We start from the raw sequence: 56,527 nt of genomic DNA on the forward strand, positions 1-56,527 counted from the left end.
AGCGGGTGGCAATTGCCCGGGCGCTGGTCAATCAACCCCGGGTGCTGCTGCTGGATGAGCCCCTTGGCGCGCTGGATCTGAAACTGCGGGAGCAAATGCAGTTTGAACTGAAAAAACTGCAGCAGGAGCTGGGGATCACCTTTATCTTCGTCACCCACGATCAGGGGGAAGCACTGTCGATGTCGGATCGTGTGGCGGTATTCAATAACGGCCGGATCGAGCAGGTGGATACCCCGCGGGAGCTCTATCTGCGTCCGCGCACCCCGTTCGTCGCCAGCTTCGTTGGCACCTCGAACGTCTTTACCGATGCCACCGCCCGGCGCGTCTGCGGCATGACCGGTAGCTACTCCCTGCGCCCGGAGCATATTCGGCTGGACGGGCAGGGTGAAATCCAGGTACAGGGCCAGGTGCAGGCGGTGCAGTTTCAGGGGGCGGCGACCCGTTACGAGCTGCGACTTGCCGAGGGGGAGAAACTGCTGGTGAGCCAGGCCAACCTGAGCGGCTCTGCGCTTGCCCCGGGGGTTGAGGCCGGACAGCAGGTGACCGCGTCGTGGGCGCGCGATGCTATGGTGCCGCTGCATGAGGAGAGGTGAAATGGATATGAGCGTTTCGCCGCCACCGGCTTCGCACGGCCTGCCGGGACGTCTGTCGGCGATGTTCTGGCGCAGGCCGTCGCTGGGGCTGTTTTTACTCCTGCTCGGGCCGCTGATGTGGTTTGGCATTGTCTATCTCGGGTCGCTGTTCACCCTGCTGTGGCAGGGGTTCTACACCTTCGATGACTTCACCATGGCGGTCACGCCGGATCTGACCTTCGCCAACATCCGCGCGCTGTTTAATCCCGCCAACTACGACATTATCCTGCGTACCCTGACGATGGCGATTGCTGTCACCATCGGCAGTGCGATTCTGGCCTTCCCGATGGCCTGGTATATGGCGCGCTACACCCACGGAAAGTGGAAAGCCTTCTTCTATATCGCGGTGATGCTGCCGATGTGGGCCAGCTATATCGTCAAGGCCTATGCCTGGACGCTGCTGCTGGCAAAAGATGGCGTGGCGCAGTGGTTTCTCAGCCATATGGGGCTGGAGCCGCTGCTCACCTCGCTGTTGACGGTGCCGGGCGTGGGGGGCAGCACGCTCTCCACCTCCGGGTTGGGGCGCTTCCTGGTATTCGTCTATATCTGGCTGCCGTTTATGATCCTGCCGGTGCAGGCGGCGCTGGAGCGGCTGCCGCCGTCGTTGCTGCAGGCCTCTGCCGATCTCGGCGCCCGGCCGCGGCAGACCTTCCGTTATGTCGTGCTGCCCCTGGCAATACCGGGCATCGCCGCCGGGTCGATCTTCACCTTCTCCCTGACGCTGGGCGACTTCATCGTGCCGCAGCTGGTGGGGCCGCCGGGCTACTTTATCGGACAAATGGTTTACTCCCAGCAGGGGGCGATTGGCAATATGCCTATGGCGGCGGCCTTTACGCTGGTGCCGATTGTTCTCATTACTCTCTATCTGGCGTTCGTGAAGCGCCTGGGAGCGTTTGATGCACTCTGAACGCGCACCGCTGTTTCTGAAAATCGCCACCTGGGGCGGGGTGATCTTCCTGCACTTTCCGCTGCTGATTATTGCCATCTATGCTTTTAATACCGAGGACGCGGCCTTCAGTTTTCCGCCACAGGGGCTGACGCTGAAGTGGTTCAGTGCCGCGGCGACGCGCAGCGACATTATTGAAGCTGTGACGTTGTCACTTAAAATCGCGGCTTTGTCGACGGCCATAGCGCTGGTGCTGGGCACTCTGGCGGCCGCGGCGTTATGGCGGCGGGAGTTCTTTGGCAAGAACGCGGTATCGCTGATGCTTATCCTGCCCATCGCCCTGCCGGGGATCATCACCGGTCTGGCGCTGCTGACGGCGTTCAAGACCATCAATCTGGAGCCCGGTTTCTTTACCATCATTCTCGGTCACGCCACATTCTGCGTGGTGGTGGTGTTCAATAATGTGATTGCCCGTTTCCGGCGCACCTCCTGGAGCCTGGTTGAAGCCTCGATGGATTTAGGTGCCAACGGCTGGCAAACCTTCCGCTACGTGGTGCTACCCAATCTGGGGTCGGCGCTGCTGGCGGGGGGCATGCTGGCGTTCGCCCTGTCGTTCGATGAGATTATCGTGACGACCTTTACCGCCGGACATGAGCGCACGTTACCGCTGTGGCTGTTAAACCAGCTTGGGCGTCCGCGCGATGTACCGGTAACAAACGTGGTGGCACTGCTGGTTATGCTGGTGACCGCCATTCCCATTCTGGGGGCCTGGTGGCTGACCCGCGACGGCGAAAACGTAGCCGGAAGCGGGAAATAACCTCGACTGAAACAGGACAAAGCTATGCAAACTCAACTGCTGATTAATGGTGAACTGGTCAACGGCGAAGGGGAAAAGCAGCCGGTCTATAACCCTGCCACCGGCGAGGTGCTGCTGGAGATCGCCGAGGCCTCTCCCGCCCAGGTGGACGCAGCCGTGCAGGCCGCGGACCGCGCGTTTGCCAGCTGGGGGCGGACCACGCCGAAAAGCCGCGCCGAATGCCTGCTGAAACTGGCGGACACCATCGAAGCGCAGGCCGACACCTTAGCCCGGCTGGAGTCGCAAAACTGCGGCAAACCGCTGCACTGCGTGATGGGGGATGAGATTCCGGCGATTGCCGACGTGTTCCGCTTCTTTGCCGGGGCGGCGCGTACTCTGCACGGTTCGGCGGCAGGAGAATATCTGGAAGGGCACACCTCCATGATCCGCCGCGACCCGGTTGGCGTTGTCGCGTCGATTGCGCCGTGGAACTATCCCCTAATGATGGCGGCGTGGAAGCTGGCGCCCGCGCTGGCGGCCGGTAACTGCGTGGTGCTCAAACCGTCTGAAATCACGCCGCTCACCGCCCTCAAGCTGGCGGAGCTGGCAAAAGATATCTTCCCTGCCGGGGTCATTAACGTGCTGTTTGGCCGGGGTAAAACCGTGGGCGACCCGCTGACCGGGCACGAAAAGGTGCGCATGGTGTCGCTCACCGGCTCTATCGCCACCGGCGAACATATCATCGGCCATACCGCCTCGACGATTAAGCGCACCCATATGGAGCTGGGCGGTAAAGCGCCGGTGATTGTCTTTGACGATGCCGATCTCGACGCGGTGGTGGAAGGGGTACGCACCTTTGGCTTCTACAACGCCGGGCAGGACTGTACCGCTGCCTGTCGTATCTACGCCCAAAAAGGGATATACGCCGCGCTGGTGGAAAAACTGGGGGCCGCGGTCGCCAGCCTGAAGATCGGCGATCCGAATGACGAGAGCACCGAACTGGGTCCGTTAAGCTCCCAGGCGCATCTCGACCGGGTGTGCAAAGCGGTGGATGAGGCGAAAGCCCTGGGACATGTACAGGTAATCACCGGCGGCAGCAAGCACGACGGTAAAGGTTACTGGTTCCAGCCCACCGTGCTGGCAGGGGCGAAGCAGGAAGATGCCATCGTCCAGCGGGAGGTGTTTGGTCCGGTGGTGAGCGTAACTCCATTCGACGACGAAGTAGAGGTACTGAACTGGGCCAACGATTCGCAGTACGGGCTGGCCTCTTCCGTGTGGACCCAGGATGTGGGCCGTGCGCACCGCGTCAGCGCCCACCTCCAGTACGGCTGCACCTGGGTGAATACCCACTTTATGCTGGTGAGCGAAATGCCCCACGGCGGGATGAAAATGTCGGGTTACGGCAAGGATATGTCGGTGTATGGTCTGGAAGATTACACCGTGGTTCGTCATATCATGTTTAAGCACTGATCTGTGCCCAGCGCCGGCTGCGGCACGGCAACCGGCGCGCAATAATATCTTTTATTGAATACATTAACTTAGAAATATATTTTGCCGACCCCGACGGATTTAAAGACGCTACAGCTGGAAAATAGCGATATGGCATCCGAGGCGGGCGCCAGAAAATGTATGGGATTACTGGATGCCGCGCTGGAGAAAGTGAGCAGCTATCGGGGGCAGTATGGCGCGATGATGAACCGGTTTGAATCCAGCAAAGCGGTGCTCTCACAGCAGAGCGTAGCGATGCAGGCCGCCCGCAGCCGTATCCAGGACGCCGACTATGCCGCCGAGGCCAGCCAGCTTGCCCGGGCGCAGATCCTGGAGCAGAGCCAGAATGCGGCCCTGAAAATGGCGAATCAGGTGCCGCAAACGGTGCTTGAACTGCTCAAAATGTAAGAAGGGAGCGGCGCGGTAATCTACCAGCCGCACACCTCGTGCTCGTTTTCCGTGTCGTAGGCGCGCACGGTGTTCACCAGCTCTTTCACCACGTCGGCAGCGACATCCGGGACGAGCAGCTCCATGGGGGCATCCGTCTCGTAATCCACCGACACCCCGTTGCTGTTATTGGTGACGGTAACGGTATACGTTGCTTTGCTCATGATGCTACTCCTTGTGGGTATTAACGACTTTACCCAGACCTGCGCCATTCAGCGTTACCTCGGGATCGGCAAAAAAGTCGATATTGAACACGGTGTCCTCGGTCATGAGTTCGATGCGATGCCATTTTTGCGGCGGAGAAATACCGAAACTTCCGGCTTCAATCAACAGCTCCATATCAGGTTCGGTGGCGTCGCCGTCCGGAAATCCAAAATATTTTACGGCGCCCTGCATCACGGACAGACGGCCATAGACCCCTGCTTTGGTGTTGTGATGGGTGAAAAGCGCGGCAGGTGCAGTCTCTTTAGTCCAGAAGGGAGTGGCACGGGTATGCACAAAATTGGCAGGAATACGTAACATCGTTAGCTCCTCAGGCGTGAGAACGCCCGGCGAATTTTAGAACCTCGGGTTCAACAAAAAAATCAATATTAAAGAGGGTATCGTCACTCATCAGCTCGATGTGATGCCAGCGTTCAGGCGGGAAAACAGCAAAATGGCCGCTTTCAATAATCAACGTGGTGTCCGGGTCGGGTGACGTCTCATCGGCATAACCCAGATAACGCACGGCACCCTGCATCACGCTAAGACGCGGATAGACGCCGGGACGGGTGCCGGTATCCAGATGGCGCCTGAAAAGGGCCGGCGGGGCAGTCTCTTTGTTCCAGAACGGTGTGGAACGGGTGTGAATAGAGTGTTGCGGAATACGCAGCATAACGTCCTCCCTGTGGATGAGGTCATTACAGCTCGGGTGATGGCTATTTTGTATCATAAATTGCATTTTAAATGCAACTTTAAAGGCGGTCCTTTTTCCAGGCTATAATTATCTACGCCGAAGGCCACAAAGGAGAGTCTGATGCTACAAGTCGATAAAGACAAATCCCGCAAAGTACCCGATTCGGGTAACAAAAAGCCTCAACCGGTTAAGAAGTAGAACCGGACTTCCAGGGCCGCAAAATGCGGTCCTGGTCAGCATTTGCCTCGCCAGCTCCCGCCAAAAAGTGTAGTAAGATATACCTAACTGTTATTACCACGCAAAAAATGTGGATAATGTGTAACAAAAATACTTGATCCATATCAACATATGTCGCATATTGCGCGCGGTTATTGAACAGCACATTGGGTATTTGAAATGACGTTGTATCAAAAGATGTTAATGTTTTACGCCGTCATGGCGGTCATCAGCGCGCTTATCACATGGTTTCTCTCTAAAGATCGCAAACGTATCCGCTTCCTGAGCGCCTTTCTGGTGGGCTCCACCTGGCCGATGAGTTTTCCGGTTGCGCTGCTGATTTCGCTTTTCTGACAACGGCCCCCGTTTTACGTTACAGCGATAGCATTCCTCTTTGATGAACTGTATAAATAAACAGTCATCTGAAAAGGAGTGCTTATGAAAAGCTTCTATTCGCAACAGGCCGGTTGCCTGGTGCGTTGGCAGGAACTGCCCGGCAAGGGGGAACCGCTGGTCTTCATCCACGGTCTCGGCTGCGCCTCTTCCTACGAATATCCCCGGATAGTTTGCGACCCTCAGTTCGGCTCCCGCCGGGCTATTCTTATCGATCTCCCCGGTAGTGGTTACAGTGATAAACCAGAAGCTTATACTTATCAGACCTCAGCGCAGGCGCTGGTGGTCATCGAACTGCTCAACCATTTAGCCCTATCCTCATTCTGGTTGTATGGCCACAGCATGGGCGGCAGCATAGCAATAGAAACGGCTGAACTGGCCGGGGATCGGCTGTCAGGATTGATTGTGTCTGAACCCAATTTTCATGCTGGCGGGGGCATGTTCAGCCGGGGTATCGCCGCTCAAACGGAGGAGGAGTTTGTCAGTGCCGGTTATCAGGCCATGCTGTCGGCGGAAACCTCACCCTGGAAGGGTTGCCTCCAAAGCACTGCCCCTTGGGCAGTGTGGCGCGGAGCAACGAGCCTGGTTAACGGGGTACAGCCCAGCTGGAGCGTGCGCTATTTACAGCTGACTTGCCCGATATGGCTGATTTTTGGCGAGCTTTCGCTGCCGGATACCGATCTGGATGAGATGCGCCAGCAGGGTGTCGCAGTCAAAATGATCCCTGATGCTGGACATTCGATGTCGTGGGAGAACCCGTCGGCGCTGGCTAAGGCGTTGTTCGACTGTATGCATCAGGAATAGCGGTCCGTCTATGACGAGCCGCAGGGTTGCAGGGCAGTGCCATCAAACGTCTATTTCAGACTAACAAGATCTGCAACGCTCTGCGATCGTCATGGGTAATATCATGCGGATGCTCTCCCAGACGGGTTAAGCGTGGCGCAGTGCTGTTAACCACTGTTTGTAGGCCGGGCAAACGCAGTGCCGCCCGGCGCAACAATGCCGGGTGGCGGCTTCGCCTTACCCGGCCTACAGAACTACTTAGCCAGCGATGAAAAAATTCAAGGAGAATAAAAAGCTTACAGCGGCTCCCTGGTCCGGCTGAAAATCGCCGAAGCGTTTCCGGAAGGCCGGGGCGAGGCGCAGGGACGCGCCGAGAGGGCATAGCCTGCAGGGATGCAGGCTGGTGCCCGACCCGAAAGCCTGGAGGAATAAGCTGAGGGCACCGCGAAGCGGCGATTTTCTTGCCGGGAGCGGGGATTGTTAAGGGGGCGGCGATAGCCCCCTTAACACGTTCACGGGTGACGCGGTTTACAGAGCAGCAAGGAAAGTATGGTGAACGGAACCACCTCTACTGCCGCATGCTCCCCTCAGCCCACCGAGAGAAAGATGGATTAGAGGGGTACAGACCGCTCCTGTCCCCTGTGTTACCGGATAAAAGGCTTGCACCGTATCAGGCGAGCAAGGCCTGCAACGCTCTGCGATCGTCATGGGTAATATCATGTGGATGCTGATACCCGATGTTATCAATCGCCTGGGTATAAAGCGCTACCAGCCAGTCATAAACATAGGCCGTGGCTGCATGCACCGGCTGCTCTCCCAGACGGGTCAAGCGTGGCGCAGTGCTGTTAACCACAGGCGTGACAAACACCGGCTGCCCTTTGCGGATGCGGCTGGCCGGGCGGGCGGAAGCTGGCGTCTGAGCGTAGCCGACCCATCCCACAAAATTGCCGAGTGCAGCATGCAGCTGTGCAGCGCTGCTTTTATCGGTATCAACAATCTTTTTCAGCTGCGCCAGCAGGTTCAGACGATAGCTGGCAATCACCAGCACATCGCCAATCTGCTGCAGGATCGCGGTATCCAGCCCCAGACGGCTGGCGACAGCTTCATCCCGGCTCCACTGGCGCAGATGGTTGATCCACACCTGATGGGCCAGACGGGCTTTGTCCGTCGGCTGCAACATCTCATCGCTATCCTGGGTGCTGTCGGCAAACAGGTCAATGGCATCGGTAAACAGGCCGTTAACCTGCTCTTCGCGCGGCTGCTGCACGGCGAGCAGCGTCTCAAAGGCGCGCAGCGGCGGGAGTAACCCCTCCAGCAGCTCGCCGTGACGGGCGGCGCTCCCCTGCAGGGTACGCACCATCGCTTCGGCGGTGCCGCGCTGGGCGTCAGGATCCTGAGTCAGCGGGGCCAGATACCCCCGCATCAGCTGATGCAGTTCCCGCTGGTGCTGCTGGCGTAACCCCTGCAAACGCGTCTCGCGCTGGGCAGGCAGCGTCGCCTGGGATAACCACTCAATCACCCGCTGCATACTGCTGCTGTCCAGCGCCTGCAACGTTCCCCAGTGCTGGCCGGGTTTGCCGAGTAGCTGCTGCACCGCTTCGTCGAGATTGGAACGGCGGGTAAAGCGCGCATCCTGGGGCGTAATCGCCCATACCAGCCCTGGCAGGGCGGCATCGTCGCCCGGCTGGGTCGCTTTCACCCAGTTAAGTAACATTTTCGCGGTGCGGGCGGTCTGGCCGTGATGGGCAGTGGCATTGCAGATCACCAGGACATCCGGCTGCAGCTGCTGGCGATAGTGCTCCAGCAGCCACTGCAGTTTCGCCTGGGCCAGCGGTGAATCGGGCTGCGCTGACGGGGCCGGAATATCAATAATATCCACTCCGGCCAGCGCGCTGTTTTCTACCGGCAGGATCAGCTCCCGGGTGAGCAGGGCCAGCACATCCAGCGGGATGCTGATGGCGTTAAGCAGCTCGCCGTTGTGTAGCGGGTGCAGTACCGCCTGCTGGACCTCCGGCAGGGCGATATCACCCCGGGTGAGGAACCCTTCGGTCGGCAGGCCAAAATTATCCACCAGCAGGCTCAGCGGTGCCGCCAGCGCCTGGGCGTGGCTGGTCTGGTGCAGAATTTGCGCCAGCTTGAGCCACTGCTGGGTCAGCTCCTGCTGTTCGCCCCACAGTAAGGACCAGACGCTTGCGCGGGTACTCAGATCCAGCGACGGCAGCAGCAGGGCAAACTGATGCCACAGGGCATCGTCCATTTGCTGGGCTGCGGCGGGCACCGTGTCGCGCCAGTAGCGGGCGATGGTGCCGACGTCGGCGGAGGTGATACCCGGTACGCTCTGAGGCTGGCGCAGGGCACGCCATTTCTCCAGACGCACCTCGATAACGGATTTATCCACCGCCGGGAGCGTGGCGCGGGCCAGAAACACCTGCACCAGTTCAGCTTCGGTGAGCAGGCTCAGGCGCAGCGGAAACGCGTCATCGGCCACCTCCGTTGCGGTGGGGGTAAAGCGCAACGCCATGTTGGTCAGGGCGTGGCCGGGATTGATGTGCGAAAAGTAGTCAAAGGTTCGCTGGCCGACAATCACGTTCATTCGCTGATTGTCGCTGCCGCACAGGGTGGCGAGCATATGGGCTTTCGCCGCCTGGGAGTGACCATATAACCCGATGGTGCTCCCGGCGCTCAGCGCCCGTTGAATGGCCTTTTCCCGCGCGTCGGCCACCGCCAGTCTCGCCAGCAGGGCATCGGCGTCATTGTCGAGGAGCGGGGCGTGCTGACGCGTTGCGTTGATCCACCCGATTAATGCCTGAGTCGTGGTCGTCGTGGCTCTCATTTCAGGTATACGCTCCCGCTGTCGATCCAGTAATGGCTGCCGCTGTGTCGGCGATCGGCCAGAGTATTCAGTTTAAAGGTCAGGGCATCGGCCGGGACAGGCGTACCGTCCTGCAGCCAGGCATCGCTCAGCTCAAAGGCTTCCGGACCATCCTGTTTATTGCCGCCGCAGAGCTTCAGGCGCACGTTAAGTACCCCGTCTCCGGCAATGGATTTCGCCAGTTCCGCCGAGTTAATGCTCAGGGTATAGAGCGGGGTGGCAGGCCAACGGGCGTTCGCCAGCTGACGGAAGCCCAGCGTCACGTTGCCGCGCAGCGGGAAGTGCAGGCGGGTATCCAGCTTCGCCCCCGGCTTGTCGAGGTCGATATCCTGATACCAGACGTTCTCCTCGCGCAGGGTATTTACCGTGTTATCCAGCACCCCGAGGTAGCGCACCGTGGAGTAAGCGCCGATATCCGCCGCCTTAAAGTTAAAGCGCGGCAGGCGCAGATCCAGCGCCAGACTACAGAGCATCGCCCCGACCGCCGCGGTGGATTTCGGATTGCCAATGCGCCCCTGCTGGCTGAACGGATACCACTCATGCACCCGGTATTTGTCGAGCCACACCATCCGGCTGACCGGCACCGGCTGCAGATGGCGGATCAGCGCCTGAACGCCAGGCAGACAGCCCGGACGCCCGGTGATCAGCAGAATATCGCAGGCGTAGTGGGAGATCGCCTCGGCCACCGCATGCAGCGGTGCCGCCAGAGTGAAGTGTCCGGCCAGCATCGCGTCCTGCATTTCGCGGAAATTAACGTGCAGCGGGACGGCAAACAGGTCGAACGGTGCAGACCCGGCTGGCAGGGCGTGCTCGATGGCCTGTTGCAGGTAGTTCATCACGTTGCGCGTCGGCTTGCGAGTCAGCAGATCGCCAAAGGTGGCGTGCAGTCCGTCGAGGGGATCGTCAACGTCGCTGGCTTCCCAGGCGGCGAGGATCGCATGACCAATCGGCATAAACAGCTGTAAAGCCGTCTGCTGGCGCAGCACCGCCTGGGTGTCGATGCGTCCGGAGTCGCCAAACAACGAGGCCATCAGCAGAGAGGCGTCGGCAATGCCCGATTTCTGCAGCTGGGTTTGCAGGGCGGGCAGCACGTAGCGCTGGATCACATCCAGCAGGGTGTCATCGCCCGCCACCTTAAAGCCTTCGCGGAACAGCAGCTGCGGGGTGATCTTGACGTTACTGCCTGAGCCATCGTCGAGCTGGTAATGGGTGATGGCCATATCGGTGGTGCCGCCGCCGATATCAATCGAGGCCACGCGCAAGGCCCGGCCCGGCTGACAGCCCGGCTCCGGCTCGCGATCCGGGCGGGCAAGGGCGGCGAAAAAGGCTTCGGTCTGACCGTTGTAATGGGAGATGGCCTCGTTATAGAGCCACACTAACTGGCCGCAGCTGGCCTCATCCCACTCCATCTGGATCTCCGGCACCGGCACCACGCTCTTCTCCTGCTGTTTACGGCTGGAGAAGTCCTCATCCTGCGGGTGCCAGCCCATCGCTTTCCAGACGATGGCGATGGCTTCAAACATACGGCGGCGGAAGATCTCGCGCTCCTGCTTCGGCATTGCCGACGGCAGGGTGAGGATCAGGGTGCGCAGCTGGCGCGGTGACGCCGGGAAGCCCAGACGCAGACGGGTGGCGACGCTGTTGATCTGCCCCAGCGCCTGCGCCAGCAGCTCGCAGAGCATGTGGGTCATCAGGGTGCTGCGGCTGTACTGCGGGGAGAAGACCGGCAGACGTTCATCCTGCGGCAGGGTGAACAGCGGCTGGCCGTCATCGTTCATCAGGTTCATCAGCGGGAAGGCGGTCGCCAGCGGTTCGCGCTGGGTTTTGCTGTTCATCTGGCTAAAACGCCAGTCCTGTACCACCGGGGTTTCATCCCACAGATAGCGGCGCGGGCTGGAGATACCGCTGTTGCCTTCGGTGCCCAGTCGCTGGGTCGCGAGCTTGCGCGCTTCGTCGCCCACGCGCACGATAGAGGGCCAGACGAAGGCGTCTTCGCGGCCGCTCTCCACCGAGAAGTGCTGCTTGCCGAAGCGGGCTTCGGAAAACTCCAGACGGCTGGTAAACAGCGGCTCGTTCAGGAACTGCGGTTCGCTCAGGGAGCGTACCTGTAGCTCGGCGGTCTGGCGCAGGCCGTCGTTGGCATCGCCGTGGTCTTCAATGATCACCCCGCAGGTGTGGGTGTTACCCACATCCAGAATCAGGTCCACCGGGATCGCCGGAGTGCTGAGGGTGTGGGTGACAAATTTGACTTCCGGCACCGTGAGCTGTTCTCCCAGCATCGCCAGAACGTTCAGCCAGTGCGCCTGGTACTCAAAGTTACGCATCGCCAGCTGGAGCTCGCGCTCGGCGCGGTTCTCCACGCCGGTGGCGTACTGGGTGAAGGCCTCTCGCAGCCAGCCGTCAATCCAGGTCTGGTCGAGGAAGTTCGCCACCTCGTCGTCGCGCCAGGCCAGCGCGAAACGGGTGCCGTTGAGAATGTCGTTCTCCACCGGCGACAGGGCGCTGGTGGCGTGGGCGGCGATCTGGCTGTCCAGCGCCAGGGTCACGCGGTGGCTGTTCCCGGCGTTATCCGGGGTCTCCAGCTTACGCACCTGCACGCGGGCCCAGTTGTCCGGGCCCTCAACGAAGGTGCGCGGCGGGTTAAAGCGCAGGAACGGCACCGGCAGCCAGACGCCGTCGAGCACTGCCAGCGACTGCTGAAGCGGAATGGTGCTTTCGGGTTTCACCACTTCCGGCTGTCCGCCGTTGGTGGCGGGCAGGGTATAGCGGCCATTTACCAGATCGAAATCGAGGCGCAGCAGGGGGCCGTTGGCGGTTTTACGCACAAACCGTCCGCTCTGGGCGGAGTCCTGCGGCGTCAGGCCAAAATCAAGAAACTGTACGCCGCTGTTCGCAATCAGCGTGACGCTCTGTTTGTAGTCGCAAAGGTTTACCAGCATAGGATCACGCACCTGCCTTCCTGAATGTCAATGGAACCACGGTCTTCGCGTCGTAGCGCGCGCTGCATTCTGCCACATCACTGGTGCCGGCCTTACAGGTAATTTCCGGCATCGGGTAGCGCGAGCCGTCAGCGCAGCGGGCGTGGCCCCGGGATTTGATCAGCAGCTCACCGTTGCTGTGCAGCCCGGAGAAGACCGCCACGCGGCAGACTACGTTGTCACCGTGCACCACGCGGGCAGAGCCTTTATTGTTCTGGATTTGATAGCGCAGTGAAGGCGGCTTGCCGGTGATCGGATCGGTGACATCCAGCATGACCCGCCAGCTACCGTTGAGGAAACGGGTTGAACCGGCTTTCACCTGGCCCGCGTCCATGACCAGCGCGTCTTTCGGGATGGCGGCAATCACCACCGGTTCCGCAGGGGCTGGCTCTTCGGCTTTAACGGCCACCACTTCAGCCTGATGCAGCGGCAGATTCAGTGGCAGAGGCTCAACTGCGGCAACGGGTTTGGGCTCAATCGCCACCGGGGCAGCAACAGCGGTTTTGACCGGCTCGGCGACAGGTGCCTGTTTTGGCCACAGCAGCGGGGCGGCAACGGCGGCCACCACCACGGCGGCAACCGGCAGCGGCCACAGCGGAACGCGACGTTTTTTCGCCTGCACCACCGGCGCGGCAGGCTCCGGTTTTGGCTCTGGCTCGCTGGCGCTTATCACCGGCGCGGGCTGCGCTTCGTAGAGGTCATTGGCGGTGATCTTCACCGTCGCCGGGGCAGCAACCAGCGGTTCATCGGCTTTTTCGAAGACGATGGCCGGGGCCGTTTCAGGCTCGGGTTCGGGCTCAGCCACTGGCGCGGGCATCGGGTCCGGCAGCAGGGAGGCGCGCAGGCAGTCGAGAATGTCATCCCGCGCGTTTTCATTGAGGTTCACAAAACCCCAGAAGGTGATCACCGGCTTGCCATCAACCAGGAAGAGGAAGTTTTCGCCGGGGAACTGAAACGCTTTGGAAAGCAGGGAACCAAACAGCTGCTGAGCGGTTTTTGGCGACTGAAGCGATTTTTTGCTCAGGGATTCGACACTCGACAGGGTGCCTTCCAGCAGGCGCAGCGCCCGAAAACGCGCATCTTCATCGGCGGCTTTCCAGCTTTTAACGGCGCCCTCAACCGGTGAGTACCAGTCCACCCGGTCGCCCTCATCATTGACCTGCGGAATGGCAAGGCAATCGACAATGGCTTGCTGTTTGCGCAGACGCAGCGCCTCACGGATTTGCAATGCTGATTCAAAAACGGCCTGTCCGCCGCCGCCAACGGCCTGAAAATCATCCAGATTGCCGCTGCGTAAAAGGGTTTTTGCCACGATTTGGTCCCATAGACTTTTTCACGCGTCTACTTTACGAAATCTGCCGGCAAACAAACGGCAGAAGAGACGGCAAAAGGGGCGATTTCTTGCAGCATTGCGGCGGTCGAAAGTGCTTGACGTTGAATGTACCTTAAGGCAAATCACCGTCTGGCGATTGGCGGGAAAATCAGCGGAAATAACTGCTTTAGAATAACCTGATAGTGTTTCGTTATTTGCCTGCGGGCAGGTGCTGTGCTGTTATTACCATTCTCTATAATAAAACCAAACAGGTAATAACCATGTCTACAGGGAAAACTCTCCTTGCGCTGGCGTTAAGCGCATTACTGCCAGCGGGTGCCGCTTGGGCGGCCAATAACGACACCATTATCTACTGCTCTGAAGCGTCACCGGAGTCCTTTAACCCGCAGATCGCCAGCTCCGGCCCGAGCTTTGTTGCCAGCTCACAGGTGCTCTATAACCGCCTGATTAACTTCGATCCGGTCAAAAATACCCCGGTGCCGTCGCTGGCAGAATCCTGGACCATCTCGCCGGATGGCAAAACCTATACTTTTACCCTGCGCAAAGGGGTGAAGTTCAACAGCAACAAATTCTTTAAACCGACCCGCGATTTTAACGCCGATGACGTTATTTTCTCGGTGATGCGTCAGAAAGACCCTAACCATCCATATCACAACGTCTCTCAGGGCAACTACGAGTACTTTAACGACGTCGGCCTGGATAAGCTGATCCAGGAGGTGAAGAAGATCGACGATAACCACGTGCAGTTTGTGCTGAGCGAACCGAACGCTGCCTTCCTCGCCGACTGGGGGATGGACTTCGCCTCGATCCTGTCGGCGGAATATGCCGACGCGATGCTGAAAAAAGGCACCCCGGAAAATGTCGATACCTGGCCGATCGGCACCGGACCGTACGTGCTCCAGCAGTATAAGGTTGACTCCCTTATCCGCTATATCGCCAACCCGAACTACTGGGATGGCGCGGTGCCGACTAAACATCTGATCTTCTCCATCACCCCGAACGTCGAAACCCGTCTGGCGAAGCTGCAAACCAACGAGTGCCAGATCATTCCTGCGCCATCGCCGGTGCAGTTTGATGTGATCAAGAAAAACAAGGATTTGACCCTGCACTCGGTGGATGCGCTGAACGTCGGTTATCTGGCGTTTAATACCGAGAAAAAACCGTTTGATAACGTGCTGGTGCGCCAGGCCCTGAACTACGCCACCGATAAAGAGGCCATTATCAACGCGGTGTTTATGGGCTCCGGCACGGTGGCAAAATCGCCGATCCCGCCGAATATGATGGGCTTTAATAAAGATGTGCAGGACTACAGCTACGATCCGGAAAAAGCGAAAGCGCTGCTGAAACAGGCGGGGCTGGAGCAGGGCGCGGAAGTGACCCTCTGGTCGATGCCGGTACAACGCCCTTACAACCCAAACTCGCGCCGCATCGCGGAGATGATCCAGAGCGACTGGGCGAAGGTGGGGGTTAAAGCGAAAATTGTCTCCTATGAGTGGGGCGAATACCTCTCCGGCATGCGTAAAGGCGAGCACGACAGCGCCCTGTTTGGCTGGATGTCGGATAACGGCGACCCGGATAACTTTGCCGACGTGCTGCTGGGCTGCGACAGCATCAAAACCGGCTCCAATGCTGCACGCTGGTGCGACAAGGGCTATGATGACCTGGTGCAGAAGGCGAAGCTCACCAGCGATCCCGCGGCGCGTGCGAAGCTCTACAGCCAGGCGCAGGAGATCTTCTATAAGCAGGCACCGTGGATTGCGCTGGCGAACGGCAAAACCTTCTTTGCTACCCGCAGCAACATTAGCGGATACAGCGTGAGCCTGATGGGAAGTGATTTCTCGAAGGCGAAAGTAAACTGACAGAGCGCCGGGTGACGGCTTCGCCTTACCCGGCCTGTATATGGCACCCGTAGGCCCGGCAGCGTAGCGCCGCCAGGCAAGTTGAGAAGGAGTGACAATGTCACATTTAGAGGATGTTACCGCTCGCGTTGACGCAACGATTGCCGAAAGCGTGATTGCACATATGAATGAACTGCTGATCGAACTTAGCGAGGATAGCGAGTTAACCCGTGAAGATCGCTATACCCAGCAGCAGCGCCTGCGTAACGCCATCGCCCACCACGGTAAACAGTACAAAGAGGACCAGGAGGCCCGCCATGAGAGCCTGACCAAAGGCGGGGTGATCCTCTGATTCAGAACTGGCGTCTGGCGACCAGCCAGGCGCCAACCACCAGCAGCACCGCGCCGCATACCGGGCCGATCAGGGCCTTCAGCGGCACCCCCTGGCTGCGCACCACATCCATCACCAGCCCCCCGATTAACTGGCTGGCAACCAGCACGGCGATGGTCGTCGCGGCCCCGACATACTGATAACCGCTGATGCTGGCGAAGACAAAAAATGAGCCCAGCAGGCCGGGGATTAAGGTCCACCAGCGCACCGTATGTACCAGCTCGCTGAACCCGGCGACGCCGTTTTTAATCAGCAGGATCGATACAAAGAGCACAATCCCCACCAGCGAATTGAGCAGCATGGCGATAAGAATGGTGCTTGAGGTCTGGGTGATGCGCACCATCAGGGTGTTCTGCACCACCAGCCCAATGCCCGCCGCCACCAGAAATACCAGCGTCAGGGTCTGGTTCATCCGATGTTATCCGGTTCGCTGCGCTCATCGAGCTGAAGCTGCATAAAGGTCAGATCCAGCCAGCGGCCAAACTTGGTCCCTACCTGTGGCATCTGGCCAGTGGTGACAAAACCTAACGTTTCATGCAGATGTACAGAGGCATGATTCTGCGCTTCGATCCCGGCCACCATCACGTGCTTGCCGATGCCTCGGGCCTCAACAATCAGCTGTTCCATCAGCGCCCGCCCGATGCCTTTGCCCTGATGATCAGGATGCACATAAACCGAATGCTCAACCGTATGGCGGAACCCATCAAAGGCGCGCCAGTCGCCGAAAGAGGCATATCCCGTGACCACGCCATCGTGCTCGCTGACCAGCACCGGATAGCCCATCAGCTGGCGTGCCTCGAACCAGGCGATGCGGTTATCGGTGTCCACGGTGGTATCGTTCCAGATGGCGGCGGTATGCAGTACAGCGTGGTTATAGATCTCGCCGATAGCGGCGCAATCCTCTTTAGTGGCGTGACGAATAAGCATCTGAAACCTCGGGGTGTGTTGTTCACTATAGTAGTACGCGATGTCACGATATTACACAAACAGTCGCTGAAAACGCTACGGCATAACACATATCTTTTCGTTATGAAAAAAGCCAGTGGTAATCCATTACTTTCTCTATAGTATGGCGTGATGAATATTCTGTCAGACAATATGAATCAACGGATCAGCGCGCGCATTCGGCTTGAACGCGAGTCGCGTGGATGGTCCCTGAGCGAGCTTGCCGAGCGGGCGGGCGTGTCACGGGCGATGATCCATAAAATCGAACGCGGCGACAGCAGCCCGACCGCCACCTTGCTGGCCCGTCTCTCTGGCGCGTTTGGCATCAGCATGTCGACCCTGATTGCCCGCGCCGAGATGCAGGAGGGCAAGCTGCTGCGCTTTGAAAGCCAGCCTGTCTGGCGCGACCCACAAACCCACTATCTGCGTCGACACGTCTCGCCGCGTACCGATCTGCCTATCGACCTGGTGCAGGTTGAATTGCCCGGCAACAGCGATGTACCGATGCCCGCCTCCTCTTATGCCCTTGCGCGCCAGCTTATCTGGCTTCAGTCGGGGGAGCTGGTGTTTCAGGAGGGGGATACCCGCCATGAAATGCGGGCCGGAGATTGTCTGGAGTTAGGCCCGCCGAACGACTGCCGGTTTATTAACGAAAGCGGCGAGCCGTGCGTCTACCTTGTCGTCAGGCTTAACCAGTCCGGCTCATAATGTTAAAGCGGGCAGGGGAAGATGAGGCTAGGCTCTAAGGACGTTTCTATAAAAAGGAGTGAGGTATGAGTCAATCTTCAACGCAAAATCGTCAATGGGTTCTGGCTTCTCGTCCCCATGGTGCCCCCACCGCTGATAACTTTCGTTTAGAAACCACCGACATCCCTCAGCCCGCCGACGGCCAGCTTCTGCTGCGCACGATGTGGCTCTCTCTTGACCCTTATATGCGTGGCCGCATGAGCGATGCGCCATCTTATTCGCCGCCGGTAGAGATCGGTGCCGTAATGGTGGGCGGCACCGTCAGCCGCGTTGAGGCCTCGAACCATCCTGACTATCAGCCTGGTGAATGGGTGCTCGGCTACAGCGGCTGGCAGGAGTATGAACTCTCCGACGGCAACGGGCTGGTGAAACTGGGTGAGAACCCGGAACACCCCTCCTGGTCGTTAGGTATTCTGGGCATGCCAGGTTTTACCGCCTACATGGGACTGCTGGATATCGGCCAACCGAAAGCGGGTGAGACCCTGGTAGTGGCCGCGGCGACCGGCCCGGTAGGTTCCACCGTTGGGCAGATTGGCAAGCTGAAAGGTTGCCGGGTGGTAGGCGTTGCCGGTGGGGCGGAGAAGTGCCGTCACGCCACCGAGGTGCTGGGCTTCGACCAGTGCCTGGATCATCATGCGGATGACTTTGCCGAACAGCTTAAACAGGCGTGTCCGCAGGGGATTGATATCTACTACGAAAATGTCGGCGGTAAAGTGTTTGACGCGGTGCTGCCGCTGCTCAATACCCAGGCGCGCGTACCGGTCTGTGGGCTGGTGAGCGGATACAACGCCACCGACCTGCCGCCAGGGCCGGATCGTCTCGGGTTGCTGATGGGCACCATCCTGAAAAAACGCATCCGTATGCAGGGCTTTATCATCAACCAGGATTATGGCCACCGCATCGAAGAGTTTCAGCAGCAGATGGGGCAGTGGGTCAAAGAGGGCAACATCCACTATCGCGAACAGGTGACGGATGGCCTGGAAAATGCGCCCGATGCGCTGATTGGCCTGCTGGAGGGAAAAAACTTCGGCAAAGTCGTGATACGTGTCGCGAACAATAACGAATAGTACCAGGTATGGCGGATTATTCCGCCATACTAAACTGTGCAAAATTCAAAATAACGTCTTTAATTATACAGGCATAGAATAAACGAAACGTGGTATACAAAACGGGGTATTTTATTTTTTCAATCACACAAAGTTATGATTGATGGTTTTCTTTTGACGTAAATCAGGCATGCGATACAGGATATATCAAATACTCAGCGGTCCTTATTTAACCGTCTGTGAAATATAGTTAAGTGTGGGTAACAGGAACAGAACATGCTGGATTTGGACAATTTAGAAAAAGCTCAACGAATGAGCCTGACGATGCAGGTTGAGGTGAGTCTGAAAAGCGCGCTGATTGCCGGCGCGTTAAAGCCAGGCGCACGGCTCGTCACCAAAGATATTGCGGATAAACTCGGTACCAGTATTACTCCTGTTCGTGAAGCGCTGCTGCGGTTGGTCTCCGCGGGCGCGCTGCACGCGACCCCGGCGCAGGCTTTTCTGGTGCCGGAAGTCACTTTAGAGCGTTATAGCGAAGTCAATGCTATTCGTAAGTCGCTGGAATGCATGGCTGTCGCGGCGGCATGCAATCAGATGACCGACGAAAAGCTAGAGACGCTGCGCGACCTTTCAGAAAAATTTCACGATGCGATGAGCAATGGCGAGGTGGAGCGCGCGCTTCACTCCAACCGGGCTTTTCGTTTTACGCTCTATCACTATGCCGACATGCCCACGCTGATATCGCTTATCGAACAGCTATGGGTGCGCATCGGGCCCTGTTTTAACTGTCTCTACGATCCAGACATTGTATTGCCGAGCCGCGCGTATCGTTACGATGAGCTGCTTGATGCCCTTGCGAAGGGCGATGAGGAAGCCAGCCGGGCGGCGATTGATAAAGCGATCGACGAAGCGAATGAGATATTAATCAGGCAGTTTGCAAACTAACAGGGCCAGAAATAAACGAAGCGGTAATTTCGCTAAATATGAGCTGTTTCTTTTTTCCGGCAGACAAGCTGCTGCCGGAAAGTTTATTTATTAGCCTACTGATAAGACCAGCTTAACTATGAAATAACCCTGACCTCTGCCGATAACCTCAAAAGGCACATTCGCCTTTTAAGGAGCCAGGAATGAGTGTCAGTCAACGATTACGTAATATAAAAATGAGCAGAAAGCTCGCGGCGGGTTTTGGTCTGGTACTGCTGCTGGTTGCAGTATCGACCTTGCTCAGCGTGATGCGCTTTAAAGAAATTCGCGACGTTTACCAGCAAACCAACCTGATCTACAACATCAATATCGAGGTCTTCCAGGCCAAGATCAACCGCCTCAAATTCCTCTATAACGGTGACGAAAAGTCCGGCCAGCTGATGGCAAATTACGTCAAACATGCCGTTGAACTGACCGAAGAGGCCCGTGAGCTGGAGTGGACGGCAAAAGAGAGGGCCATTGTTGAGGCGATTGCCGGGCACCTTGCCCGTTTTGGCAGCAGCGTGACGGAAATGCAGAGCGCGATGACGGCCTGGAACGCAAACAAAAACGACCCGGCGGCTACCGCGGCGCTGAAAGCTGCGGAAGAGAAAGTCAAAACCGCTGGCGACGACAGCAGCGCCTCAATCCGCGAGATCATTGCTCTGGTCAAAACGCATAATGATTCGCTGGCCTATAGCTCCAGTACCATCACCGCCATTATTGGCGTGGCGGCGATCCTCTTCGGTATCCTGGTCTCCTGGTGGGTGACCCGCCAGATCACCCGTCCGGTAAAACAGAACCTGCAGCTGGCCGAGCGTATCGCCAGCGGCGATCTCAGCTCCGATATCCATCCCCAGGGAGAAGACGAACTGGGCAAACTGACCGGGGCGATGGGCCGGATGAACGATAAACTGCGCTTAATGATTGGCGAGGTGCGCAGCAGCGTGGCGCAGGTGTCGCTGGCCGCCAGTGAAATTGCCGAAGGGAATACCGATCTCTCCTCGCGTACCGAGCAGCAGGCTGCGGCGGTGGTGCAGACCGCCGCCAGCATGGAAGAGCTCACCGCCACGGTGAAGAACAACGCCGATAACGCCCGTCATGCCAGCCAGCTGGCGGCAGAGGCCTCGCAGACTGCGACCCAGGGCGGACGGGTGATGCGCGACGTGGTCAGCACCATAAGCGATATCAACACCAGCTCGCAAAAAATCGCCGATATCACCGCGGTTATCAACAGCATCGCCTTCCAGACCAATATTCTGGCCCTCAACGCAGCCGTGGAAGCGGCGCGGGCGGGAGAGCAGGGGCGGGGCTTTGCAGTGGTGGCCAGCGAAGTGCGCAGCCTCTCCCAGCGCAGCTCTCAGGCGGCGAAGGATATCGAGCAGCTGATCAGCGAGTCGGTCTCCCGCATTTCTACCGGCAGCGAGCTGGTGGCGAAAGCCGGGCAGACCATGGAGCAGGTGGTGGATTCCGTCACCCGCGTAAATGACATCATGGGCGAGATCTCCTCGGCCTCGGAAGAGCAGAGCCGTGGTATTGAGCAAATCTCCCGGGCGGTGATGGAGCTGGATACCACTACCCAGCAAAACGCCTCGCTGGTAGGCGCCTCGTCGACGGCGGCAGGAGCGCTGGAAGATCAGGCCCGTCTGCTGGAGTCGTTGGTGGCGGCGTTCCGTCTGGAACAGCGCGCACAGATGGCATAAAACAAAACCGGCAGCCTGGGCTGCCGGTTTTTTTATCACTCGAAGCGGTACGAGACGGAAAGGCCCACCCCGTAGTTACGCCCCGGTGCCGGTTCGTAGTAACGCCCGTTTGATTCGTTCACAATCACCGAGCCGACATACTCTTTATCGAACAGGTTATCCACGCGACCAAAGATGTCCATGCCCCAGTTGCCCATATTCAGCTTATAGCCGGTGTTCAGACCCACAACGGTATAAGAGGGCGCTTTGGCGCTGTTTTCGTCATCAGCTTCGATGTCGCTCATATAACGCACATCCGATCCCGCATACCACCCCTCGACCGGCTGCCAGCCAAAGGAGGCATAGCCCATGTTGCGGGCAATGCCCGGCATCCGGTTGCCGTTACAGTCGCTATCGCCACAGACGTTGGTGCGATAGGTGGCATCCAGATAGGTCCACGCCATTTTCAGCTTCCAGTTTTCAGCAAACTGCTGATCGAGAGAGAGCTCCACCCCCTGACGGCGGGTTTTACCGGCGTTTTTATAGCTGGTGCGGCCGCCCGCGCTGGCGTCAACGACGATCTCATCGTCGGTATCGGTACGGAACAGCGCCGCGGTGAACAGACCATTGCCGATGCGCGTTTTGCTTCCCACCTCGTAGGTGTTGTTGGTGGATGGCTTGAGGCCAAAGTTCAGGCCGCTCTGGTTATCGGAACGGTAGGAGAGCTCGTTGATGGTCGGGGTCTCAAACCCGCGGCCCGCGGCGGCATAGAGGTTCCAGGCGTCGGTTACGCGGTACTTCAGCGCCCCGGCCGGGAGCCATTTGTGGTAGCTGGCCTCACCGCTGTCGTCGCCGTTAGCGCCCTGTACATAGTGGTCGTTCGAGTCGAACCAGACGGAGCTGTAGCGCACGCCCGCGTCGAGAGAGAGCTTTTGCGTCAGCTGCCAGTTGGTCTGCAGGTAGGGATCAACGTTCCACATCAGGTTACGTTCATCGCGGCGTTTCGCCCCTTTGACGCCGTAGTCCGGCACTCCGTTGTTCATCACGAAGTTTTCATACCCGCGACGATCTTCGCTCAGGTTTTCGTAGTTCAGGCCGGTGGTAAAGGTCATCGGCACCAGTAGCTCACCACGGTGAGTCCAGCGGGTGTCGATCCCCTGATAGTGGCGCTGCATGTCGATCACACCGCCTGCATGAGTAGGGCGCAACTGTGGCTGGTAGGGAATCGACTGGTACTGCGTCATCTCGCGTTCACCGGCGTAGGCCATCACGCTGAGGTCGTCCTGGGCGCTGAGCTGGCGCTCATAGCGCAGGCCAGCCTGGGTCTGCTTGATGGTTTTGCGGGTGTTGTACTGATCGCCGCGCGGCGACTGGCGCGGGTTATCCCGCCACTCTTGATAGTCCAGCCCGCCGGGATCGTTGGCTTTCATATCCACGCTGTTGAAAATCAGGCTCAGCTTGCTGGCGTCGTCGATGCGCACGCCCAGTTTGGCGTTGGCGAGATTTTTACGCGCGCCGCTGTGATCGCGATAGCCGTGAGTGGTGAAGCGGGTGGTAGAGACGGTGTAATCCACATCCCCCGGCTGGGTGCCGTCGCCCATCGCGCCGGTGGCCTTCAGACCGTAGCGCCAGCTGCCGTAGCTGCCGTAATAGCTGCTGGCCTCGACGGTGTTCGGCTCACGCCCGGTTTCGGTGGTCATGTTAAGCACACCGCCGGAGGCGTTGCCATAGAGGGCGGAAAACGGCCCGCGCAGTACTTCCACGCTCTCAATGCTGTTGAGATCGATATTCGAGGTTTGCCCCTGACCATCCGGCATCGTCGCCGGGATACCGTCCACATAGAGGCGAATGCCACGCACCCCAAAGGTGGAGCGGGCGCCAAAACCACGGGTTGAGAGCTGGAGATCCTGGGCGTAGTTCTGTCGGTTCTGGATCTGTAATCCCGGCACGCTGCCGAGGGATTCAGAGAGGTTAATGCGCGGGGTCGCATGACGTATATCCTCGCCGTTAACCACGCTGACCGCGGCGGGGGTATCCAACTCAGAGAGCGATTGTGGGGACGCGCTGACGATCATAGTCTGTTCGTCGGCCGCCATCGCTGCGACAGGGGCTAATACAACAGGAACCAACAGCAGGGGGAGCGTTGCCCTGCGGGCAGAAAAGATTTTCATGAATTAAAAAACCGCTTAAAAGAAAGACGAACCAAATGGAACATGTGCGGGTATGGTAAATCTTTTGTAAATATTTTGAAAACCAAAACCGCACATAGCGTTAACCCAAGTGTAGGTTAAATCAGCGAATAAGCTTGATGCGATCAAGAATTACTCCACATTGAGATAAATAATGATTACTATTCTCATCCATAATCAGGCGAAGCGATGACTTTGCCAGCCGGAAGCGATGTCAGCGGTACCATTTACTCGAAAGGGAGTTGTTATGAATTTACGTCACCTGTGCTCGCCGCGTCTGCGTAGCTCACTGCTGTTGGGGTCTTTGCTGGTAGCCGGTTCTTTTAATGTTCATGCCGCAGAAGAGATGCTGCGTAAAGCGGTGGGCAAAGGCGCATATGAAATGGCCGTCAGCCAGCAGGAAAATGCGCTGTGGGTTGCCACCACCCAGAGCCGCAAAATGGATAAAGGTGGGGTGGTCTACCGCCTCGATCCGCTGACGCTGGAAGTGACGCAGGCCATTCATAGCGACCTGAAGCCGTTTGGCGCCACCATCAATAACGCCACCCAGACCCTGTGGTTTGGTAACACCACCAACAGCGCGGTGACGGCCATTGACGCGAAAACCGGTGACGTGAAGGGCCGTCTGGTGCTGGACGATCGTAAGCGCAGCGAGACTGTGAAACCGCTGCAACCGCGTGAGCTGGTGGCGGATGACACCACGAACACCGTCTATATCACCGGTATCGGCAAAGAGAGCGTGATTTGGGTGGTGGACGGCGAAACGCTGAAGCTGAAAGAGACCATCACCGGCACCGGCAAATTCAGCACCGGCCTGGCGCTGGATGCCCAGGCGAAGCGTCTCTACACCACCAACGGTGACGGCGAACTGGTGACCATCGACACCGCGACCCACACAATCATCGCGCGTAAGAAGCTGCAGGACGACGGGAAAGAGCACTTCTACCTGAACCTGAGCCTGGATGTTAAGGGCCAGCGTGCGTTCATCACCGACTCTAAGCAGCCGGAAGTGCTGGTTGTCTCCCTGAAAGATGGCAGCATCATCAGCAAGGTGGCAGCCCCGGAATCCCTGGCGGTGCTGTTTAACCCGGCCCGGGACGAAGCCTACGTCACCCACCGTGAGGTGGGCAAGGTGAGCGTGATTGACGCCAAAACCTACAAAGTGACCAAAACGCACGATACGCCGACCTTCCCGAACAGCCTGGCGCTCTCCGCCGACGGCAAAACCCTGTACGTGACGGTGAAGCAGAAGTCGACCCGCCAGCAGGAAGCCACCCAGCCTGATGACGTGATCCGTATCGCGCTGTAAGTTCAGTGCCGGGTGGCGGCTGCGGCTTATCCGGCCTACGAATGTATGCGGGTTTTGTAGGCCCGTGCAAGCGCAGCGCCGCCGGGCAATGAGGACGGGTGCGGTCTTTATGCCGGGTGGCGGCTGCGCCTTACCCGGCCTACCAACGGCCAAACCGTAGGCCCGCGCAAGCGCAGCGCCGCCGGGCAATGAGGACGGGTGCGGTCTTTGTGCCGGGTGGCGGCTACGCCTTACCCGGCCTACGAATGTATGCGGGTTTTGTAGGCCCGTGCAAGCGCAGCGCCGCCGGGCAAAAAGGCGGGTGCGGCTTCGCCTTTATTGCGCGCGCTGGTACAGGCCGCTTGCCAGGTGCGTAAATACCTTAATAATGTCCGGTAGCGCCTTCTGCGGGTCCTGGCTGGCGGCGATCCACAGTGCGGCATTCATGGCCGCGCTGTTTAACATATAGGCCGCAGCGCCCGCATCCACAGGCTTAATCACGCCGCGTTCGAGCATCTTCAGGATGCTCTGGCGCGTCGATTCAAGGCAGCTTAACTGACCGGGCCACTGGGCGGGATCGCCGAGAAAAGCGGGGCCATCAAGCAGCACGATGCGTCGCACCTCCGGGTCAAGGGCCATTTTGATATAGGCGATCCCTTCCGCCAGCAGTCTTTCCCAGTCATCTTGCACCCCGGCGGCCTCAGCCTTCGCACGCTGTGCCATATCTCGATCTATCTGGTCGACAACGGCGGCGAGTAGCCCCTTTTTATCACCAAAATTGTGGTAAAGCGCCCCGCGGGTAAGGCCGACGCTTGCGGTTAATTCATCCATGGATGCGGCGGCAAAGCCGTTTTCCGCAAAGGCTTTCCGTGCAGCCATCAGCAGTTTTGCACGGTTCTCTTCCATCGTTTCGCTGCGGCGTCTGGCAACCATAAACTCTCCATCTTCATTTGACATACGCGGCGTATGTGTGATTAATTTGACATACGCCGCGTATATTAAATCATCTTTACGCGCTGCGCTTTGCCTTTTCCAACGTTGATACAGTACAGGATACCTTATGATCCAGCGCGAACCGGTTTTCCCCGCTAACCGTCATGCTCTTTATGAAGAACACGGTTATTCTGCCGCCATCCGTTCCGGCGATTTGCTGTTTGTTTCGGGTCAGGTAGGAAGCCGCGCCGATGGCACCCCCGAGCCCGATTTCGCCACTCAGGTGCAGCTTGCGTTTGATAATCTGAAAGCAACCCTTGCCGCGGCGGGGTGTACCTTTGACGATCTGATTGATGTGACAACCTTCCACACCGATCCTGAAAATCAGTTCCCGACGATCATGCAGGTCAAACAGGCGATTTTCCCGCAGGCCCCTTATCCGAACTGGACCGCCGTCGGCGTCACCTGGCTTGCCGGATTTGATTTCGAAATTAAGGTCATCGCGCGTATTCCTGCTCCGGTTGTGTAGGCCCCGGGCAAAAAAAAGGAAGGCATTTGCCTTCCCTTTTTAATTGAAGCGATTAACGCGACGTCTCTTCCACCAGCGGACCGTCGAGCTTCTCTTCATCCGGGTGCTTTGGCGCGGTACTGTGGACCGCATGCACGCGCTTGCGCACACCAAACCAGCCTGCCACCAGCAGGACCGCCAGCAGCGGGATGGTGGCGATGGTGTAAGTCCCGTTCGGATAGTCGAACGCCATCAGCACCAGCACGCTGAACAGGAAGAGCAGGGTCAGCCAGGAGGTGACCGGCGCGCCCGGCATTCTGAAGCTTACCGGAGCGGCAGTACCTTCTTTGATCGCCTTGCGCAGACGCATCTGGCACACCACGATAAAGGCCCAGGAGGCGATAATGCCCAGCGCCGCAACGTTTAAGACAATCTCAAAGACCTGGGACGGCACCAGATAGTTCAGGAACACGCCAAAGACATAGACCACCAGCGTCGCTAGGATGCCCGCATAGGGCACCTGCTGCTTGCTCATTTTCGACATAAACCGCGGTGCGGAGCCGCCCATCGACATGGAGCGCAGAATACGGCCCGTGGAGTAGAGACCAGAGTTCAGGCTGGAGAGCGCCGCGGTCAGCACCACGATGTTCATGATGCTGCCCACGTACGGCACGCCGAGCTTCGAGAAGAAGGTCACGAACGGGCTCTGGCCTGCCTGATAGGCGTTCCACGGCAGGAGCAGAACCAGCAGCACCACGGAGCCGACATAGAAGAGGCCGATACGCCAGATCACGCTGTTAATCGCTTTGGGTACGGTTTTCTCCGGCTCTTTACATTCGCCCGCCGCGGTGCCCACCAGTTCAATGGAGGCAAAGGCGAACACCACGCCCTGGACCAGCACCAGGGCAGGCAGCAGGCCGTGCGGGAAGAAGCCGCCGTTATCGGTGATCAGGTGGAAGCCGGTCATGTTGCCATCCAGCGTTTTGCCGCTGCCGAGGAACACGGTGCCCACCACCAGGAAGATGACGATCGCCAGCACTTTTACCAGCGCAAACCAGAACTCCATCTCAGCGAACCACTTCACGCCGATCATGTTCATGGTGCCGACAATCGCCAGCGCGCCAAGGGCAAACACCCACTGCGGCACATCGCCAAACGCGCCCCAGTAGTGCATATAGAGGGCCACGGCGGTGATATCCACGATCCCGGTCATCGCCCAGTTTACAAAGTACATCCAGCCCGCCACGTAAGCGGCTTTCTCACCGAGAAACTCACGGGCGTAAGAGACGAAGCTGCCGCTGGAGGGGCGGTGTAACACCAGCTCGCCAAGGGCACGCAGAATAAAGAAGGAGAAGATCCCGCACACCAGATAGACCAGTGCCAGAGCCGGGCCAGCCATCTGCAGACGTGCGCCTGCACCTAAAAACAGCCCGGTACCGATAGCGCCGCCGATGGCAATCATCTGCACCTGACGGTTGCCCATCGCCTTGTGATAGCCCTCTTCGTGGGCGTTCAACCAGCGACGTTTCGCAGCGTGATGATCGGCTGCGCTTTTATTGCTTGTTTTCATTGAGTTACCTGTTTGCCTGTCTGAATCAAGAACATCGTGTCCATAACCGGCGGTCGACAATACAAACGATTGCTCGCGCGCGGAAATATTCTGCCTTTCCAGTCATTCTGCGTATGGATAAGGCAAAACATGGCGAAGCATCCTACCTGCAATTAATAAACGACGCAAAAAATAACGGCGTGAAAGTGATGCATGCTGAAGTAAATATTTTGTGCCGGATAGCAGGCTAGTTTCGACGTAACGCCGCCACCAGTAAGGCAAAGGCGGTGGTGTGCTGGCGGCGGCTGGGGTAGTAGAGATGGTAGCCATCAAACACCGGGCAGTATGCCTCCAGCGTACGGACCAGCCGCCCACGATCGATGGCCTCCTGCGCTGTTTCCTCCGGGACATAGACCAGTCCCAGGCCCGCCTGTGCGGCATCCAGACGCTGGGGCAAGCTATTCAGGATAAGCTGTCCCTCTACCCGGACGCGGATCTCCTCTCCCATATGGACAAACTCCCAGGCATACAGGCCACCCCGCGTCGGCAGGCGCATGTTGATGCAGCGGTGATTCGCCAGCTGCTCGGGGGTTTGCGGTTCTCCGTAGCGGGCAAAATAGTCCGGAGAGCCGACCACTGCCATCCGCATGTCCGGCGCGATGCGCACCGCAATCATATCCTTCGCAACCTGCTCCCCCAGGCGCACCCCGGCATCAAAACGCCCGTCGACGATATCCGTCAGGCCGTTATCTATCGTCACCTCCACATTGATGTCCGGGTACTGAACCATAAAGGGTTTGAGCACCGGCCACAGCACCGCGCTCATCGCATGCTCCCCTGCGGTGATGCGGATATTACCCGCCGGTATATCCCGCATATTGCGCAGCGCGGTTAGCGCCTGTTCCATCTCCAGCAGGTGGGGGCTTAAGCGCATAATGAGCTGCTCGCCCGCTTCGGTGGGGGCCACGCTGCGGGTGGTTCGGGTAAGCAGGCGCATATCCAGCCGGGCTTCAAGGTTGCGCATGGCATGGCTGAGGGCAGACTGGGAGACGCCAAGCTGGGCCGCAGCGCGGGTAAAACTGCGCTCCCGGGCGACCACCATAAATGACAGCAGGTCGTTAAAGTTCTCTTTCAGCATCAGGATTTCCGCATATATGAATTTGATTCATCATTCCTTTCTGATTATGCAGTCTAATCCTCGCCACCGGCATGCGCTACTGTTAACGCAACAGCAAACGAGGAGTCAGCATGAAAATTATCCGCAGCGGTTCATTACCTTCCGTCCGGGGACCAGAGGCCTGGTTTACCGGCACCGTACGTATCGACGCACCTTTTCAGGCCACCGAGCCCGCGAAAGTGGGCGGGGCGACCGTCACTTTTGAACCCGGGGCGCGCACCGCGTGGCATACGCATCCGCTGGGGCAGACGCTGATCGTTACCCAGGGTCGCGGCTGGCTACAGGCGTGGGGTAAAGAGGCTGAAGTCCTGAATCAGGGCGATATCGCCTGGATCCCGCCGGGCGTTAAGCACTGGCACGGTGCCTGCGCGCAGACCGCGATGACCCATATCGCCATCGCCGAAGCGGTGAACGGCAGCCCGGTGGACTGGCTGGAGAAAGTCACCGACGAGCAGTATCCGCAGATGTAGAAAATCGGTTTTTGATAAAGGTGATCAGCGAAACGCCATTGGGATGCACGATGGCGTGCAGCGCCCGGGTATAGTCAAGCACCAGCCCGGGCGTCCAGGCCATATTGGTGGCGCGTTTGCGCAGCTGCGCGGCGATCCACAGCTCCGGAATGAGCAGCAGCCGCAAAAAACCGCCCCGGGTACAGCGCTCTTTCAACACGCCATCCAGAGCCGCTTCAAGGGCATACGCTACGCTGCTGGAGCAGTTGCGCCAGGTGAGGTTATAGGTTTCGGTCTGGCGGTACTGCGTCCAGAAACTGTTAAGCGACGCCGCATTAAAAATGGAGAAGTGGATTTTGCGGTTAGACTCGCACCAGATCCCCGCCTCATAGCGATAGTTCGGCTGGTATTTTCCCGCCACGGTATTCGCCTCCACCGCTTTAAGCAGATTAAAAAACTCGGACGGGGAACGGTCGATCTCCGCTGCCGGATAGAGGCTGATGTAGAGGTGGGGAGGGCACTCCAGCGCCGCATGGCCGGTGGATATCACCCCGTTAGCATCCACGGCGGCGATATAGCGGTTAATGACCGGGCGCGGCAGGGTCTGCTGTTTTGCCGATCCTTCCGGGGTCCAGACATGCACAATCAGCTGGTTGCCCGGCGTGTTTGTCACGGTGGGGGGCAGCGCCTCGCGCGGGGCGGGGATCAACGTCTGCGGGGCGAGAATATCAAACACCGAGCGGCCATGACGGACCTGCCGCATCCGCAGGGAGAGGAGCACCGACTGCACCCCGCCGGTGAGCATGACCATGCCGATAAACTGCGAGACGGTGCCATCATGCTGCGTTGGAAAGGGCAGGAACAGAAAAATGGCGAACAGGATCTGTGCCACCCCTGCGAGCAGCGCTCGCCGCCAGTGGGTAAAGCGCACCACCACGGCAGAGGCGATGGTGAACAGGCCGGTAATGAAGTACGCCAGCCCAAAGACGATAGCCAGCGCCAGCGTGCCGTCGTGGCGTCCGGATAAAATCAACATGGCGATGAGCAGGAACAGACCGCCCTTGAAGTAAAAGATGCCGCGCTGGGTTCCTTTCGCCGCCGACCCCAGTGTCAGGGATACCAGACTGTCGAGCAGCAGAAACAGGCCAAAGATATGCAGCGGAAAGTGCAGCCCGCCCTGCAAGCCATCGATAAAAATGGCCAGCCCAAGCCCGCCCCAGAGCACACCTGCCAGCATAAAGTAAGGTGCCGCTTTCCGGACAAATGCCGCACCGGCGAGCAAAAAGGCGATCTGCAGCATCGTTAAACCTCCTCCTGCGGCGTGGTCTGAAACAGGCTTCCTCTCTCGCCGGACCAGAAGGCGACAATTACCGGGCGATCCTTATCCGCCATCAGCAGCATATTGCGCTCTGTTATCGACACCGGTGGGCGGTCCGCCAGCGCCAGGCTAAAACGAAAGGGCTCGGTAACGGGCTGACCCTGCGCCACCGCCTGCCAGCGGGCAACCATCTGTTGCTTCTGCTTTGCATCGGGAACCCGGGCGAGCAGGGCTTCCCGGCTGGTGAGAGGGGCTAATAGGGCACTGAGGCGCGGGTCGGCATGAGACTCCCAGACCAGACGACCGCTTTCAGGATCCAAAAAGTATGCCACGCCCTGAAAACGGCCATCCCCTGGACGGTGTGTTTTCTGGGCGCGGATAAAGACCAGCAGCAGTGCGGCCGCGGAAAGGTAGCACTGTGCCAGCAATATCGACTCTTCCGGCGTCAGGCGGGCAAAATAGAAGGGACCGGTCTCCCGCCATGAGGCGTAGATAACCACCGCGCTAAAGAGAATAAAGGCCAGCGACGCCAGACGATTACCGCACACCACGGTGGTTGCGGTCAGCAGGATCAACGGCAGGCAGGCGAGGGAGTAAATCAGAGCGATATTGTCGCCGCGATCGGGCACATCGCTAAAGATGAACAGGGTCGCCAGCAGTATTGCGAACACTAAACAGACCCCCAACAGCGACTCGCGCCGCGCCGCTTTATCCCCCGGGGCCAGCAGGCCCATCAGCGGCGGGGTGACAAACAGCGTGCCGGTGACGTTGGCGCCCCAGGCGAGCCAGAACCAGCTCATCTGAAGGGTGCCCGCAAGAGAAGAGAGCCAGATCGTCCCTGCGAGCGCGTTCAGGGTACTGAAGACGACCGTGGCAATCGTCCAGGTGACGATCTTATGCAGCCGATCGTAATGCCGTGAAAAGTAATGCACCGACCAGGCAATCCCCAGATGGCTGGTCAGTGAAAGCGCCCCCAGCACCAGGGAGACGTGAAAAGTATGGTGAAAGGTGAGCCCCAGCACCAGACGGGCAATAAACAGAACCAGCCACAGCGCGAGCCATTGCTTTTTTGCACTCAGCAAAAAGGCGGTGACGGCAACACCTGAAGGTAGCCAGATAAAAGCCGTCCGGATGTCGGGGCCGTCGAGACAGAGCGACAGCCATCCCAGGAGATAGTAGAGCGCCCCCCAGGCGAGTAAGGAATACGCTGTCGTCAGTTTCGCTGCTTTCATCCAGGCTCCCGGCGGCGGTTATCGCTTTAAAAAGATATGACCTTTTCGCCGGGTTAGCCATTTTTGCCGGGATCGGTAAGGCGTATTAGTCAAACCCCGTTCTCATGCCTTGCACCCGATATTCACGCGTGTTGTTCAAATATCAGAGTGCTGTTCTGCCTTTTTGGGTGACGGGCGTCGAACAGACAGCAATAGGGCAGCTAATGTCAGTAACGGGATACCATGAAAAATGACAATAACCAGCGCGGGGGTAAACCAGATATAGAATGGCGCGACAATTAACATTCCCACGCCAAATCCGGTCATTTGCAGCAGCGTCATCAGGCTAAAAACAGGCAGCCGTAATGATTCAGGCTCGCGTTGAATTCGCGAGATCAGACTGACGTCCGCCAGACCATCTCCCACCCCGGCCACTGCGATAAACATCAGTGCCAGCGGAAGGGCTGTCTGTTGAAAGGTAAAGATAAAACCAAGGGACATAAACGCCACGCCATAAAAAAACAGCCGATCTGTACGCATCCCGCAGCGCACTAACAGGTAGTTTGCCAGACGCGCCCCGGCGAATTTCCCACTGGCCCAGACTGCCAGCAAAAGCCCCATTGTTTTCCCGGCTGATGCGGGTGTAAAAAGCGCAGAAATAATGGGAAAGCCTACGTTATGGGCAGCACTGCCCAGGGTATCGGCCATGGTTACCAGTAACATGCCTGCTAACAGCGGAGCCGTCCGAAGCCCTGTGACCAGATTTCGCCACTCTTTACGCTGCTGTGTTGACTCATCAGCAACAGGCTGCACCAAAAAGCGTAACGGCAGTACGCACAAACCCGCCACCAGATAAGTCACAATATTCGCAGCAAATACAATCTGGTAGCCGCTGGTCGCCAGAAGAATACCGGATACAAGGCTTCCCGTAACCGCCCCCGTCGCAGAGGCAGAGGTTAACCAGGCGTTTGTGGATACACGTCGGGACTCATCAATCCACAAGGGCAGCTGACTGTTAAGCCCGATAGCGAACATCGAATTTCCCAGCCCAATACCCAGTGCAATCAAAGGCAAGATATAAAGCTGGGTCGCCGCAGGCAAAATTAACAGCGAGGCTAACAGTACCGCGCGTATTACATCAAAAGCCACTAAAGGCAGGCGGCCATGAAAGCGGCGAAAAAAAGGCACACCGACAGCACTTGCAATGATGCCTCCCGTCACCCGGCAGGCCAGAAAGATACTCACATGCGTTACGCTCTGGCTCAACAAGTACACATAGGTGGACAGCACAACCATATTCAGGAAAGCACCAAAATCAGAGATAAACCTGGCCATAATGATTAAGCCGCTGTTTCTGGCGGAACGGGTATTCACTCTTTCGTCTGGCAGTTCATTACTCATTCAGGTTTCCCTTGTGGAAAACAGCGACAGGTATCTGTCTGATTACGCATGGTTTAACATATTCTTAACCTGAATGCGCTTTCCATCAAGTCATCTTCAGTTGGCGTGCGACCACCGTCTGTTTTTTTATCCTCTTACCCCATCACTTTTAGCCGCCAAACACCGCAATCGCCTGTTGCAGGCGGGTGGTGCGCTGGGTGAGGTGATTGGCCGCCTGAGTGACATGCTCGACCATCCCGGTATTGTTATGGGTCATTACCCCGATACGGGAGATGGATTCATTAATCAGGCTCAGGGCCTGGGTCTGCTCCTGGGTAGCGTGTCCTATCTCTTTAATAAGTGATGACATGTTGAGTACGTTGCCAATCATGGTGGTCAGCTGCGCTTCGGTCTGCGCTACCATATCCACCCCGGCGTTAACGCTGGCGACGTTTTTCTCGATAAGCGCGGCGATCTCCTTTGCCGCTGACGCGGAGTGCTGGGCCAGATTACGCACCTCGGCGGCCACCACCGCAAAACCGCGTCCGGCTTCTCCGGCGCGGGCCGCTTCCACCGCGGCGTTGAGCGCCAGAATATTGGTCTGGAAGGCGATCCGGTCGATCACTGCGATGATATCGACGATCTGGCCGTTATCCTTTGATACCGACTGCATCACGCCGATGGTTTGCTTCATCACGGCTTCGCCACGGTACGCGCTGGCGCTGGTCTGGTCCGCCATCTGGATAGCCTGTTCTGCCGTTTCTGCGGTCTGCTGAACCGCGCTGGCTATCTCTTCCACCGCCGCGGCCGTCTGCTGCAGATCGTCCGCCGTCTCTTCGGATCGCGCCTGCAGGGCATCGCCTTCCTTCGCCACCTGCTGGCTGATAGCGCGAATACCACTGATTTGCGTTCCTACATCATCCACCAGCGAATTGAGGTTTAAGCCGGACTGGTTAACCAGCCGCATCATTAAGCCTATTTCGTCGACACGTTCAAAATGGGTATAGGCCGTTTTGCGCCCGGAAACCACGCATTGCATCTTTTTGACAATGGTTTTTAACGGGCGACAAATCTGGGCATTAAGAAACAAGCCCTGCAAAATAAAGAGGAGCCCCAGCGCCGCAATTTGAATTAATCCGCCGGGGAGAGATAAAGAAACGGCAAAGGCGAGCAGGGCGGTTATCCCAAGGGAGTAATTAATCCGTTTTGCCGTGCTGAGCCGTTTAAATAGCGAGAGAAAGGAAAATAGTCCCCGGCGAACCAGCACCCCTTTATAAAAGCGGTGGCCTTTTACATGATTATTACGCACCCGCTCATAGAGCGCTTCACTGGCATCAATCTCATGGCGCGCGGGAATATTGCGCACCGAGATATAGCCGGTAAGCGTGTCATTCTGATAAACCGGCGTGACGTTGGCGCGCACCCAGTAGTGATCCCCGTTGTGACGGCGGTTCTTTACCAGTCCCGTCCAGCTCTCACCCTCGTGCAGGGTAAACCACATATCGGCAAACGCCTCTGCAGGCATATCCGGGTGGCGGATCACATTATGAGGTTCACCAATAAGATGTTCTTCTTTATAACCGCTGGCATCAATAAAGGCCGAGTTCGCGTAAGTAATATGGCTCTGGATATCGGTGGTCGACATTAAGGTCGAGCCTTCGTTAAGCAAATACTCGTTTTGTGTAACGTGATTGTTACGCCTCATAAATAACTCCGGGGTGATGTCTGCATAAAGCGAAGCCGCCCAAAAAAGTTCAGGCAAGGTAAAATTGTTATTCTTAAATATTACGACGGGCGTATTCTCCACAAAATTTAAAAAATTATAAAGCGCCTGAATTAACTATTTTTTCAGTTTCATCTGGGCTCATGTAATAAAAATGCAATCAATAAAGTGCAGGCGGAAAACAGAGCGGTAAATAAATCGACTTAAGCCAAATGAAAAGGGGTTAATCAAGCCATGATGTAAATCACACCTTTCGGAATAGCGTTTCATTAACAATGATAAAACATTATGATGGTTAACAACGGTTATCCAATCTTCAGGTGAGACGATGAAAATTAATATTATTGGCACCAGCGGCAGCAGCAAGAGCACGCTCGCCCGCCGGATCGCCACGGAACTGGCGCTGCCCTGTATCGAAATGGATACCCTCTACTGGCTCCCGGAGTGGCAGGGCACCCCGGACGATGTTCTCTTTGCGAAACTGGAAGCCGCCCTCAGCGCGACACCTGGCTGGGTGCTGGACGGCAACTATAACCGCACCCGCCCCGTAAAATGGCGCGACGTGGATCTGGTGGTGTGGGTGGATTACGGCCTGGCCCGCACCCTGCGACAGGCGGTGACGCGGGCGGTAAAACGCGCCTGGACGCAGCAGGAGCTGTGGCCTGGCACCGGCAACCGGGAGAGCTTTCGCCGCTCCTTTTTAAGTCGCGAGTCGATCCTGCTCTGGACGCTTAAAACCTGGCGTAGCAACCGGGCGCGCTACGAGGCGGATATGCGCAACCCCTCTTATGCCCATATCCGCTTCGTCCGCATCACCACCCGACAACAGGCCGAAGCGCTGCTCGCGGAGTTGCGTGCAGCGCGCTAACCCGCCGCGGTATTTCTGAATTTCGGCAAACTAAATGTAAATTAATTGTTTCTCAGCGGTGAAATCGCCCCTTAATAATGGCGACATGTTTAGTCAAACGAGATTGCAACATGTCCTGGCGAATCAGCATTCTGGATAAAAGTCCTGTCGCAGAACACGAAACGGCCGCCGATGCGCTGGCCCGCACCCTGAGCCTGGCGCAGCAGGCGGAGACGCTGGGTTATCACCGCTTCTGGATTGCCGAACACCACAACACCCCGCAACTGGCGAGTCCGTCCCCGGAGCTGCTGATTGCCTGGATCCTCGGGCAGACCCGGCGCATTCGCGTCGGCTCCGGTGGGGTCATGCTGCAACACTACAGCCCGTACAAAGTGGCGGAAAACTTCAACCTGCTGGCGGCCATTGCCCCGGGGCGTGTGGATCTGGGCGTCGGCAAAGCACCCGGCGGACTGCCGCTCTCGACAAAGGCGCTCCAGCTCGGCCTCAATCCGCAGGAGAAGGGCGATTTCGCTACACAGCTGGCGCAGCTGGATGGCTGGATCAACCCAGGTTCAGAGGAGGGGGCGGTGCGTGCCACCCCGCGGCCACAGGTGCCTGCCGCCGGTTTTCTGCTGGGTGCCAGCGTGGAGAGCGCGCGTCTCGCCGCCCGCCTCAACTGGGACTTTGTTTTTGCCGCCCATCTGAATGGCGACCCCGAGCTTCTGCGTGAGGTCATTGAGACCTGGCGCGCCCACAGCGCCCGGGAGGTGATTGTCGCGGTGCAGGCCATCGTTGCCCCCACACAGGCGCAGGCCGGGGCGCTGGCAAGCGCAGTAGAGGTGTGGGGCGTTGAGCTGGCCAACGGCCAGCGGGTGACCGTCGCCAGCGAAGAGCAGGCCTACGCCTTTGCCCGCCAGGCGAACAGCGAGCCGCTGCGCATCGCTCGTCGTGCTCAGTCCCTGCTGGTGGGCACTGCGGAGTCGGTGCTCGAACAGCTGGAGGCGTTGCATCAGCAGTGGGGCATTGACGAGTTCATCATCGATACCCCGGTGGCCGACGGCGCTGCGCGGGTGCAGTCCCTGCGCCTGCTGGCCCAGGCCCGCCAGCAACGGGAGGTGGCGGTATGAGCCTGGAGCAACAGCTGATCGCCTGGCGCCGCGAGCTGCATCAGAACCCGGAGCTTTCTGGCGAGGAGGTAGAAACCACCGCGCGCCTGCGCCAGTGGCTGGGTGAGGCCGGGATCGCCGTCCTGCCCTATGACCTGCAAACCGGCGTGGTCGCCGAGGTAGGGAGGGGTGAAAAACAGATTGCCCTGCGCGCCGATATCGACGCCCTGCCGATTGAGGAGCGCAGCGGGGTGGCGTTCACCTCCCGGCGTGCCGGGGTGATGCACGCCTGCGGCCACGACATTCACACCAGCGTGATCCTCGGCGCCGCCTTGCAGCTGAAAGCGCGGGAAGAAACGCTCAATGGCCGGGTGCGGATCCTGTTCCAGCCCGCGGAGGAGAACTTCGGCGGCGCCAAAAGCCTGGTCCGCGCCGGGGCCCTGCGCGACGTCAGCGCCATCTTCGGCATGCATAACGAACCTGGTTTACCGGTCGGACACTTTGCCACCCGCGGTGGCCCGTTCTACGCCAACGTCGACCGCTTCGTGTTGCGCATTACCGGTAAAGGCGCTCACGCCGCCCGTCCACATGAAGGTCACGACGCCATCGTGACCGCCAGCCAGCTGGTGACGGCCCTGCAAAGCGTTGCCAGCCGCAACGTCAACACCCTCGACTCGGTGGTACTGAGCGTGACGCGCATTACCGGGGGCAACACCTGGAACGTGCTGCCGGAGAACGTCGAGCTGGAAGGGACCCTGCGCACCCATCGCACCGAAGTGCAGCAGAACGTAAAGGCCCGGGTAGCTGAGATCGCCGCCGGATTCGCCAGCGCTTTTAACGCGCAGATCGACATCACCTGGTATGCCGGGCCTACCGCGCTGGTCAACGACGCCACCTGGGCCGAGTTTGCCACCTCGGTGGCGCGGGAAACAGGCTACGAGACGCAGCAGGCGGAACTGCATATGGGCGGGGAGGATTTCGCCGTCTACCTCCAGCAGATCCCCGGCGCCTTCGTCAGCATCGGCAGCGCCAGCCCCTATGGATTGCATCATCCGGCCTTTAACCCGGACGAAGCCCTCATCGCACCCGCCGCGCGCTATTTCGCCCGGCTTGCAGAAAAAGCACTGAATCAACTTTAAGGGTAAGGAGTCACTATGACCGCAACACGACAGCTGCGTCTGGGCACGATATTGCATGGCGCGTCGGGGAATATGTCGGCCTGGCGCCACCCGGCAGCAATCGCCGATGCCAGCATCAATTTTGATTTCGTCAAAGAGACGGCCCTGAAGGCCGAAGCGGGCAAGCTCGACTTTATCTTTGTTGCCGATGGACTCTACATCAACGAGAAGTCGATCCCGCATTTTCTCAACCGCTTCGAGCCCCTGACCGTGCTGTCGGCGCTGGCGACCGTCACCTCCCGGCTGGGGCTGGTGGGGACATTATCTACCTCCTACAGCGAGCCGTTCACCGTGGCGCGCCAGTTCGCCAGCCTCGATCACCTGAGCCATGGCCGGGCGGGCTGGAATGTGGTCACCTCGCCGCTGGAGGGGTCAGCAAAAAACTTCTCCCGGGATAAGCACCCGGAGCACGCCCTGCGTTACCGCATTGCCGACGAATATCTCGACGTGGTGAAAGGGCTGTGGGACTCCTGGGAGGGCGACGCCTTTGTGCGTAACAAAGCGACCGGGCAGTTCTTCGATCCGCAAAAACTGCACACCCTCGATCATCACGGGGATTTCTTTAAGGTAGCCGGGCCGCTGAATATTGGCCGCACGCCGCAGGGCAGGCCGATTATCTTCCAGGCCGGCGCCTCGGACGATGGCAAAAGGCTGGCGGCGAAACATGCCGACGCCATCTTTACCCACCATGACACCTTTGACGAAGCCCGGGCGTTCTGGCACGACGTGAAAAGCCAGCTTAAACAGCATGGCCGTCGGGAGGACGAACTGCACATCTTCCAGGGGGTAAGCGTCATCGTCGGGAAAGACAGTGACGATGTGGAGCAGCAGTACCAGACCACCGCCGCACTGGTCTCCATCAACGATGCCCTGAACTATCTTGGCCGCTACTTTGAGCATCACGATTTCAGCCAGTATCCGCTGGACGAGGCCTTCCCGGACATTGGCGATCTGGGGAAAAACAGCTTTCGCAGCACCACCGACGAGATCAAGCGCAACGCCCGGGAGCGCAACTTAACCCTGCGTCAGGTGGCGCTGGAAGCCGCCTCGCCGCGCCCGCGTTTTTCCGGCACCCCGGAGCAGGTGGCCGACGGTTTACAGCAGTGGTTTGAAGGCCATGCGGCGGATGGCTTCATTATTCAGGGCGGTACGCAGGATACCTTCCCGCGCTTTGTTGACCAGGTGGTGCCGCTGTTGCAGGCGCGCGGCCTGTTCCGCACTGAATACCCCGGCACCACCCTGCGTGAGAGTCTGGGTTTAGCGCAGCCCGTTAATCAGTTCACAAAACAATAAGAGAACCTGCCATGAAAAAATCATCGCTTATTCTGGCGCTTGCGCTGGCCTTTACCCCTGCCGTCTGGGCAGAGAACGTCACGATTAACGGCACCGGGGTGAGCCTCGAGGCCAATAAAACGCCGATCAACACGGCAAAAAATCCGCAGGCCATCGCCCAGTTGCCCGCCAGTTTTAAACCGGTGGTGCCAGGGAAATTCACCGTGGCGATTGCCGGGCTGAGCCAGCCGCCGCTGACGGTCTTCGCCGATGACAACAAAACCCTGATTGGCAGCGAGGCGGATATCGCCCGCCTGGTGGCCGACAGCCTTGGTCTGGAGCTGAACGTGGTGCCCACCTCCTGGGAAGACTGGCCGCTGGGCGTCACCTCCGGCAAATACGACGCGGCGATCAGCAACATCACCGTGACTAAAGCGCGCAAAGAGAAGTTCGACTTTGCGACCTACCGGAAAGATTCGCTGGGCTTCTACGTCAAATCCACCAGCCCGATCACAAAACTTGAGCAGGCGGAGGATATCGCCGGGCTGCGGATCATTGTGGGCTCCGGCACCAACCAGGAGGCGATCCTGCTGGCGTGGGATGCGGAGAACCAGAAGAAGGGGCTGAAGCCGTTCACCCCCATCTACACCAAAGACGAGGCCGCCCAGACTCTGGCGCTGCAGTCCGGGCGCGCGGACGCTTACTTTGGCCCGAACGTGATCGGCGCATGGAAAGCGGCCCTGAACGGGAAAACCAAACTCGTGGGCAGCGTGGATGGCGGCTGGCCGAAAGCGGCGCACATCGCCGTGACCCTGAAAAAAGGCAGTGGTCTGGCGGAACCGGTGCAGACCGCCCTCAACGGGGTAATCAAGAACGGCGACTACGACAAGGTGCTGAACCGCTGGGGTGAAGGCGTGGAACGCATCCCATACTCCGAAGTTAACCCGGCTGGTCTTGGCGACTAAGGAGAACCTATGAGCGACCTTTTTCGTGACGTTTCGCCGGAGGATGCCGATCTTCAGCCCATTATTAACGGGCTGTTCGGTGAATACGCGGCGCGCTACGGGGACTACTTCTCTAAAGATGCCGAGGTGGAACTGACCGAGTGGTATCTGCCGCCCCAGGGTCTGTTTATCGTGCTGGAACGCGACGGAAAGATTATCGCCACCGGGGCCTATAAGCCTTTCGACGCCCGGACCGCCGAGATCAAACGCATCTGGACTGACAGATCCCTGCGCCAGCAGGGGCTGGCCGGCCGGGTGGTGCAGGAGCTGGAGCGCCGGGCGGTGCTTGCCGGTTATAGCCAGATCACCCTCACCACCGGCTTCCGCCAGCCGGAAGCGGTGCGGCTCTACCTGAGCCAGGGCTACATGGCGCAGTTCGATCTTAACCGCGACCCGGAAGAGTACAGCCAGCCGCCGTTCGACGGGCGGCTGCGCTTCACCAAAACGCTGGTACGCGAAGCGTTCAGCAAATCGGCATGAGGAACGATGATGAACAACGTTGAAACCATCAAAGTGGTCCCGGCGCGCTATCCACTGCGCACGGTGGGGGCGATTGTTGCGCTGTTTGTGCTGGCGGTGGTCATTCAGTCGGTGGCCTTTAACCCGCGCTGGGAGTGGGCGGTGTTTGCCCGCTGGTTCTTCGACCCGGTGATCCTCGAAGGGGTGGGGCAGACGCTGCTCCTGACCCTGATCGGCACCGTACTTAGCGTGGTGTTTGGCGGCGTGCTGGCCCTGGCGCGGTTGTCCTCCTCGTGGCTGTTGAGCAGCCTCGCCTGGGGCTATATCTGGCTCTTCCGCTCCCTGCCGCTGATTGTGGTGCTGATCGTTCTCTACAACTTCTCCTATCTCTACGACACGCTGTCGCTCGGCGTGCCGTTTACCGGCATCACCTGGGGCAGCTTTGAGACCATCAATGTGCTGGGGCAATTCTCCACGGCGGTGGTCGGGCTGACGCTGGTGCAGAGCGCCTATACCGCGGAGATCATTCGCGGCGGCTTTTTAGGGGTCGATCACGGCCAGTATGAAGCGGCAGCCGCGCTGGGCTTACCGGCCTCACGCCGCACTCTGCGTATCATTCTGCCTCAGGCGCTGCGCACCATTTTGCCTTCCGGGTTTAACGAAATCATCAGCCTCGCCAAGGGCACAGCGATGGTTTACGTCCTGGCGATGCCGGAGCTGTTCTACACCATCCAGATGATCTACAACCGCACCCAGGAGGTGATCCCGCTGCTGATGGTCGGTGCCGTCTGGTATCTGGCGATCACCACCGTGCTCTCGGCCATTCAGCATCTGGTTGAGCGAGGCCTGGCCCGTAGTGAGCGCCGCTCGGCGGTAAATAGCTCCCGCGCCACCCGTACCCGTTCCGTTACCACCCCAACCACACAGGAGCCCGTCCATGCCAGCCTCTCCTGAAGGACATATTTCCATTACCGGTGTGAGCAAGTTCTTTGGCCGCCACAAGGCGCTGGATAACGTCTCGCTGGAGATCCCGCCCGGCTCGGTAACGGTGATCCTCGGCCCGTCCGGCTCCGGTAAATCGACCCTGCTGCGCACCATTAACCACCTGGAGCGCGTTGACGAAGGCTTTATCCAGATAGACGGGGATTACATCGGCTATCGCCGCGAGGGCAACACGCTGTACGAGCTGAAAGAGAAGGCGATCCTCAAACAGCGGGTCAACGTTGGGTACGTGTTCCAGAACTTCAACCTCTTCCCGCACCTGACGGTGCTGGAAAACCTGATTGAGGCGCCCATCGCCCACAAACAGCTGAGCCGTAAAGAGGCCATCGAGCGGGCTTACGAACTGCTCGACGTGGTGGGGCTGCGGGATAAAGCCGACGCCTGGTCGCGTCATCTGTCCGGCGGGCAGCAGCAGCGCATTGCCATTGCCCGGGCGCTGGCTCTGCGCCCGCGGGTGATCCTGTTTGATGAACTCACCTCGGCGCTGGACCCCGAACTCGTTGGCGAAGTGCTGGATGTGATCAAAAAGCTGGCCCGCTCCGGCACGACGCTGGTGGTAGTGACCCATGAGATCGGCTTTGCCCGGGAGGTGGCGGACCAGGTTGTGTTTATGGTCGACGGCAAAATCGTGGAGCAGGGCAGCAGCGACGAAGTGCTGAACCGTCCGTCTCACGCGCGAACGCGACAGTTCCTGTCCAAAGTGCTGTAAGGAGTGAAGATGAAAAAGGGAGTACTGGCGTTGCTCATGGTGGCATCCACAAGCCACGCCGCGATTGATTTACAGGCTAACGAGCAGCCACTACCGGTGACGGTGGACAAGCAGGCCGCGGCGAAGATCCCCGCTAACTACAAATTTGTCGAACCGGGCACCCTGACGGTGGCTATTTCGGCGCTCAACTCCCCGCCGCTGGCATTGCTGGCAAGCGATAACCGCACCCGCATCGGCAGCGACCCGGATATCGCCCGATTGCTGGCGGGCAGCCTCGGCCTGAAGCTCAAGCTGGTGCCGACCGCGTGGGAGGACTGGCCGTTGGGCATCACCTCCGGGCGCTACGACGTGGCGCTGGTGAACATTGCGGTGACCGAGCAGCGTAAAGAGAAGTTTGATTTTGCCACCTATCGCGTCGATAACCTGGCCTTCTCGGTAAAATCGACCAGCGAGGTGCAATCGGTTAAAAGCGCCGCCGATCTCTCAGGCAAAAAGGTGATTGTCGGCTCCGGCACTAACCAGGAGCGCATTCTGCTGGGCTGGAACGAGGAGAATAAAAACGCCGGGCGGGAGCCTGCGCTGCCGGTCTACCTGACCGATGACGCTTCCGGCAATCTCTATATCCAGTCCGGCAGGGCAGACGTGTTCTTCGGCCCGCAGTCGGTATCGGCCTATAAAGCGGCCCTCACCGGCAAAACCCGGGTGGTTGGCTTAGGGCCGAAGAAGGCGTATGTGGCGACCACGACCAAAAAGGGGAACGGACTGGTATACGCCTTACAGGCCGCCCTCGACGGGGCGATCCAGCGGGGGGAATACCACAAGGTGCTGGCGCGCTGGGGGGAGCAGGGCGAAGCGGTGACGCAGTCGGAGGTCAATCCGCCAGGCATCACCTACTGATGCTGCTCTACACTTAGGGTTTTGACCCTGAAGAGGAGCGATCATGATCAAAGTGTATGGCGTACCGGGCTGGGGTTCAGCCATCAGTGAGGTGATGCTGACCCTCGCCGACATTCCGTATCAGTTTATCAACGTCGACGGGTTCGATAAGCCGGGGGCAACCCGTGAGCTGCTGGAAAAACTCAACCCGCTGTGTCAGGTCCCAACCCTCGAGCTGGAAAATGGCGAAATCATGACGGAGACGGCGGCGATCGCGCTGATGATCCTCGATCGCTGTCCGGATCTTGCGCCTCCGGTTGGACGCGCGGAGCGCCAGCAGTTTCAGCGCCTGCTGATCTGGCTGGTAGCCAACGTCTATCCCACCTTTACCTACGCTGACTACCCGGAGCGCTGGGCACCGGACGCCCCGGAACAGTTACAGCAAAACTGCCGTGAATACCGGAAATCGCTCTACCTGTGGCTGGATAATCACCTGAAAGCCACGCCGTACGCTTTTGGCGAGCAGATCACCCTGATCGACTGTTATCTGTGCGTGATGCGCACCTGGGGTCCGCGCCCGGACTGGTTTGCTGCCAACACGCCGAAGATCACGGCGATTGCCGATAGCGTGTGCAAGCTCCCGAAACTGCACAAGGTGCTAAAAGACAACACTATTCTCTGCTAGTCTGGAATGCTCATTCAAAAGGAGCCCTGCACATGCCACACGTTGATATTAAATGTTTTCCCCGCGATCTGAACGACGAACAAAAAACCGCCCTGGCGGCGGATATCGCCGAGGTGATTACCCGTCATCTGAACAGTAAAGATCGCGCCATTTCCGTGGCCCTGAACGAGGTTCAGGAAGCGGACTGGAAAGCGCAGGTCTGGGATACGGAGATTGGCCCGAAGCTGGATGAGTTGATTAAGAAGCCGGGTTATTCGATGTAAGTACGCTGCCGTTTGCCCACGGGCACGGTACACGTAGGCCGGGTAAGGCGCAGCCGCCACCCGGCGATTCACACATACAGCTCCGGATGTTCCTCCAGCATCGCCAGCATATTATCCCGAATCTCATCCTGCGCCCCGGCCATCCACACCGCCTCCAGCGGCATCCCCATCTGCTCCGCGCCGTTCAGCTGCACAAATTTCACGCCCGGCATCAGATAGCGACTGCTCCAGGCGGGCACAATCGCCAGTCCAATGCCCGCTGCCACCAGGTTGATAATGGTCTGCTTCTCGTCCGCCATCTGTGACACTGTCACTTCAATGCCAGCGTTATGAAAGAGATTCATGGTCAGGTCGTGGCTATGCGGGCGCGAGCGCCGCTCCGGCAGGATCATCGGCATCCCTTCCAGTTCCGCGATATCGACCTTCTCACGGTCGGCAAACGGATGGCTGGCGGGCAGGGCGAGGATCCCCGGCTCATTGCATAAAAATGCCCGGCCAAACTGGGCGTCGAGCTGCGCAGGCGGGCGGATAAAGACCAGATCCAGCCTGCCGCTTTTCAGCTTCGGCAGGAGATGAACGGTCTTATCTTCAAACAGCTGGATCTCCACATCCGGGTAGTGCTGGCGGAAGAGTTGCAGCAGTCCGGGCAGCAAACCGATGGCCGCGCTGTCGATGGTGCCGACGCGCAAAAGCGGCTGCGCCCGGCGTGGATTTTGACGAAATTGCAACATAATCGCGTCGGCATGGGCGAGCAGCTTTCGTGCCTCTTCCCGCAGCAAAACGCCGTTCTCCGTGAGCGCCACCCGGCGGGTCGAGCGGGTAAACAGCCGCGTGCCAAGTGCCTCTTCTAAAAGACGAATATTCCTTCCCAGGGCGGAGGGCAGCATATCCAGGCGCTGGGCCGCCTGACCGAAATGCAGGGTTTCGGCTACCGCCAGAAAACAGCGCAGGTGTTGTAGTTCCATTTTGGCTCGCTCGCGATTATTGCATTTTTTTGTATAAACCGATGCGCATGATCATGCAAGAAATATCAGCATACTCATAAGGGCAGCCCGACTGCGTACCCTACAAAATAATTATGAGGAACACCTCACATGACCTGCACAATCGAACAACGGGTAATGCGCAAAATCACCTTGCGCATCGTACCCTTCATCATGCTGTTGTACTTCATCGCCTTCCTCGACCGCGTGAATATCGGTTTCGCGGCGCTCACCATGAACGCCGACCTCGGCTTCTCCCCGGCAGTGTTTGGCTTCGGCGCCGGGATCTTCTTCCTCGGCTACTTCCTGTTTGAGGTGCCCTCCAACCTGATCCTGCATAAGGTCGGGGGGCGCATCTGGATTGCCCGGGTGATGATCACTTGGGGGCTGGTCTCCGGCGGCATGGCTTTTGTCCAGGGCACCACCAGCTTCTACACCCTGCGTTTTCTGCTTGGCGTGGCGGAAGCGGGCTTCTTCCCGGGGATCATCCTCTACTTAAGCTACTGGTTCCCGGCGCAAAAGCGCGCCCAGGTGACGGCCATCTTTATGGCGGCGGCACCCATCTCCACCGCCCTCGGCTCGCCCATCTCCGCGGCGCTGCTGGAGATGCACGGCATGATGGGCTTCGCCGGCTGGCAGTGGATGTTTGTTCTCGAAGCGGTACCGGCGGTGATCCTCGGCGTGGTGGTGCTGTTCTGGCTCACCGATCGCCCGGAAAAGGCGAAATGGCTCAGCGAAGAGGAGCGTGGCTGGCTGATTGCCACCCTGCAACGTGAGCAGGCGGCGAAACAGGCCACGGCGCAGCACAGCGTCTGGAAAGGGCTGCTGGATAAACGCGTTCTCGCCCTGTCGCTGGTCTACTTCGGCACCTCCGCCGGGCTGTATACCCTGGGCATCTGGTCCCCGCAGATCATCAAAACCCTCGGCGTCTCCTCCATGACCGTTGGCCTGCTGAACGCGATCCCTGCGGTTCTGGCGGTAGCAGCGATGGTGCTCTGGGCGCGTCATTCCGACAGAACCGGCGAACGCTCCTGGCATGTGATCGCCGCCTGCATCGTGGCTGCAGCAGGGCTGTTTATGGCGGGCAGCACGGCGAGCATCGTTGGGGTGATCCTCGCCCTGACCATCGTTAACTGCGGCATCAGCGCCTCTAAGCCACCGCTGTGGAGCATGCCAACCCTGTTCCTTTCCGGTTCGGCAGCGGCGGCGGGGATCGCCACCATCAACTCCCTCGGCAACTTGGGCGGCTTCGTCGGTCCGTTCATGATTGGCCTGATCAAGCAACAGACCGGCAGTTACACCTGGGGGCTGTGGTTTGTCGCCGGGCTGCTGATCCTCTCTTCACTGGTGGTGCTGTGGCTTTCGGCGTCCAGCCGCAAGGCGCAGGCCAACGATACATTAATTCAGTCAAAACATTAATTTAAGGAAAAAACCATGAAAGATTACGCCATTGCAGCCATCCCCGCAGACGGTATCGGCCCGGAAGTGATCACCGCAGGGGTTGAGGTCTTACACGCGCTGGCCCAGCGTCAGGGAGATATGCGTTTCTCAGTACATACCTTCGAGTGGGGCTCGGACTACTACAAAACCCACGGCGTGATGATGCCGGAAGACGGTCTGGAGCAGTTAAAAGCCTTTGATGCCATCTATTTTGGCGCGGTGGGCGCGCCGGACGTGCCGGATCACATCACCCTGTGGGGGCTGCGTCTGCCGATCTGCCAGGGCTTCGATCAGTATGCCAACGTGCGGCCAACCAAAATCTTGCCAGGCATTCAGTCCCCGCTGCGCAAGGCGGTACCTGGCACCCTCGACTGGGTGATCGTGCGTGAGAACTCGGAAGGGGAATATTCCGGCCACGGCGGTCGTGCGCACCGCGGACTGCCGGAAGAGGTGGGCACCGAGGTGGCGATCTTCACCCGCACCGGGGTAACGCGCATTATGCGCTACGCCTTCCGCCTGGCACAGTCGCGCCCGCGTAAGCTGTTAACCGTCGTCACCAAGTCTAACGCCCAGCGTCACGGGATGGTGATGTGGGATGAGATCGCTGCCGAAGTCGCCCGCGAATTCCCGGACGTCACCTGGGACAAGATGCTGGTGGATGCCATGACCGTGCGCATGACCCTGCACCCGGAGTCGCTGGATACCATCGTGGCAACCAACCTGCACGCCGATATCCTCTCCGACCTGGCGGGGGCGCTGGCGGGCAGTCTGGGGGTTGCGCCGACCGCCAATATCGACCCGGAGCGTCGTTTCCCGTCGATGTTCGAACCGATCCACGGCTCGGCGTTTGATATCACCGGTAAAGGCATCGCCAACCCGGTCGCCAGCTTCTGGACTGCGGCGCAGATGCTGGAGCATCTGGGGGAAGGGGAAGCCGCTGCACGCCTGATGGCGGCGGTGGAGCGGGTCTGCGCCGAAGGGATCATGACCCCCGACGTGGGCGGCACGGCCAACACCCGCGAGGTCACCCAGGCGGTGATCCGCGCCATTGCAGAAGGCTGACCTATGGCACAACACGACGACAGCGCCCTGCGAGGGGCGCTTACTGAGATCTTCATGGCGGCGGTGAAAAGCGCCGACCCCCATGAAGCGCTGATTAACGCCCTGCCGGAGAAACCGCGCGGGCGCTGCATTGTGGTCGGCGCCGGGAAAGCCAGCGCCGCCATGGCCGCCGCGCTGGAGGCCGCCTGGCCGGATGTGGATCTGCAGGGCGTGGTGGTAACGCGTTACGGGCACGCTGTGCCGACGGAAAAAATCCGTATCGTCGAGGCGGCGCACCCGGTATCCGATGCCATGAGCGAAGTGGCCTCAATGCTGATGATGGAGCAGGTGAAGCACCTCACCGCCGACGACTGCGTGATCGCGCTAATCTCCGGCGGGGGATCGTCCCTGCTGGCCCTCCCGCGGCAGTGCATCACCCTGGCCGACAAGCAGGCGGTGAACAAAGCCCTGTTGAAGAGCGGGGCGACCATCAACGAGATGAACACGGTGCGCAAGCAGCTGTCGGACATCAAAGGCGGACGTCTGGCGCAGGCGGCGCTGCCTGCCCGGGTGATTACGCTTATCATCAGCGACGTACCGGGTGACGATCCCCAGAGCATCGCCTCCGGCCCGACGGTGGCGGACAGCTCCACGCCAGAAGAGGCGCTGGAGATTATCGCCCGCTATGGCCTGAAACTGCCGGAGCCGGTAATGCGCGTGCTTCGCACCCCGCGCGCCCCGGTAACGACAGCAGAGATTGACGAGGATATCCGCCTGATCGCCACCCCCTCCGGCGCGCTGGCCGCTGCCGCAGCCGTGGCGCAGAAGATGGGATACACCCCGCTGATCCTGGGCGATGCGCTGGAGGGGGAAAGCGCGCAATTAGGCATCGTCATGGCCGGGATTGCGAAATCCGTAAAACAGCACGGCCTGCCGGTAAAAGGTCCGGCGGTGCTGCTGAGCGGTGGAGAGACCACGGTGACGATTGGCGACACGGGTTGTGGCCGCGGCGGGCGCAACACCGAGTTCCTGCTGGCGCTGGCCTGTGCGCTGAAGGGCGAGGCGGGAATTTACGCCATCGCCGGGGACAGCGACGGGATTGACGGCACCGAGGATGCAGCGGGAGCGATCGTGACGCCGGATACGCTGGCTCGCACCGCGCTTGTTGCTAAGGCGATGTTGCGCGGACATGACAGCTACAGCTACTTTGCCGCCGCGGGCGATCTGGTGGTGACTGGCCCGACATTAACCAACGTGAATGATATCCGGGTGATAATGATCCCCTGACAGGAGCAGTGCCGGGCGGCGCTGCGCTTGCCCGGCCTACAACGGCACCGGCCCCGTAGGCCGGGTAAGGCGCAGCCGCCACCCGGCGTTGCCGCGCGGTCTGATTCCCTCACCGTAAATCACCCGTCCCCCCTTTGACAGGGCACTACACTGATCTACATACCTGCGCGCGCTAACCCAGCGCGTGTTTGTCATGTCCATAAAATAAGGATGCATCATGATCCGGCCTATTCCTCTCGAACGTTATCGCAACATCGGAATCTCAGCGCATATTGATGCCGGTAAAACCACCACCACCGAGCGCATCCTGTTCTATACCGGGGTGAGCCATAAGATGGGGGAGGTCCACGATGGTGCGGCGATCACCGACTGGATGGCGCAGGAGCAGGAGCGGGGGATTACCATCACCTCGGCGGCGGTAAGCTGCTTCTGGTCTGGCATGGATCGCAGCTATGAGCCGCACCGGATCAATATCATCGACACCCCCGGGCACGTCGATTTTACCATCGAGGTGGAGCGCTCCATGCGGGTGCTCGACGGGGCGGTGATGGTTTATGACTCGGTGGGCGGGGTACAGCCACAGTCGGAAACCGTCTGGCGGCAGGCCAACAAGTACCGGGTGCCGCGTATCGCCTTCGTCAACAAAATGGACCGTCCGGGGGCCGATTTCTTCCACGTGGTGCAGATGATGATCGACCGGCTGAAAGCGCACCCGGTGCCGATTGTGATCCCCATCGGCGCGGAGGAGCATTTCACCGGCGTGGTCGATCTGATCAAGATGCGGGCTATCATCTGGGATGACGCCACCCAGGGGATGACCTTTAACTATGCCCCGGTGCCGGATGAGCTACAGGCTACTGCCCGGACCTGGCGGGATAAAATGGTCTCTGCGGCGGCGGAAGCCAGCGACGAGCTGATGGATAAATACCTCGACACCAACGAGCTCGACGAGGCAGAAATTATCCGCGGCTTACGTAAACGGACGGTGGCTGGGGAGATCCAGCCGATGCTCTGCGGCAGCGCCTTTAAAAACAAAGGGGTGCAGCGAATGCTCGATGCGGTGATCGAGCTGATGCCGTCCCCCCTCGACGTGCCCGCTATCGACGGCGTGGATGAAAAAGGCCTGCACGCCGAGCGCCACCCTAATGACGACGAACCCTTCTCGGCGCTGGCGTTCAAGCTGATGTCCGACCCCTACGTCGGTCAGCTAACCTTTATCCGCGTCTATTCCGGGGTGCTGAAAAAAGGCGACGCGGTCTTTAACCCGGTGAAAGGCAAGAAGGAGCGCATCGGGCGTATCGTCCTGATGCACGCCAACGACCGGCACGACGTAGAGGAGCTGCGTACCGGGGATATCGCCGCCTGCGTCGGGCTGAAAGATGTTACCACCGGCGACACCCTGACCGACCCCAACGCGGTGATCACCCTTGAGCGGATGGAGTTCCCGGACCCGGTGATCTCCCTCTCCATCGAGCCGAAAACTAAAGCTGACCAGGAGAAAATGGGCATCGCCCTGCATCGTCTGGCGGCGGAAGATCCCTCCTTCCATCTGCATACCGATGAAGAGTCCGGCCAGACCATTATCTCCGGGATGGGTGAGCTGCATCTGGAGATCATTGTCGATCGCATGAAGCGCGAGTTTGGCGTCGAAGCCAATATTGGCCGCCCGCAGGTGACCTACCGGGAAACGATTCGCAAAGCGGTAAACGACGTTGAGGGCAAGTTTGTCCGCCAGTCCGGCGGTAAAGGGCAGTACGGCCACGTGGTGCTGAGCCTTGAGCCGCAGGCGCCGGGCAGCGGCTTTACGTTCGTCGATGCCACCAAGGGCGGGGTGGTGCCCCGGGAGTATATTCCGTCGGTGGAGAAAGGGCTGCGGGAAGCGATGAACAGCGGCGTGCTGGCGGGCTATCCGGTGGTGGATATCAAAGCGACCCTGACATTCGGCTCTTATCACGATGTCGACTCCTCGGAGATGGCCTTCCGCATGGCGGCGATCTTTGGCTTTAAGGACGCAGCGCGCAAGGCCGACCCGGTGATCCTCGAGCCAATGATGCACGTGGAGGTGGAAACGCCGGAAGAGTACGCCGGGAACATTATGGGCGATCTCTCCTCCCGGCGCGGGCTGGTGCAGGGGATGGAGGAGCAGTTCGGCAGCCAGATTATCCGCGCCGACGTGCCGCTGGCGGAGATGTTCGGCTACGCCACCACGCTGCGCTCCATGTCCCAGGGGCGGGCAACCTACAGCATGGAGTTCCACCACTACGCCGAAGCGCCGCGCATCGTCGCCGATGAGATCATTGCCGGACGGTCGAAAAAGTAGGCCCGTGGGGTGAACCATGAAGCGTCTGCATTATGCTCTCGCCGCACTCATGGCACCCCTTACGCTGCTGGGGTGCGTGGTGATGTCCGGCACCAGCAAAACCGATTTTGCCGCCACCCGGCAGGCGGATATGGTTTTTATCGGCCTGCCTGCGCCGCTGAACTGGCTTGCGGCCGGGATGCAGGGCACCACTTTCCCGGTCTCAAGCCAACTGTCCCTTACCGCCGCGCACGTCGCGGTACCGCTGCTGAAGCCGGTCAGAGCCCAGCATCCGGTCTGCGATGTGGCGGTCATTGCCGATAACAACCGCGGCAAGATCGTGCATCAGCTGGCCTGGGCGCGGGCTGGACGCAACGTCACCCTGTTTGGCTACAGCGCCATCAACAGCCTGCCCAAATCCAGCCGGGGCAAGATCGACGGCTTCGTTAAGCGCGACGGCTGCTACTACGGCATCATCACCGGGGCGGGGGCGGTGTCGGGCATGTCCGGGGGGCCGGTTATAGACAGCCTGACCGGGGAGACGGTGGGGATCATCACCAACGTCATCCCCGGCAAAGGGGCAGTGGCTTTCGTGGCGGTACAGGATTTTACCAACCTGCTGGACCGGATGCGGATCCCTTATAAGACCTATTAGAAGATATTGACTACAGTGCAGGACCTGCAACGCCGGGTGGCGGCTGCGCCTTACCCGGCCTACGTGTCCCGTGCTCATGTAGGCCCGTGCAAGCGCAGCGCCGCCGGGCAAAATCCGGCACCTGAGTAAACACCGGTTATTTCACTCAGGCGCTTTCACCTGCTTCCCGCTGGTCACAAAGGTGCCTGCGCCCAGGTGGTGCAGGGTGTTGCGCTTATCATCATCAAACTGCCAGCGTCCGGCCACGAACGCCCGTTCATCGGCGGCGGCTGAGACCACCTCGCCAAACAGGGTGTCATACTTTTCTGCCGCAGAGGTGGCGGGCAGCAGACGGCACTCCATCCACGCCAGGCACTTCTCTTCAATTACCGGCAGCCCCAGCACCGGGCCGTTAATCACCGGAATCCCGTAGCAGTTGAACTTATCCTCATCCCGTCCGCTGACGCTGCCCACGGCATAGGTCCAGTTGGTGGCCGCCACGCCGGGCACCACGATCCCGAACATGCCGCTGCGCTCAATCAGCTCCCGCGACCAGGCGCTTTTATCCACCACGATGGCGATCCGCGGCGGCTCGAACTCCACCGGCATCGACCAGGCGGCGGCCATGACGTTGCGGCGGTCCAGGCTGTCGTCGCGGCTGGTGATCAGGATGGTCGGGCCGTGATTTAACAGGCGGCTGGCGTGCATTAACTCAACGGGGCGGAAGTGGCTCATAGAATTTCCTCATCAATAGCATCAGAGCATTAAACGTCTGAAAGCCATCGGAAATCAATACGCAACAAAGGTGTCATGTTTTCGCAACACAAGCTGCCTACAGTGGCGAGCATCAAATCCCAAAGAGGATAGCAAGATGCTCACTTCCATATCGCTTAAAGGCGTGTCGTACGCTTTTGGCGCGAATACCGTATTGAATCAAATCGATCTGCATATCGAGCCGGGTAGCGTGGTTGCGCTGCTGGGGCCGTCGGGCTGCGGCAAAAGCACCCTGTTGCGTCTGCTGGCGGGGTTAACCCAGCCCGCACAGGGTGAGATCCATTTTGGCGATCGCCTGGTGGCGAAAACCGGATGGGCGCTGTCGCCGGAAGCCCGGGACATCGGCATGGTGTTCCAGGATTACGCCCTCTGGCCGCACATGACCGTGGCGCAGAATGTGATGTTCCCGCTGAAGATGCGCCATGTTCCGCGTCAGGAACGCGAAAGCCGCGTGGCGCAGGCACTGGATCGCGTCGGCTTAAGCGCCTTCGCCGATCGCAAACCGGCGGGGCTCTCGGGCGGACAGCAACAGCGTGTGGCGCTGGCCCGGGCGATAGTCGCGGAACCGCGAGTGCTGCTGTTTGACGAACCGCTCTCCAACCTCGACAGCGAACTGCGTGGCACCTTGTGTCATGAGATGGCGTCACTGCTGCGCCAGCTCGGCACCACCGCCGTCTATGTTACCCACGACCGCCGGGAGGCTGAAATCCTGGCCGATCGCATCGTGCATTTGTCTGCTGGCAGCGTCGCTGCCGATCGTTTGATTACCACCTCAGGGGAGTTCGCATGAAAGCTACAATGTCCGTCAAAAAAGGAGTGCTGTTAGCCATGGCGTTATCGTCCGTTATGATCTCCAGCGCCCACGCGCTGACCGTCTACACCGCGGGGCCGGGGTCGCTCGCCAAAAACCTGGCCAGCGGTTTTGAAAAGAAAACCGGCGTGAAGGTGGATATCTTCCAGGCCACCACCGGCAAAGTGATGGCCCGCCTCGAAGCTGAGCAGGCTAACCCGCAGGCCGATATTCTGATCTCCGCCTCCTGGGATACCGCGGAAGATCTGCACAACCGCGGCTGGCTGCTGCCGTACCAGAGCGCCAATGCGGCCAACGTGCCTGCGGATCTGAAATCAGAGGACTTTGTGGCCCAGGGCGTGTCGGCGTTGGGCATCGTCTGGTACACCAAAAGCGGCACCCCGGAGCCGAAAGAGTGGCACGATCTGACCACCGCCGCCTTTAAAGACAAAGTCACCACCCCGGACCCGGCGCTGTCCGGTGCTTCACTCGATCTGCTGATCGGGTTGCAAAATGGCATGGGCGATAAGGCCTGGACCCTGTTTAATGAGCTGAAAAAGAACGGCATGGTGGTAAGTGGCCCGAACGCGCAGGCGGTCACCCCGGTGATGCAGGGAGCCAAAGCGGCAGTGTTCGGCGCGGTGGATTATGTCTCGTATGGCAACATCAGCCAGGGCGAATCCCTGAAGGTGATCTTCCCGGCCAGCGGCACGGTGATTGCCCCGCGTCCGATGATGATCCTTAAATCTACCCAGCATGCGGATGACGCTAAAGCCTTTGTGGATTACGTTCTCTCCCCGGAAGGTCAGGCGATGGTGGCCGATGCCTGGCTGATGCCGGCCCGTGGCGATGTGCAGGCCAAACGTCCGCTGCTTAACGACCTGAAAATTCTGCCGACCAAAAGCGATGGCAACAGCGAGCGCAGCGATATCCTCAAGCGTTTCAACACGCTCTTCACCTTATAATCAGGCGACGGGGGCAACCCCGTCTTCAGGACGGCTTCGTGAATCCTAAATATTTATCGGTAACGACGCTGGGATTATTGCTGATCCTGGTGGCGTTTCCGCTCACCTTTATTCTGCTCCAGGCGGTGTTTCCGCACTTCAGCGTCGGGCAGTTCTCCGGGGCGTTCAGCGGCATCAGCCGGCTACTGGCGGAGCCGCAACTGCCGGGCATGTTGGGGGGTACGCTGCAAATTGCCCTTGGCGTCGCGCTGGTCAGTGCGCTGATCGGCTTTCCCCTCGGCGTGGCGCGCGGGTTGTTTAACCTGCCGCTGCCGAGGCTATGGGATCTGCTGTTTCTGATCCCGTTTTTAACCCCGCCCTATATCGCCGCGCTCTCCTGGATGCTGGTCCTACAAACCAACGGCTATCTGCAACAGATGACCGGGGTCAACCTCAACGACCTGCTGTTCAGCAGGAGCGGCATTGTGCTGGTGATGGCGCTGAATATCTTCCCGGTGGTCTATTTTGCGGTGTCGCGCAGCCTGCTGGCGAGCGGCCAGCGTCTGGCACTGGTGGCCCGCGTTCACGGTGCCAGCCCCGGCCGGGCGTTCTGGCATATCACGCTGCCCATGCTTTCGCCGTCGCTGGCGGCGGGGATGCTGCTGGCCTTTACCCTGGCGATTGAAGAGTTTGGCGTGCCTGCCGCTCTCGGCACGCGCGCTGGCGTGGTGATGCTCACCACCGATATCGAGAAAAAGCTGGCGGACTGGCCGATCGATCTTTCGGGCGCATCGATGCTTTCCGTGGTGCTGGTGGTTATCGCCCTGAGTGCCTGGTGGCTGCAGAAAAAGCTGACCGGGCATCAGGATGTGACCAGCATTACCGGCAAACCGACCGAGAATATGGGTGCCAGTGCCGGGATCTTTACGCTGCCGGTTGTCGCTTTTTTTGCGCTGACGGGTTTTATCGCGGTGATTCTGCCGGGAGCGTCGATGGCGCTGTCCGGGGTGCTGGGAACCCTGTCTGGTGGGGTGACGCTGGATAATCTGACCGGCGGGCACTATGCGGCGCTCTTCAGCCAGCAGGGGGATGCGCTGTCGGCGCTGGGCACCAGCCTGTCGCTGGCGCTGGGGGCGGCCTGTATCACCGGCGTGCTGGGCCTGCTGGCCGCCTGGCTGGTGGTGGTGCAGAAGATCAAAGGGCGCGGCGTTCTGGATGCGCTCTCCCTGATGCCTGCCGCCTTGCCGGGCGTGGTAGTCGGGGTGGGGCTGATCCTGCTGTGGAACCGTCCGTTCTGGCCAGTCTCGCCCTATAACAGCTGGGCGATATTGCTGCTGTCCTACTGCTGCCTGATGCTGCCGTGGCCGGTGCGCTATGTCGGCAGCGCGCTGCGTCAGTTGGGGGGGAATCTCGAGCCTGCCGCGCGGGTGCATGGCGCGTCGGCGTTGCAGGCGCTGCGCTTTATCGTGTTGCCGCTGGTCTCCCCGGCGATGCTGGCGGCGATGCTGATGGTGTTTGCCATCGCCTCGCGCGAGCTGGTGACGTCGCTGCTGCTGGCCCCGGCGGGCACGCAGACCGTCTCGGTATTTATCTGGCGTCAGTTCGAGCAGGGATCGGTCGGGCAGGGAATGGCGATGGCGACCCTGACGCTGCTGACCGGGCTGGTGCTGATGTTAACGGCGCTCGGGATCATGCAACGCACCTCGCGCGGATAAAAAGCACGTTTGAAACAGTGAGCGGGGTAAATTAGTTTATAAACAAGGAAAACTGTAAAAGGAACTGACTATGACCCCGTTTTTGACCACTTATCTCGCCCGTACCGGCTGGCAGCAGCCGGTTTCTGTGGACATCGCCACCCTGCGGGGTCTGCACCTGCAT

52 protein-coding genes and 1 pseudogene (2 of these 53 cut by a window edge) are annotated in these 56,527 nt (G+C 59.3%); 35 read left to right on the forward strand and 18 right to left on the reverse strand.

The window, feature by feature from the left end; genetic code table 11:
• From DVA44_RS11575 to DVA44_RS11595, 5 genes are all read left to right on the forward strand, one after another.
• Window positions 1-593, forward strand: the 3' portion of a protein-coding gene (locus DVA44_RS11575) for an ABC transporter ATP-binding protein (RefSeq protein ID WP_114386927.1). It extends 421 nt beyond the left edge of the window; 593 of the gene's 1,014 nt are visible here — the last part of the coding sequence; its start codon lies off the left edge, out of view; the stop codon is at window positions 591-593.
• Between the two features lies 1 nt (window position 594).
• Window positions 595-1,539, forward strand: a complete 945-nt coding sequence (locus tag DVA44_RS11580) for an ABC transporter permease (protein ID WP_114386929.1) — start codon at window positions 595-597, stop codon at window positions 1,537-1,539.
• Entirely contained in the window at window positions 1,529-2,335 is an 807-nt protein-coding gene (locus DVA44_RS11585; protein WP_103822054.1) for an ABC transporter permease, read from the forward strand. The genes DVA44_RS11580 and DVA44_RS11585 overlap by 11 nt, the downstream gene beginning before the upstream one ends.
• A gap of 24 nt (window positions 2,336-2,359) precedes the next feature.
• Window positions 2,360-3,784, forward strand: a complete 1,425-nt coding sequence (gene patD, locus DVA44_RS11590) for an aminobutyraldehyde dehydrogenase (protein WP_114386931.1) — start codon at window positions 2,360-2,362, stop codon at window positions 3,782-3,784.
• Window positions 3,785-3,913: 129 nt separating this feature from the next.
• A complete protein-coding gene (locus tag DVA44_RS11595) occupies window positions 3,914-4,210 on the forward strand; it encodes a flagellin (protein WP_114386932.1) in 297 nt (98 codons plus the stop codon).
• Window positions 4,211-4,230: 20 nt separating this feature from the next.
• Here the strand turns inward: DVA44_RS11595 and DVA44_RS11600 are convergent, their stop codons facing one another.
• From DVA44_RS11600 to DVA44_RS11610, 3 genes are read right to left on the reverse strand one after another with little or no spacing between them, the layout of a single operon-like run.
• Complete coding sequence (locus tag DVA44_RS11600; RefSeq protein ID WP_114386934.1) at window positions 4,231-4,413, reverse strand: DUF1869 domain-containing protein; 183 nt, start codon at window positions 4,411-4,413, stop codon at window positions 4,231-4,233.
• A gap of 4 nt (window positions 4,414-4,417) precedes the next feature.
• Window positions 4,418-4,771: a DUF1971 domain-containing protein gene (locus DVA44_RS11605; RefSeq protein WP_103822051.1), complete on the reverse strand. Its 354-nt coding sequence runs from the start codon at window positions 4,769-4,771 to the stop codon at window positions 4,418-4,420.
• A 10-nt stretch (window positions 4,772-4,781) separates the two neighbouring features.
• Window positions 4,782-5,123 (reverse strand): DUF1971 domain-containing protein, encoded by a 342-nt coding sequence (locus DVA44_RS11610; protein WP_103822050.1) that lies wholly within the window; start codon window positions 5,121-5,123, stop codon window positions 4,782-4,784.
• A gap of 417 nt (window positions 5,124-5,540) precedes the next feature.
• Here DVA44_RS11610 and DVA44_RS11615 point away from each other — a divergent pair, with 417 nt between their 5' ends.
• Window positions 5,541-5,714: a GhoT/OrtT family toxin gene (locus tag DVA44_RS11615; protein ID WP_114386936.1), complete on the forward strand. Its 174-nt coding sequence runs from the start codon at window positions 5,541-5,543 to the stop codon at window positions 5,712-5,714.
• A gap of 84 nt (window positions 5,715-5,798) precedes the next feature.
• On the forward strand, window positions 5,799-6,557 hold the full coding sequence (locus DVA44_RS11620) for an alpha/beta fold hydrolase (protein ID WP_114386938.1): 759 nt from the start codon (window positions 5,799-5,801) through the stop codon (window positions 6,555-6,557).
• Between the two features lie 649 nt (window positions 6,558-7,206).
• Here the strand turns inward: DVA44_RS11620 and DVA44_RS11625 are convergent.
• From DVA44_RS11625 to DVA44_RS11635, 3 genes are read right to left on the reverse strand one after another with little or no spacing between them, the layout of a single operon-like run.
• The gene (locus DVA44_RS11625; protein ID WP_114386940.1) at window positions 7,207-9,369 is read right to left on the reverse strand and encodes a virulence factor SrfC family protein; all 2,163 of its coding nucleotides are present in this window, start codon (window positions 9,367-9,369) and stop codon (window positions 7,207-7,209) included.
• A complete protein-coding gene (locus DVA44_RS11630) occupies window positions 9,366-12,347 on the reverse strand; it encodes a virulence factor SrfB (RefSeq protein ID WP_114388410.1) in 2,982 nt (993 codons plus the stop codon). Before DVA44_RS11630 ends, DVA44_RS11625 begins: the two co-directional genes overlap by 4 nt.
• A gap of 4 nt (window positions 12,348-12,351) precedes the next feature.
• Window positions 12,352-13,698 carry an SrfA family protein gene (locus DVA44_RS11635; RefSeq protein ID WP_114314881.1) on the reverse strand — a complete coding sequence of 449 codons (1,347 nt, stop codon included), beginning with the start codon at window positions 13,696-13,698 and terminating at the stop codon, window positions 12,352-12,354.
• Window positions 13,699-13,979: 281 nt separating this feature from the next.
• Here DVA44_RS11635 and DVA44_RS11640 point away from each other — a divergent pair, with 281 nt between their 5' ends.
• A complete protein-coding gene (locus DVA44_RS11640; protein WP_114386942.1) occupies window positions 13,980-15,578 on the forward strand; it encodes an ABC transporter substrate-binding protein in 1,599 nt (532 codons plus the stop codon).
• 97 nt (window positions 15,579-15,675) lie between these two features.
• A complete protein-coding gene (locus tag DVA44_RS11645; protein WP_114314883.1) occupies window positions 15,676-15,909 on the forward strand; it encodes a YdcY family protein in 234 nt (77 codons plus the stop codon).
• A gap of 1 nt (window position 15,910) precedes the next feature.
• On the opposite strand, the gene DVA44_RS11650 is transcribed toward DVA44_RS11645, so the two are convergent.
• Window positions 15,911-16,360, reverse strand: coding sequence for a DMT family transporter (locus DVA44_RS11650; protein ID WP_103822045.1), 450 nt, complete (start codon window positions 16,358-16,360; stop codon window positions 15,911-15,913).
• Entirely contained in the window at window positions 16,357-16,875 is a 519-nt protein-coding gene (locus tag DVA44_RS11655; RefSeq protein ID WP_114386944.1) for a GNAT family N-acetyltransferase, read from the reverse strand. Before DVA44_RS11655 ends, DVA44_RS11650 begins: the two co-directional genes overlap by 4 nt.
• Before the next feature lie 150 nt (window positions 16,876-17,025).
• Between DVA44_RS11655 and DVA44_RS11660 the strand changes: the two genes are divergently transcribed.
• The 4 genes from DVA44_RS11660 (at window position 17,026) to DVA44_RS11675 (ending at window position 21,352) form a co-directional block, all read left to right on the forward strand.
• The gene (locus DVA44_RS11660) at window positions 17,026-17,601 is read left to right on the forward strand and encodes a helix-turn-helix domain-containing protein (protein WP_103822044.1); all 576 of its coding nucleotides are present in this window, start codon (window positions 17,026-17,028) and stop codon (window positions 17,599-17,601) included.
• A 65-nt stretch (window positions 17,602-17,666) separates the two neighbouring features.
• Window positions 17,667-18,707, forward strand: a complete 1,041-nt coding sequence (locus DVA44_RS11665; protein ID WP_103822043.1) for an NADP-dependent oxidoreductase — start codon at window positions 17,667-17,669, stop codon at window positions 18,705-18,707.
• Between the two features lie 255 nt (window positions 18,708-18,962).
• Window positions 18,963-19,631: a GntR family transcriptional regulator gene (locus DVA44_RS11670; protein ID WP_114386946.1), complete on the forward strand. Its 669-nt coding sequence runs from the start codon at window positions 18,963-18,965 to the stop codon at window positions 19,629-19,631.
• 182 nt (window positions 19,632-19,813) lie between these two features.
• Window positions 19,814-21,352, forward strand: a complete 1,539-nt coding sequence (locus DVA44_RS11675) for a methyl-accepting chemotaxis protein (protein WP_114386948.1) — start codon at window positions 19,814-19,816, stop codon at window positions 21,350-21,352.
• A 35-nt stretch (window positions 21,353-21,387) separates the two neighbouring features.
• Here DVA44_RS11675 and pqqU read toward each other — a convergent pair whose 3' ends face one another.
• Window positions 21,388-23,502, reverse strand: coding sequence for a TonB-dependent receptor PqqU (gene pqqU, locus DVA44_RS11680; RefSeq protein ID WP_114386964.1), 2,115 nt, complete (start codon window positions 23,500-23,502; stop codon window positions 21,388-21,390).
• Window positions 23,503-23,767: 265 nt separating this feature from the next.
• Between pqqU and DVA44_RS11685 the strand changes: the two genes are divergently transcribed.
• Window positions 23,768-24,829 (forward strand): YncE family protein, encoded by a 1,062-nt coding sequence (locus DVA44_RS11685; protein ID WP_114386966.1) that lies wholly within the window; start codon window positions 23,768-23,770, stop codon window positions 24,827-24,829.
• Between the two features lie 315 nt (window positions 24,830-25,144).
• On the opposite strand, the gene DVA44_RS11690 is transcribed toward DVA44_RS11685, so the two are convergent.
• The gene (locus DVA44_RS11690) at window positions 25,145-25,741 is read right to left on the reverse strand and encodes a TetR/AcrR family transcriptional regulator (protein WP_114386968.1); all 597 of its coding nucleotides are present in this window, start codon (window positions 25,739-25,741) and stop codon (window positions 25,145-25,147) included.
• A 127-nt stretch (window positions 25,742-25,868) separates the two neighbouring features.
• On the opposite strand from DVA44_RS11690, the gene DVA44_RS11695 reads away from it, so the two are divergent.
• The gene (locus DVA44_RS11695; RefSeq protein ID WP_114386970.1) at window positions 25,869-26,270 is read left to right on the forward strand and encodes a RidA family protein; all 402 of its coding nucleotides are present in this window, start codon (window positions 25,869-25,871) and stop codon (window positions 26,268-26,270) included.
• 52 nt (window positions 26,271-26,322) lie between these two features.
• On the opposite strand, the gene ansP is transcribed toward DVA44_RS11695, so the two are convergent.
• A complete protein-coding gene (ansP, locus tag DVA44_RS11700) occupies window positions 26,323-27,819 on the reverse strand; it encodes an L-asparagine permease (RefSeq protein WP_114386972.1) in 1,497 nt (498 codons plus the stop codon).
• Between the two features lie 226 nt (window positions 27,820-28,045).
• Entirely contained in the window at window positions 28,046-28,936 is an 891-nt protein-coding gene (locus DVA44_RS11705) for a LysR family transcriptional regulator (RefSeq protein ID WP_114386974.1), read from the reverse strand.
• Between the two features lie 110 nt (window positions 28,937-29,046).
• On the opposite strand from DVA44_RS11705, the gene DVA44_RS11710 reads away from it, so the two are divergent.
• The gene (locus DVA44_RS11710) at window positions 29,047-29,445 is read left to right on the forward strand and encodes a cupin domain-containing protein (protein ID WP_114386976.1); all 399 of its coding nucleotides are present in this window, start codon (window positions 29,047-29,049) and stop codon (window positions 29,443-29,445) included.
• Here DVA44_RS11710 and DVA44_RS11715 read toward each other — a convergent pair.
• The 4 genes from DVA44_RS11715 to DVA44_RS11730 form a co-directional block, all read right to left on the reverse strand.
• On the reverse strand, window positions 29,417-30,724 hold the full coding sequence (locus DVA44_RS11715; protein WP_210405536.1) for an HdeD family acid-resistance protein: 1,308 nt from the start codon (window positions 30,722-30,724) through the stop codon (window positions 29,417-29,419). The two genes, DVA44_RS11710 and DVA44_RS11715, sit on opposite strands and share 29 nt — an antisense overlap.
• Window positions 30,725-30,726: 2 nt before the next feature.
• Complete coding sequence (locus DVA44_RS11720) at window positions 30,727-31,974, reverse strand: MASE1 domain-containing protein (RefSeq protein WP_114386978.1); 1,248 nt, start codon at window positions 31,972-31,974, stop codon at window positions 30,727-30,729.
• Window positions 31,975-32,109: 135 nt separating this feature from the next.
• On the reverse strand, window positions 32,110-33,354 hold the full coding sequence (locus DVA44_RS11725) for an MFS transporter (RefSeq protein WP_114386980.1): 1,245 nt from the start codon (window positions 33,352-33,354) through the stop codon (window positions 32,110-32,112).
• Window positions 33,355-33,502: 148 nt separating this feature from the next.
• Window positions 33,503-35,038, reverse strand: a complete 1,536-nt coding sequence (locus DVA44_RS11730; protein WP_114386982.1) for a methyl-accepting chemotaxis protein — start codon at window positions 35,036-35,038, stop codon at window positions 33,503-33,505.
• A 346-nt stretch (window positions 35,039-35,384) separates the two neighbouring features.
• On the opposite strand from DVA44_RS11730, the gene DVA44_RS11735 reads away from it, so the two are divergent.
• The 10 genes and pseudogenes from DVA44_RS11735 (at window position 35,385) to pptA (ending at window position 44,457) form a co-directional block, all read left to right on the forward strand.
• Complete coding sequence (locus DVA44_RS11735) at window positions 35,385-35,924, forward strand: adenylate kinase (RefSeq protein WP_114386984.1); 540 nt, start codon at window positions 35,385-35,387, stop codon at window positions 35,922-35,924.
• A 110-nt stretch (window positions 35,925-36,034) separates the two neighbouring features.
• Window positions 36,035-37,030 (forward strand): LLM class flavin-dependent oxidoreductase, encoded by a 996-nt coding sequence (locus DVA44_RS11740; protein ID WP_114386986.1) that lies wholly within the window; start codon window positions 36,035-36,037, stop codon window positions 37,028-37,030.
• The gene (locus tag DVA44_RS11745) at window positions 37,027-38,148 is read left to right on the forward strand and encodes an amidohydrolase (protein ID WP_114386988.1); all 1,122 of its coding nucleotides are present in this window, start codon (window positions 37,027-37,029) and stop codon (window positions 38,146-38,148) included. Before DVA44_RS11740 ends, DVA44_RS11745 begins: the two co-directional genes overlap by 4 nt.
• A 15-nt stretch (window positions 38,149-38,163) precedes the next feature.
• A pseudogene (locus DVA44_RS26000) lies at window positions 38,164-40,424 on the forward strand (NtaA/DmoA family FMN-dependent monooxygenase).
• A 9-nt stretch (window positions 40,425-40,433) separates the two neighbouring features.
• The gene (locus tag DVA44_RS11760; protein WP_114386992.1) at window positions 40,434-40,943 is read left to right on the forward strand and encodes a GNAT family N-acetyltransferase; all 510 of its coding nucleotides are present in this window, start codon (window positions 40,434-40,436) and stop codon (window positions 40,941-40,943) included.
• A 9-nt stretch (window positions 40,944-40,952) separates the two neighbouring features.
• Window positions 40,953-41,876, forward strand: coding sequence for an amino acid ABC transporter permease (locus DVA44_RS11765; protein ID WP_114314903.1), 924 nt, complete (start codon window positions 40,953-40,955; stop codon window positions 41,874-41,876).
• Window positions 41,860-42,633, forward strand: a complete 774-nt coding sequence (locus DVA44_RS11770) for an amino acid ABC transporter ATP-binding protein (protein ID WP_114386994.1) — start codon at window positions 41,860-41,862, stop codon at window positions 42,631-42,633. Before DVA44_RS11765 ends, DVA44_RS11770 begins: the two co-directional genes overlap by 17 nt.
• Window positions 42,634-42,642: 9 nt before the next feature.
• Window positions 42,643-43,530 (forward strand): transporter substrate-binding domain-containing protein, encoded by an 888-nt coding sequence (locus DVA44_RS11775; RefSeq protein WP_114386996.1) that lies wholly within the window; start codon window positions 42,643-42,645, stop codon window positions 43,528-43,530.
• Window positions 43,531-43,573: 43 nt separating this feature from the next.
• Window positions 43,574-44,194 carry a glutathione S-transferase family protein gene (locus DVA44_RS11780; RefSeq protein ID WP_114386998.1) on the forward strand — a complete coding sequence of 207 codons (621 nt, stop codon included), beginning with the start codon at window positions 43,574-43,576 and terminating at the stop codon, window positions 44,192-44,194.
• A gap of 32 nt (window positions 44,195-44,226) precedes the next feature.
• Window positions 44,227-44,457, forward strand: a complete 231-nt coding sequence (gene pptA, locus DVA44_RS11785) for a tautomerase PptA (RefSeq protein ID WP_114387000.1) — start codon at window positions 44,227-44,229, stop codon at window positions 44,455-44,457.
• Window positions 44,458-44,525: 68 nt separating this feature from the next.
• Here pptA and DVA44_RS11790 read toward each other — a convergent pair whose 3' ends face one another.
• Window positions 44,526-45,422, reverse strand: a complete 897-nt coding sequence (locus DVA44_RS11790; RefSeq protein ID WP_114387002.1) for a LysR family transcriptional regulator — start codon at window positions 45,420-45,422, stop codon at window positions 44,526-44,528.
• A 129-nt stretch (window positions 45,423-45,551) separates the two neighbouring features.
• Between DVA44_RS11790 and DVA44_RS11795 the strand changes: the two genes are divergently transcribed.
• The 5 genes from DVA44_RS11795 (at window position 45,552) to DVA44_RS11815 (ending at window position 52,162) form a co-directional block, all read left to right on the forward strand.
• Window positions 45,552-46,859, forward strand: a complete 1,308-nt coding sequence (locus DVA44_RS11795; RefSeq protein WP_114387004.1) for an MFS transporter — start codon at window positions 45,552-45,554, stop codon at window positions 46,857-46,859.
• A 15-nt stretch (window positions 46,860-46,874) separates the two neighbouring features.
• Window positions 46,875-47,942, forward strand: a complete 1,068-nt coding sequence (locus DVA44_RS11800; RefSeq protein WP_114387006.1) for a tartrate dehydrogenase — start codon at window positions 46,875-46,877, stop codon at window positions 47,940-47,942.
• A gap of 3 nt (window positions 47,943-47,945) precedes the next feature.
• Window positions 47,946-49,208 carry a glycerate kinase gene (locus tag DVA44_RS11805; protein WP_114387008.1) on the forward strand — a complete coding sequence of 421 codons (1,263 nt, stop codon included), beginning with the start codon at window positions 47,946-47,948 and terminating at the stop codon, window positions 49,206-49,208.
• A 217-nt stretch (window positions 49,209-49,425) separates the two neighbouring features.
• Window positions 49,426-51,528: an elongation factor G gene (fusA, locus tag DVA44_RS11810; RefSeq protein ID WP_114387010.1), complete on the forward strand. Its 2,103-nt coding sequence runs from the start codon at window positions 49,426-49,428 to the stop codon at window positions 51,526-51,528.
• A 16-nt stretch (window positions 51,529-51,544) separates the two neighbouring features.
• Window positions 51,545-52,162, forward strand: a complete 618-nt coding sequence (locus DVA44_RS11815) for a trypsin-like peptidase domain-containing protein (RefSeq protein WP_114387012.1) — start codon at window positions 51,545-51,547, stop codon at window positions 52,160-52,162.
• A gap of 141 nt (window positions 52,163-52,303) precedes the next feature.
• Here the strand turns inward: DVA44_RS11815 and DVA44_RS11820 are convergent, their stop codons facing one another.
• Complete coding sequence (locus DVA44_RS11820) at window positions 52,304-52,876, reverse strand: flavin reductase family protein (RefSeq protein WP_114387014.1); 573 nt, start codon at window positions 52,874-52,876, stop codon at window positions 52,304-52,306.
• Between the two features lie 136 nt (window positions 52,877-53,012).
• Here DVA44_RS11820 and DVA44_RS11825 point away from each other — a divergent pair, with 136 nt between their 5' ends.
• The 4 genes from DVA44_RS11825 to nhoA form a co-directional block, all read left to right on the forward strand.
• Window positions 53,013-53,705 (forward strand): ABC transporter ATP-binding protein, encoded by a 693-nt coding sequence (locus DVA44_RS11825; protein ID WP_114387016.1) that lies wholly within the window; start codon window positions 53,013-53,015, stop codon window positions 53,703-53,705.
• Window positions 53,702-54,670 carry an ABC transporter substrate-binding protein gene (locus DVA44_RS11830; protein WP_114387018.1) on the forward strand — a complete coding sequence of 323 codons (969 nt, stop codon included), beginning with the start codon at window positions 53,702-53,704 and terminating at the stop codon, window positions 54,668-54,670. The genes DVA44_RS11825 and DVA44_RS11830 overlap by 4 nt, the downstream gene beginning before the upstream one ends.
• 38 nt (window positions 54,671-54,708) lie before the next feature.
• Window positions 54,709-56,364, forward strand: coding sequence for an iron ABC transporter permease (locus DVA44_RS11835; RefSeq protein WP_114387020.1), 1,656 nt, complete (start codon window positions 54,709-54,711; stop codon window positions 56,362-56,364).
• 70 nt (window positions 56,365-56,434) lie between these two features.
• A protein-coding gene (gene nhoA, locus DVA44_RS11840) for an N-hydroxyarylamine O-acetyltransferase (RefSeq protein ID WP_114387022.1) crosses the window boundary here: on the forward strand, window positions 56,435-56,527 show its beginning. The gene runs 753 nt beyond the window's last position; only the first 93 of its 846 coding nucleotides appear in the window; the start codon lies at window positions 56,435-56,437; the stop codon falls past the right edge of the window.

Source organism: Leclercia sp. W17, assembly GCF_003336325.1.
GTDB lineage: Bacteria > Pseudomonadota > Gammaproteobacteria > Enterobacterales > Enterobacteriaceae > Enterobacter.

Excerpts from the sequence above, each read along its gene's own strand:
- DVA44_RS11760 (WP_114386992.1), top strand. The coding sequence starts at position 40,434 with ATGAGCGACCTTTTTCGTGACGTTTCGCCGGAGGATGCCGATCTTCAG.
- DVA44_RS11820 (WP_114387014.1), bottom strand. The coding sequence starts at position 52,876 with ATGAGCCACTTCCGCCCCGTTGAGTTAATGCACGCCAGCCGCCTGTTA.
- pptA (WP_114387000.1), top strand. The coding sequence starts at position 44,227 with ATGCCACACGTTGATATTAAATGTTTTCCCCGCGATCTGAACGACGAA.
- DVA44_RS11615 (WP_114386936.1), top strand. The coding sequence starts at position 5,541 with ATGACGTTGTATCAAAAGATGTTAATGTTTTACGCCGTCATGGCGGTC.
- DVA44_RS11705 (WP_114386974.1), bottom strand. The coding sequence starts at position 28,936 with ATGCTGAAAGAGAACTTTAACGACCTGCTGTCATTTATGGTGGTCGCC.
- DVA44_RS11585 (WP_103822054.1), top strand. The coding sequence starts at position 1,529 with ATGCACTCTGAACGCGCACCGCTGTTTCTGAAAATCGCCACCTGGGGC.
- DVA44_RS11800 (WP_114387006.1), top strand. The coding sequence starts at position 46,875 with ATGAAAGATTACGCCATTGCAGCCATCCCCGCAGACGGTATCGGCCCG.
- DVA44_RS11770 (WP_114386994.1), top strand. The coding sequence starts at position 41,860 with ATGCCAGCCTCTCCTGAAGGACATATTTCCATTACCGGTGTGAGCAAG.
- DVA44_RS11645 (WP_114314883.1), top strand. The coding sequence starts at position 15,676 with ATGTCACATTTAGAGGATGTTACCGCTCGCGTTGACGCAACGATTGCC.
- DVA44_RS11815 (WP_114387012.1), top strand. The coding sequence starts at position 51,545 with ATGAAGCGTCTGCATTATGCTCTCGCCGCACTCATGGCACCCCTTACG.
- DVA44_RS11670 (WP_114386946.1), top strand. The coding sequence starts at position 18,963 with ATGCTGGATTTGGACAATTTAGAAAAAGCTCAACGAATGAGCCTGACG.
- DVA44_RS11630 (WP_114388410.1), bottom strand. The coding sequence starts at position 12,347 with ATGCTGGTAAACCTTTGCGACTACAAACAGAGCGTCACGCTGATTGCG.
- DVA44_RS11660 (WP_103822044.1), top strand. The coding sequence starts at position 17,026 with ATGAATATTCTGTCAGACAATATGAATCAACGGATCAGCGCGCGCATT.
- fusA (WP_114387010.1), top strand. The coding sequence starts at position 49,426 with ATGATCCGGCCTATTCCTCTCGAACGTTATCGCAACATCGGAATCTCA.
- DVA44_RS11795 (WP_114387004.1), top strand. The coding sequence starts at position 45,552 with ATGACCTGCACAATCGAACAACGGGTAATGCGCAAAATCACCTTGCGC.
- DVA44_RS11605 (WP_103822051.1), bottom strand. The coding sequence starts at position 4,771 with ATGTTACGTATTCCTGCCAATTTTGTGCATACCCGTGCCACTCCCTTC.
- DVA44_RS11580 (WP_114386929.1), top strand. The coding sequence starts at position 595 with ATGGATATGAGCGTTTCGCCGCCACCGGCTTCGCACGGCCTGCCGGGA.
- DVA44_RS11830 (WP_114387018.1), top strand. The coding sequence starts at position 53,702 with ATGAAAGCTACAATGTCCGTCAAAAAAGGAGTGCTGTTAGCCATGGCG.
- ansP (WP_114386972.1), bottom strand. The coding sequence starts at position 27,819 with ATGAAAACAAGCAATAAAAGCGCAGCCGATCATCACGCTGCGAAACGT.
- DVA44_RS11620 (WP_114386938.1), top strand. The coding sequence starts at position 5,799 with ATGAAAAGCTTCTATTCGCAACAGGCCGGTTGCCTGGTGCGTTGGCAG.
- DVA44_RS11780 (WP_114386998.1), top strand. The coding sequence starts at position 43,574 with ATGATCAAAGTGTATGGCGTACCGGGCTGGGGTTCAGCCATCAGTGAG.
- DVA44_RS11745 (WP_114386988.1), top strand. The coding sequence starts at position 37,027 with ATGAGCCTGGAGCAACAGCTGATCGCCTGGCGCCGCGAGCTGCATCAG.
- DVA44_RS11725 (WP_114386980.1), bottom strand. The coding sequence starts at position 33,354 with ATGAGTAATGAACTGCCAGACGAAAGAGTGAATACCCGTTCCGCCAGA.
- DVA44_RS11650 (WP_103822045.1), bottom strand. The coding sequence starts at position 16,360 with ATGAACCAGACCCTGACGCTGGTATTTCTGGTGGCGGCGGGCATTGGG.
- DVA44_RS11775 (WP_114386996.1), top strand. The coding sequence starts at position 42,643 with ATGAAAAAGGGAGTACTGGCGTTGCTCATGGTGGCATCCACAAGCCAC.
- DVA44_RS11665 (WP_103822043.1), top strand. The coding sequence starts at position 17,667 with ATGAGTCAATCTTCAACGCAAAATCGTCAATGGGTTCTGGCTTCTCGT.
- DVA44_RS11765 (WP_114314903.1), top strand. The coding sequence starts at position 40,953 with ATGAACAACGTTGAAACCATCAAAGTGGTCCCGGCGCGCTATCCACTG.
- DVA44_RS11720 (WP_114386978.1), bottom strand. The coding sequence starts at position 31,974 with ATGAAAGCAGCGAAACTGACGACAGCGTATTCCTTACTCGCCTGGGGG.
- DVA44_RS11825 (WP_114387016.1), top strand. The coding sequence starts at position 53,013 with ATGCTCACTTCCATATCGCTTAAAGGCGTGTCGTACGCTTTTGGCGCG.
- pqqU (WP_114386964.1), bottom strand. The coding sequence starts at position 23,502 with ATGAAAATCTTTTCTGCCCGCAGGGCAACGCTCCCCCTGCTGTTGGTT.
- DVA44_RS11710 (WP_114386976.1), top strand. The coding sequence starts at position 29,047 with ATGAAAATTATCCGCAGCGGTTCATTACCTTCCGTCCGGGGACCAGAG.
- DVA44_RS11625 (WP_114386940.1), bottom strand. The coding sequence starts at position 9,369 with ATGAGAGCCACGACGACCACGACTCAGGCATTAATCGGGTGGATCAAC.
- DVA44_RS11690 (WP_114386968.1), bottom strand. The coding sequence starts at position 25,741 with ATGGTTGCCAGACGCCGCAGCGAAACGATGGAAGAGAACCGTGCAAAA.
- DVA44_RS11730 (WP_114386982.1), bottom strand. The coding sequence starts at position 35,038 with ATGAGGCGTAACAATCACGTTACACAAAACGAGTATTTGCTTAACGAA.
- DVA44_RS11740 (WP_114386986.1), top strand. The coding sequence starts at position 36,035 with ATGTCCTGGCGAATCAGCATTCTGGATAAAAGTCCTGTCGCAGAACAC.
- DVA44_RS11805 (WP_114387008.1), top strand. The coding sequence starts at position 47,946 with ATGGCACAACACGACGACAGCGCCCTGCGAGGGGCGCTTACTGAGATC.
- DVA44_RS11655 (WP_114386944.1), bottom strand. The coding sequence starts at position 16,875 with ATGCTTATTCGTCACGCCACTAAAGAGGATTGCGCCGCTATCGGCGAG.
- patD (WP_114386931.1), top strand. The coding sequence starts at position 2,360 with ATGCAAACTCAACTGCTGATTAATGGTGAACTGGTCAACGGCGAAGGG.
- DVA44_RS11675 (WP_114386948.1), top strand. The coding sequence starts at position 19,814 with ATGAGTGTCAGTCAACGATTACGTAATATAAAAATGAGCAGAAAGCTC.
- DVA44_RS11685 (WP_114386966.1), top strand. The coding sequence starts at position 23,768 with ATGAATTTACGTCACCTGTGCTCGCCGCGTCTGCGTAGCTCACTGCTG.
- DVA44_RS11595 (WP_114386932.1), top strand. The coding sequence starts at position 3,914 with ATGGCATCCGAGGCGGGCGCCAGAAAATGTATGGGATTACTGGATGCC.
- DVA44_RS11695 (WP_114386970.1), top strand. The coding sequence starts at position 25,869 with ATGATCCAGCGCGAACCGGTTTTCCCCGCTAACCGTCATGCTCTTTAT.
- DVA44_RS11735 (WP_114386984.1), top strand. The coding sequence starts at position 35,385 with ATGAAAATTAATATTATTGGCACCAGCGGCAGCAGCAAGAGCACGCTC.
- DVA44_RS11610 (WP_103822050.1), bottom strand. The coding sequence starts at position 5,123 with ATGCTGCGTATTCCGCAACACTCTATTCACACCCGTTCCACACCGTTC.
- DVA44_RS11640 (WP_114386942.1), top strand. The coding sequence starts at position 13,980 with ATGTCTACAGGGAAAACTCTCCTTGCGCTGGCGTTAAGCGCATTACTG.
- DVA44_RS11600 (WP_114386934.1), bottom strand. The coding sequence starts at position 4,413 with ATGAGCAAAGCAACGTATACCGTTACCGTCACCAATAACAGCAACGGG.
- DVA44_RS11790 (WP_114387002.1), bottom strand. The coding sequence starts at position 45,422 with ATGGAACTACAACACCTGCGCTGTTTTCTGGCGGTAGCCGAAACCCTG.
- DVA44_RS11715 (WP_210405536.1), bottom strand. The coding sequence starts at position 30,724 with ATGCTGCAGATCGCCTTTTTGCTCGCCGGTGCGGCATTTGTCCGGAAA.